Below are 57,013 nucleotides of genomic sequence, written 5' to 3'. Positions count from 1 at the left end.
TCGACAATCCCATCAAGCGCATGATGGGTGATTCGGCCGACCAGTTCATCGCCGTGAAGGCACGCTGGCTGCTGCGCCGCGAGCCCGGCCTGAAGGAGGGCGCGCTTGCGGTGCTCGACTATGGCTGCGGCGCCGGCGATCTCATGCGTGTTCTCGCAGAGTTGGGTGCGCGCGCCAATTTCACCGGCTGTGACGTCTCGAGCGGCATGCTGGCCGAGGTCGGCAAGCGCTGGCCGTCGGGGCTCGGGCCGGTGCCGACGCTGGCGGCGCAGGAGGGGGCCAAAACGCCCTTTGCCGATCGGCAGTTCGACATCGTCACCATCAGCGCCGTCCTGCACCACGTGCCGATCGAGGAGCGGCAGGCAGTCTACCGTGAGCTCGGCCGCGTGCTGAATCCAGGCGGCCGGATCTACGTCTTCGAGCACAATCCGCGCAATCCGCTGGTGCGCTACGTCATCGCCCGCACGCCGATCGACGAGAACGCCATCCTGCTCGATGCGCGCGAGGTCCGCTACGGGCTGCTCGACACGGCGCGCTACGACCTCGAGACCGACTACCTGATGTTCATGCCACCCGGCCTTGCCTTCTTGGCACCCATCGACCGGACGCTGGCGTGGCTCCCCCTGGGAGCGCAATATGTCGTGGCGGCGCGCAAGGCCGCCTAAGGAGAAACGGGATGGACCGACAGACCTTCGAGGCCGAGCTGAAGCGCGACGGCTATGAGGTTGCCACCAACACGACGCCGGGCGTCAAGGTGAACCCCGAGCACAGCCATCCGTTCGACGTGCGGGCGATGGTTGTGCAGGGCGCGATCACCATCACCTCGGGCAGCGAGACCGTGACCTACAAGCAGGGCGATACCTGGGATCTCGCGCGCGGCTGCCTCCATTCGGAGAGCTACGGGCCGGAAGGCGCGGTCGTCCTGTTCGGCCGGAAGATGTAGCGATCCTGAACGAAGAGAAGAATGCGCCGGGCTGGCAGCTGCTGCTGGCCTTCGCGCTCAGCCTCGCGGCGCTCTGCGGCTTGATCGCCTGGCTGCAGAACGTCCACATCATCACCGCCAACGGCATGTACAAGAGCATCCAGGCCGAGCCTTGGATCGCCGATCTCACGCGCGCACGGCTCGATCCGTCGAACTATCTCTATTTCCCTCTCTATGGCGCACTCTGCCGGCTGCTCGACTGGCTGGGCATCGACCGTGGCGTGCCATGGCGGCAGTTCGCCTGGCTCAACGCCTTTTTCGCCAGCCTCACCACCACGATCGTCTATGCCTTCGTCCATCGCCTCACTGGTAGCATCCGTGCGGCCGCGCTGGCGGCGTGCTTCCACTTCGGCTGCGGCTTCGTTCTGCTGCTCTCGGTGATCAGCGAGGACATCATGCCGGGCTACGCGCTGGTCCTGGGCGCGATGGCGCTGGCCGGCCTGTGGTTCGATCGGCCGACGCATCTTCGCGTGGCGCTGGTCGGCGTGCTGTTCACGTTCGGCTGGCTGATCGAATGGCGTCTGCTGTTCCCGCTGTTGCCCGCGCTTGTCGTGGCGCTGGCCCTGGCGCCGGAACGGCTGGCGCGACGCGCGGCGCTGATCAGCACGCTGATCGTTTCCATCGTGGTCGTGGCCGGCATCGTCCAGCTCTGGTCCGAGCGCTATCCGGGCGCGGTCGGGCTGCACGACATCCTGTGGACCGGCAAGGGCGTGGCCACCGGCTGGGCCGGCCTGTCGTGGGACAAGGCCTGGATGATGCTGTCGGGCGTCGGCAACTACTTCCTGATCGTCGGTGGCTGGGTCGATCCATTGTCGGCAAGGCATGCCGCGCTGCCGCTCCTGGTCTCGGTGGCGCTGCAGGCCGCGATCTTCCTCGCCGCCGTCATCGCCCTGTGGCCACGGCGACATGAGCCTCGAATACGCGCGGTCGCGATCGTGTTCCTCGGCACCTTGGGGGCGGGGCAGGTGCTGAACTTTTATTCGCAGCCTCAGGATCCGCAGATGCAGATCAACGTCATGCCGTGGCTGACGGTGGCCTGGGCGCTGCTGCTGGGGGCGCTGTCGCTGCGCTCGCGCGGCATCGTGATCGCACTCGCCGTGCTGTCGGTCCTGCCGCTGGCCTGGAACGTCGGAGCACTCGCGCGTTTCCGTGGCGGCGACGAGGCCGCGCTCAAGGCCATGGCCGCGCTCGAGCAGCGCTTTCCGCCGGCCTCGACGGTCTTCGTGTACTGGGGCTTCGAGCCCATCACCATGTGGCAGTACGCGCTGTGGAGCCGCACCTGGGACTGGGACGGCAAGCCGTCGGACGCGAAGTTCAAATGGATCGCCGTCGACGCCGGCGCCATCCGCCATCCCGACTGGACGGCCGAGCACAATGCCGAGGTGCTGAAGCGCGACATCGACCTGGCCTTCGACCGCGGCCATCGCGTCGTCATCTCCGACGTCTGGACCTGGAGCGAGGCCGAGCTCACCGGCCAGCTCGGCGCCCTGTCGGCCGCCAATCGCGCGTCGGCCATCTGGCGCATGCTGCACGACAACTATCGCGCCGAGCCGGCCTTCCGCGATCCCGTGGCCGGCAACTACTACGAGCTGCGCCGACGTTGACGCACACGGAGAAAGACATGACGCCCATACGCGAGATCCTGAAGCGAGAGATCAAGGCGCTGGCGTTCGACCAGTACGGCACGATCGTCGACATGCAGAAGGGTCTCACCGAGGCGGCGACGCCTTTCCTGAAAGCGAAGGGCTGGGACGGCAAGCCCAACAGCTTCGTCACCTGGTGGCGACGCACCCACTACGAGAACTCGATGATCGATGCGCTGTGCGACCGTGGCCACACGCCATACCGGCAGATCGGCCATCGCGCCCTGTCCTTCGTCATGGATCGCTGCGGCATCGCCTACACGCAGGACGAGGTGAAGGCGCTGGTCAGCGAGATCGAAAGGCTGAAACCGTTTCCCGACGTGGTTGCGGCCCTCGGCAGGCTGCGGTCGGCCGGTTACAAGCTCGCGATCCTGTCGAACGGCGATCGCGACATGCTGGAAGCGGCAGGCCCGCACATCGGCTTTGCCTTCGACCATGTGATCTCGGTGCAGGAAGCGGGCTACTTCAAGCCGCACTGGAAGACCTACGCCAAGGCCGAGGAGATCATCGGCGAGGATCGGTCCGGCATCCTGTTCGTCGCCAACCACGCCTTCGACTGTATCGGCGCCAAGTCCTACGGCATGCGCACGGCCTTCATCGACCGGCGCAAGCGGCCGTTCGGCGAGACGCCGCACCAGCCCGACCTCATCCTGGCCGATTTCGCCGAGCTCGCCGACACCTTGGCCTAGAGCAAGGTCCATGCTGCTTGGTTCATTCCTCCCCAGCGAAGCTGGGGAGGTGTCGCCGTCATACGGCGACGGAGGGGTCACCGGTGCTAACACCTATGGCTCATGACCCCTCCGCCCGCTTCGCGGGCACCTCCCCATCGTATGAACGATGGGGAGGATGATTCTGGCAGGCCGGACTTCGCTCTAGTTGGTCGGCTATTTGTCGACGAGGTCCTGGCCGATTGCGTACAGATGACAGCCCTCACCGTGAGGTTGGGCTTTGCAGTCAGCCATCGCCTTTTGCTGCGCCTCGTCGACTGTGCGGCCTAGGGCCGAGCTGCAGCTGCCTTGGGAAGCAATTGCAAAGGCCTTGGCGTCGCTGCGGCGAATCAGATAGCGGGCGAAGGCTTCCTGGCACGCCGGAAGGGCGTTCGGCGGCGCCGGCAGCGTGGACGTTGGCGGCAGCGCGATGATCGGGACGATCGGCAAACCCAGACCCGCGAGAAAGGGCTCGACGGTGGGAAACCAGACGTCCGCCGGAGCCAGGGTCACGAGGTCGTGCCCGTTTGATCCGAATGGCGGCAGCATTCGCAACTGAGCTGGAGCACCGGCAGCGCTGTAGGCATCGAACATCTGGCGGGCCAGCGCAGGGCCGTAGACGCGGTCGTTTTCGGCGTAGAGCCAGAGAGTCGGCACACGAGCGGTGCGCCCGAGTGCTGCGACGGCGTCTACGAGGCTGTCGGGTTTACAGGCCTGGCCTGTCCCCGAGCGGCCGTGTCGGCCGCCATCGAAGTTCAGGATCGCGACCACGCCGGCCGGATTTTCTGCCGCAGCGGCAGTGACAGCAAGGCTGCCAGTGGAGTGGCCGAGCAGCACGACGTGGTCGCCGTCCACCCAAGGTTCCTGCCGCAACGACGTGATTGCCGCAAGCACGTCCTCGGCCGAAGTCCGCACGCCGGGGAGGAAGTCGCAGGGCCGTGGCAGGTCTTCGGCATAAGTTCCGCCGGACCGGCCAAAACCGCGGCGCATGATTGCAACTGCTGCATAGCCGCGCTGGGCGAAGGCGACGGCCGCGTTGTTGAAGGTGACGGGAGAGCGCCGCGCGGCCTCGCGGAAAAACGCCTCGCCATCCACGCTCGGCGTTCCATGCACCATGATCACCAGCGGAAATCGGCCGGGCCGGTCGGGACGAATGACATAGCCATCCAGCGACAGCTCGCTGCCGGCGATGGTCACCGGCACTGACAGCGGCTCGCTGACCAATCCTTGGAGCAATCCCTCGGCACGGGCGGCAGTCGTGAATAGAACGAACAGGACGATCAGGATGCGCATTCGAGGCTCTGGCTGGCTCGCGATGGCTATGAAGCGTCCCTGTTTCGCTGTCGTCTCGGGTGCGTAAAGTTCTGTAAACTTTGCCGCACCCGCGCGCTTCTTGCGTCGTCGAACATTGACGGCAGCCGCGACCGCCCGTATATCGGCGGCGGGCCACGCTCCCCCACCGGAGTGCAGCTCTTCTGTAAGGGAGAGGTTTGATGAAGCCGAACATGCGTCCGGCGCGTCCTGACTTTTCGTCAGGACCCTGCGCCAAGCGTCCGGGATGGACGCCTGAAGTCCTCAAGGATGCCGCCATCGGGCGGTCCCACCGATCAAAACTTGGCAAGAAGAAGATCGTCGAGGCGGTCGACCGCACGCGCGCTCTGCTGGGCATACCAGCCGACTATCGCGTCGGCATCGTCCCCGCGTCGGACACAGGTGCCGTCGAGATGGCGCTGTGGTCGCTGCTCGGCGCCCGGCCGGTCGACATGCTGACCTGGGAGAGCTTCGGCGAAGGCTGGGTCACCGACGTGGCGAAGCAGCTCAAGCTCAAGGATGCCCGTGTGCTCAAGGCGCCGTACGGCCAGATCGCCGACCTGAAGGCGGTCGACTGGACGCACGATGTCGTCTTCACCTGGAACGGCACGACCTCGGGCGTAAAAGTGCCGAACGGCGACTGGATCGCCGACGACCGCGGGGGCCTGGCGATCTGCGACGCCACCTCGGCCGTGTTCGCCATGGACCTGCCGTGGCCCAAGCTCGATGTCGTGACCTGGTCCTGGCAGAAGGTAATGGGCGGGGAGGGCGCACATGGCGTGCTCGTCCTGTCGCCGCGCGCCGTGCAGCGGCTGGAAAGCTATTCGCCGCCGTGGCCGTTGCCGAAGCTCTTCCGCCTGACCTCGGGCGGCAAGTTCTCCGAGGCGATCTTCAAGGGCGACACCATCAACACGCCCTCGCTGCTCTGCGTCGAAGATGCGATCGACGGCCTGCGCTGGGGCGAGGGCCTCGGCGGGCTGAAGGCGCTGATGGCGCGTTCGGAGGCCAACCTCGGCGTGCTGGAAAAGTTCGTGGCCGAGCGCAAGTGGATCGGCTTCCTGGCGGGCGACAAGGCGATCCGCTCGAACACCTCGGTGTGCCTCAACATCACCGCGCCGTGGTTCACCGCGCTCGCGGCCGACAAGCAGGCCGCGGCGGCCAAGAAGATGGCCGACCTGCTCGAGAGCGAGAAGGCGGGCTACGACGTCGGCTCCTACCGCGACGCCCCGCCGGGCCTGCGCATCTGGTGCGGCGCGACGGTCGAGCAGAGCGACCTTTTGGCCCTGCTGCCCTGGCTCGACTGGGCCTACGGAGAGATCGAGCGGGAGTTTGGCGCCAAAGCGGCCTGACCCGAAATCCCTCAAATTCCTCTCCCCCGCTAGGGGGGAGAGGCTGGGTGAGGGGGCTTCGAAGGCTGTGCGCAAACCCCTCACCCAACCTCTCCCCCTAGCGGGGGAGAGGAGGCATGAATGAATGGAGTGACGTAAATGGCAAAACCCAAGGTCCTCATCTCCGATGAGCTTTCTCCCCGCGCGGTGGAGATCTTTTCCGAGCGCGGCTGCGACGTCGATTTCAAGCCCGGCCTGAAGCCCGCCGAGCTGCGCGCCATCGTCGGCAACTACGAGGGCCTGGCGATCCGCTCGGCGACCAAGGTCACGGCCGAGGTGCTGGCCGAAGCCAAGAAGCTCAGGGTCGTCGGCCGCGCCGGCATCGGCGTCGACAATGTCGACATCAAGTCGGCCACTGCGCACGGCGTCGTGGTCATGAACACGCCCTACGGCAACGCCATCACCACGGCCGAGCACGCCATTGCCCTGATGTTCGCGGTGGCCCGCCAGATCCCTGACGCCAACGCCTCGACCCAGGCCGGCAAGTGGGAGAAGAACCGCTTCATGGGCACCGAGCTCAGCTTCAAGACGCTGGGCCTGATCGGCTGCGGCAACATCGGCTCGATCGTCGCCGAGCGCGCCATCGGCCTGAAGATGCGCGTCATCGCCTACGATCCCTTCCTGTCCGACCAGCGCGCCCAGGAGCTCGGCGTCGAGAAGGTGACGCTCGACCAGGTGCTGGCGCGTGCCGACTTCATCACGGTGCACACGCCGCTCACCGAGCAGACCAAGAACATCCTCAGCCGCGCCAACCTGATGAAGACCAAGAAGGGCGTGCGCATCATCAACTGCGCCCGTGGCGGCCTGGTCGACGAGCTGGCGGTGCGCGACCTGCTGGTGTCCGGCCATATCGCCGGCGCGGGCTTCGACGTCTTCACCGAGGAGCCGGCCAAGACCAACGTCCTGTTCGGCGCCCCCAACCTCGTCAGCACGCCGCATCTCGGCGCCTCGACTCTGGAGGCGCAGGAGAACGTGGCCCTGCAGGTCGCCGAGCAGATGGCGGACTACCTGCTAACCGGCGCCGTCGTGAACTCGCTCAACATGCCCAACGTCACGGCCGAGGAGGCGCCCCGGCTCGCGCCCTATCTCGACCTCGCCGAGAAGCTGGGCTCGTTCGCGGGCCAGCTGACCGACACCGACATCAAGGCCGTGTCGATCGAGTACGAGGGCGACGTGTCCGCCCTCAACGTCAAGCCGCTCTCCCAGGTGGCGCTGATGGGCGTGCTGCGCCCGCAGCTCACCTCGGTGAACATGGTGAACGCCCCGGTCGTCGCCCGCGAACGCGGCATCGAGATGGCCGAGGTCAAGCACGAGCGCGCCGGCGACTACCATTCGATGATCCGGCTCACCGTCACCGGCGAGAAGTACACCCGCGCCGTCACCGGCACGCTGTTCGGCGGCAAGCATCCGCGCATCGTCGACATCAAGGGCATCGAGATCGAGGCCGAGTTCGCCCCGCACATGCTCTACATCACCAACGACGACAAGCCGGGCTTCATCGGCCGCCTCGGCACGCTGCTGGGCGAGAGCAAGGTCAACATCGCGACCTTCCACCTCGGCCGCGACGCACCCGGCGGTTCGGCGATCGCACTCGTGCAGGTCGACCAGCCCATCTCGCCCGAGCTTCTGGGCAAGATCGGCGCGCTGGAGAGCGTGGTGCAGGCGAAGCTGCTCAGTTTCTGACCACCTGGCTCACGACGCAGGATGCAGCTCTGCGTGAGCCCACCCCGCGGACATTCGTTCGCGGTCAATATTGAACAGACTCCCTTGGCTGCCCCGCCCTAGGCTGCGACCTGCCGCGGTCAGGAGACTCTTCCTGCGGCATTGGCCGGGGGGCGAACATCATGCTGCGACTTGTCACACCGACTCTGGGCACCGACTCCTATCGGCCGGCGTCCTTGCCCGTGGTGCGACCGGAAGATGAGGTGGCGCGCGCCCGACTTGAGGCGACGCGTCTTGCCGCCGCCGAGCGCTATGCGGTGCTCGACACGGTGCCGGAACCGGCCTTCGACCGGATCACGGCGCTGACCGCGGATCTCTTCCAGGCGCCGGTGGCGATCATCGGCTTCATCGGCAGTGATCGCGTCTTCTTCAAGTCGCATCACGGCACCGCTGAGACCGAGGCAAGGCGTGGCACGGACCCGTCGCGCTCTGTGCTCGAACCGTGGATCCGCGACAAGTACAAGTACGGCTTCCACGCTGGCGTGCCGCTGGACAGCCCCGACGGCTATGCGATCGGCACGCTCTCGGTGATCGACCGCCGCCCGCGGCGGATCGAGGAGCAGCACATGCGTCGGCTGCGCTCTCTGGCGGGCGTCGTCACCGACGAGCTGGCGATGCGCCTCGCCGCGCGGACGGCGTCCGATCAGGCGGATATCATGAAGAGCGAAGTCGATCACCGCGTCATGAACAGCCTGCAGCTCGTTTCCAGCATGCTGCAGTTGCAGGGTCGCAGCGCCGCTTCGACGGAGACTCGTCAACAGCTGCTGACAGCAGCTCATCGCGTCGCGGCAGTCGCCCGGGCGCACCGTCTGTTCTCCGTCAACGAAACGCGCGAGCGCCTTCCGATCGTGTCCCATCTCCGCGAGCTCTGCAGCGAGCTGGCCGGCATTCTCGGTGCCGAGATCGGCGTCGTCGGCGCCATCGAGACCAGCGTTCCCAGGGATCAGGTCCTCGCCATCGGGCTGATCGTCAACGAGCTCGCTGTCAATGCGCGCAAGCACGGGGCCGGCTTGATCACGGTTTCGTTCGGCTGGAACGGCGGCCTGCATGAGCTCGCCGTGACCGACCAGGGAGAAGGCCTGGAGAGGGGATTCTCGGTGACCGAGCCAACCGGGAAGGGGATCGGCATGAAGGTAGTGCGCGCCCTCGCCGATCAGCTCAAGGGCCAGCTCTCGGTCCGGTCCCCGACCGCTGGCAGAGGCACGTGTGTCGCGGTGTCGTTTCCCGCGAGGTAAGCGGCCCCTGCCGCCGGTCGGTCGAGATCTGCGATCGTTCAGCCCGCCGAATAGGTCCTGCCGGGCCAGCGATATCCGGGCGCCGGGAGCGGCATCTTGGCCGTGATCAGCGCGTCCTCGAGGACGGGTATGCCGGCCTCGTAGTTGCCCGCCTCGCACTTGGCGATGGCTGCCGCCTCCACCATGTCGACCTGCGAGTTGCGGTACTGACGCCACTTGTCCATCAGGGCCTGGCAGTAGGCGCGGGGATCCCTGAAGATGTCCGTGCGAGCCTGGACTTGCAGGCCGGCAAGCTCGACGCGGCGGTTTTGCGGCTCGCGCACATTGTCGGCCGTCGGAACCAGCAGGTTCGTTTCGCCGCGGCCTGTAGTGTCGATTGAAGCGGCCGGCACGCCGTTCTGGATGAGAGCCTGCCTGACCGCGTCTGCGCGACGCAGCGACAGCGCCATGTTGTAGTCCGGCGCACCTGAAGTGTCGGCGTTGCCGACATTCGCGAGCCGGGCGATGCCGGAGGTTTTGTAGGCCGCGGCCGCCTGGCCGATCGTGGCCATCGCCTGGGGTGACAGGTTCGACTTGTCCCAGTCGAAGAACACCAGGTACGCGGACGACTGGGCCATCGATGGCGCTGGCGGCGGTGGCGCGGTCAGGGCCTGGGGTTGCGAATCGCACGCGCCCAGCAGCAGGGCGGCGCCGAAGATGGCTATTCGTGGCTTGAGCATGATCTGTCTCCTTGGGTGTGTTGGCCTCCACCACTTGCGTGTCGTCGCTTGCGCATGGGCTGATCGCGCTTTGGCCATGGGCGGGTAGCTCCCTTTCGGGCGCATCAGGAGTTCTAGGCGCTTTGCAAGGTTGAAGATGGTCAAACCGATACACTGCGAGTGCCATTTCTTCGGGTCCGTTGGGGCGCGCGGGACCGGCCGGCTGCCGCGCGATGCTGGTCGATCGATCCAATGTCGGGTACCGGACACTATTCTGCGCGCGTAACAGCGGAACCGGCTCGACAACTCCTGCCGGCGAGCGCAGGTTGTCCATGGCTTTTGTGCCGGTAGGGCGGCGCAATGGGAGCGTTCGTCGACCTCGGGAAATGCGAGACAGATCGCAAGCTACTCGCTGACGGCAGGCGTAGGCAGGATGCTGGCGTCGCCGAAGGCCGCGCGAAGGAGCAAAGAAATGGCGGCTAGGCGCAAGCCGACGGACGTTCACGCACATGGGCAACCTGCTGACGGCCGTCGACCGGCCCGAGCCAACGGAACTGGGCAGAAGACGGCCACGGCCGATCAACCCGCCTTCGATCCCACGATGTTTCTTGCCACTCTGAATCGCCGACACACTGTGTCCGACCTGCGCCGGGACGAGGTTGTCTTCCGGCAATCGGTTGCGGCGGACGCCGTCTTCTACATCCAGAAGGGCAAGATCAAGATCGTGGTCACCTCCAAGCAGGGCAAGGAGGCGGTCGTCGGCATCCTGGGGGTCGGCGAGTTCTTCGGCGAGGGCTGCCTGATCGGCCAGCCGCTGCGGCTCGCCACCGCCAAGGCCATGATCGAAAGCCAGGTCGTGCGCGTGGGCAAGGCCGAAATGTTGCGCGTCCTTCATGCCGAGCCGACCTTTGCCGAGCTGTTCATGACGCATCTGCTGACGCGCAACAGCAGGATCGAGGAGGATCTCGTCGACCAGCTCTTCAACTCGAGTGAGAAGCGGCTGGCGCGGACGCTCCTGCTGTTGGCGAATTTCGGCAAGGAGGGCGGTCCGCAGCCGATCACGACGCGGATCAGCCAGGAGACGCTGGCCGAGATCATCGGCACGACGCGACCGCGTGTCAGCCACTTCATGAACAAGTTCAGGAAATTGGGCTTCATTGCCTACAATGGGCACCTCGAGGTTCACAGTTCCCTGTTGAGCGTCCTGTTGCGCGATTGAATTGCGCACCTCTGGCCGAGTCGTCCTTGTGCGCTGCGGGCTGCCGTCCGTGCTGGGCAAGCTGCTGAGCTTCTGATCTCTTGCCGGATCGCGGGCCTCCAGGCCTGCTCATGTTCTTTGCTGGGGGCGCGCCACTCCAGTGGCGCGATCATCTCTTGCCTCGACGAAGTCGCGCGACTGGAGTCGCGCGCCCCCAGCCATAATGCGGACCTGGATGTCCGCGCTCCGCATGGATGACGGCCGTTCCCGTGCTGCGCACGGCGCGATTGACGCTGCGCGCCATCCGAAGGGCCGCCGCCCACGGCCAGCGACGTCTGGAACCGCATGGCCAGCGCCCTGGGCCAATGGGCGCCGCGCGGCTACAGCGTCATGGTCGTCGAGGACGGGGAAGGCTTCGCCGGTCGCTTCCATCCCTATAGTACGGACGACCCGCTTCTGGTCTACGCCATCGTCGCTCGCGCCTGGGGCAGGGGATACGCCTCCGAAGGGGCCCGGTTGGCACTGGACTGGATGATGGCGACCCACGGCCCTCGGCGCATCGGCAGCAACATCGATCCTCGCAACACCGCCTCGGTCCGCGTTGCCCGCAAGCTCGGCGCCGTGCCCGAAGGCACGACCGAATGGGCCGGCGCCACGCTCGACGTATGGGCCTACTATTCCTGACGGTGGCGTTGCTGGAAGAGCCTCGTCCCTAAGGGCGAGAATAGGGGCTCTGGACGGCGAAGCGGCGGCCCGTGCCATCGACGCGATAGCCATGGGCGTCGACCCTGTTGTTGTACTGGTCCAGCCGGAAGGGCGGAACCGACTCGTTGGGAGAGGGTTGCGCCCGAGACTCCTGGTAGGCGACGCAAGTGGTATAGGTCGCCGTGTCGGTGCCTATGCCGTAGCCGGCGCATGTCGCGCTTGGGGGCAGGCCAGCGGCGGACACGTCCTTGCGATCAGGTGGTTGGCAGCCGACCACGACCAAGCCCAATCCTATTGTCGTCAGTATCCGGATGCGCATGGGTCGATGTTCCTTCGCGGAAGGGGTCAGGCTGGTTGCTGAAGGCTGATTTTCCGTTCAGCCAACGGCGCGTCAAGCCCTTCTTCTATGCTCGACGTGTGGGCTTGCTACTCCGCCGGGGCTCGTAAGGACTCTTCGGATTGACATCGAGATCGACGATGTCGACGCAGGACTGCGGCTGTTCATGGCTGGACCCTGTGCGCCATGGTCCATCGCGGAGCTCGACATTGCTGGCGCCGGACAGCAGAAGACATCGCCATTGGCCGCCGTGCGGCAGCTTGCTGCTGCTCTCGCCAGCGAATTGGAAGGTCAGTGCGGCTTCCCCGCCGCCTTTCCTGTGCCCCAGGATGATCGGGCAGAGCTCGCGCCGATGGCCGCCATAGAGACAGACGATCTGTTTGCGCTGCCTGATGGCCTGAGCGAACAGCTTGTATGTTGGACTGGGCATCGTATCGACAGTTACGCCGCGCCGCGAGTCTGGTTGCGGCCGGTACCGGCATGAAAATGAGCACCACGGCGACAGCCGCGAGGCCGACGGCGAACGAGCCGACATAGTAACGGAGCCCCGCCGTCGTTGCGACGCGTTGATCATGTGGCGAGCCGCCGTCTATGCTCTGACGGCAAAACCGAGAGGAGACGACAGCATGGCGTTCTACGAACTTCGCCAGTACTTCGTGCGGCCTGGCAAGATGGACGAGTGGGTGAAGATCATGGAGGAGGAGATCATCCCGTTCCAGGTCTCGAAGGGCATGGTGATCTGCGGCAGCTTCCGCGGTGAGACGGACGACTCGGCCTATATCTGGATCCGCCGCTTCAACAGCGAGACTGAGCGCGAGGCGCAGTACAAGGCGGTGTACGAGACGGATCACTGGAAGACCAAGATTGCGCCGCGCGTGCCCGATTGCCTGGACCGCGAAAAGATGCACATCCAGCGCCTCGTGCCGACGTCGCGGTCACCGGTGCAGTAGCGCCTGACGACGGTCGAGATCACGGACCGCCAGAAGACCCTGGCCGGGATCGCAGTCAGGACTTGGCCTGCTTCATCTTGCTGGCGGCGAAGTTCAAGGGCGCGACCGGCTGCCCGGTTCGCCCGATGGCGCTGGTCTAACCACGTCCTCGACCCCAGCCTGCTGCCGGGGGAATCGCGCCTCAGACACCGGCGATTACGTCGGCCCATTCCTCCAGCATCGCCGGATGGCCGTGACGAATATGAATGGAAAAGTCGGTATAGCCTGCACCTTGCAGCTCGCGCAGCCGTTCGCGAAGCGCCGACCTGGTGCCGGTGACGGTCACGGCGCGGATCAACTCGGCCGTGCAAACCTGATGCTCCTCCGGGCGCAGGAACATCAAGTGCCCACGGTGATTCTCCAGGTAGCGCGCATCGGCCGGCTCATAGCGCTCGTAGATCTTGCGGTATTGCTCCACCAGAGGCGAGAGTGCCGGCGGAATGCCGCGACCGAGATTGCCGAACTGTTCCAGCTCGACCAGGTTGTGCAAGACGATGGTCGCGTGAGGGCCGGCCTGCGCGCGGGCGCGCGGGCTGTCGAACGGCTCACCCTCGGCAAGCACGCAGCCGCCGCAGAACGCCGTGGCGACGCGCGTTGCCGGCTCGATGCCAGCTGAACGCCATGCCGCTTGCATGGCGGCGATCGAAGCCTTCGCCGCTTCGATGTAGCCGACGCCGTTGATCCAGTGGGCGCCGAGTTCAGCCGTCAGCCTCCGGGCACGCGGGCCCTGCGCCGAAATGTGCAGAGGGATCGGGTCTCGGTTGTTGACGACTCCGATATCGAGGCTCAGGAACCGCATCTTCCGCGAGGCGCCCTCAAACTCCCATTCCACCGTCTCGCCGGCGATCAGGCGCTGCACCTGCTCGATGTAGCGCTGCATGTCGACGAGCCGGACTGGACCAACGCCCATGGTGCGCCGGGCGGTGAAGCCGGTGGAGATACCGAAGTCGATACGCCCCGGCGCGAGCGCATTCAGCGACATGAGAGCACTGGCGGCGACTGGTGCGATACGATTCGAAGGGATCAGCACACCGGTTCCAAGGCGGATCTTGGAAGTTTTCACCGCCGCCGCGCCCATGGCGACGAAGATGTCCGCGTTCAGCAATTGCGTGTCGTAGAACCAGGCGCGGGTGAAGCCCAGCTCTTCGGCGCGCCTCACCACCTTCCAGGAGTCTGCCGAGGTGGCGAGATTGATGCCGTAGTCCATACCTCGACCCTCCCGATGGCAGAATCAATCAGCCACCGATTCCAGATGCTGCCAAGAGGGACATTGGATGCTCCCGCTCGTACAATCTCTCCACATTGGAACCCTTGCCGTCGGTTGTCCGCCCTTTATTTGGTTCAGGACTGTATGCGGTAGTCCTGAGGAGATTCCATGCCGATCGTTCAACCTGATCGTCTCTCCCGTATCGGCGCCGCATTGTTGAAGGCTGCCGGCGCCTCTGATGAAGAAGCGGGCGCGGTCGCGGTCGGTTGCGTCAACGCCAACCTCGCCGGCCACGATTCACACGGTGTCATCGCAATCCCGACCTACATCGATCGCGTGAAGGCGGGCCACATTGTGCCTGGCGCGAAGTGGACCATCGTGCGGGAGTCACCCACGACGACGGTGATCGATGGTCACTGGGGCTTTGGCTTCCACGTCAACGCAAAGGCGATGGCCCTCACGATTGAGAAGGCCAAGACTGCGAATGTCGCAGCCTGCACGGTGTTCCGCCAAAGCCATGTCGGCCGGCTCGCGGCCTACCCGATGATGGCAATGCGCGAGGGTATGATCGGGCTTGCCACCGCTGATTCCGGCCGGTCGCCCAAGCACGTCGCGCCGTTCGGAGGACGAGAGCCGCGGCTCGGCACCAATCCAATTTCGATCGCGGTACCCTCGGACCTCGAGGGCCCCTTTTGTCTCGATATGGCGACCTCGGCGGTTGCGGCCGGAAAGATTTCGCTCGCTGTCGCGCGCAGCGAACAAATCCCAAAAGGCTGGATCATCGATGCTGCTGGTCGTCACACAACGGACCCCAAGGATTTTCGCAAAGGTGGCGCTCTGCTGCCGCTTGGGGGCAGCGAGGGCTATAAAGGAAGCGGTCTCGCCGCGATGGTGGAGGTGCTGTGTGGATTGTTGACGGGCCTGGGCTTTGGCGTCGAGCCGACCGGCCGCCACAATGACGGCTGCTTCATGGCCGTGTTCAATGTCGCCGCGTTCCGGCCATTGCAGGATTTCAAAAAGGAAGTTGCCGAGTTCGCGCGCTATCTTAAATCGACACCACCGTCCGAAGGATCGAACGAGGTGTTTTATCCGGGCGAGATCGAATATTTGCGCGAGCAGCAGCGTCGCAAGAACGGAATCGAGATTGAGGACGCAACTTGGGACAAGTTGCGCGCGCTCGCTACCGAATACAAGATAGGGGACGAACTCGGTTTTGTCTGACTGCAGCCGCCGCCCCTAGGCTTTGGCTAAATGGTCATCTGCGGATGATGCGCTCGTTGATTATGGCCACTACGCCGATCGCCAGCAGGAGATGAAGCATGACCGACAATCTCGTACAGCACGAGACGGACGGCAATGTCGCCATCATCACGATGAACCGGCCCGAGAAACTCAACGCCGTCAATCATGAGCTGCGGGCCGGCGTCTCCGAGGCGCTGATCCGGGCGGATGAAGACAAGTCGATCCACGTAGTCATCCTGCGATCCAACGGGCGGTCCTTCTGCGTCGGCTACGATATCGACAACGACACCCCTGAGCGTGCCGCACGCCGTTTCGACGCGCTCAAATGGCGCGAGTCGCTGACCGAGGACCTGCGCTTCGAGATGATCCCGTGGTACATGCGCAAACCCGTGATCGCCTCGGTGCAGGGCCACGCGCTCGGCGGCGGCTGCGAACTTGCCATGTTTTGCGACATCACCATCGCGGCCGAGAACGCGGTCTTCGGCGAGCCGGAAATCCATTTCTCGAACGTCGGACCGGCCATCGTCATGCCCTGGATGATTGGCTTCAAGAAGGCCCGCGAGCTTCTCTATTTCGGGGACATGATCGACGCGGAATCGGCTATGCAGCTCGGCATGATCAATCGGATCGTGCCCCTCGCCGAGCTCCAGGAAAAAACACTCCGGTTCGCCAAGCGCATGGCGCTGATTTCACCGGAAGCGCTCGCCCATACCAAGCTGGCCATAAATCGCGGCGCCGACGCCATGGGCTTCACCAATGCCATGCATGCCGGGCTCGATGTGCTGGCGCCGCTCTATGCGGCAAGAACGGACGTCGGCGTCAAATTCACGGAGATCCGACAGAAGGAGGGTTTGCGGGCTGCCCTCAAATGGCGCCGCGATCAGTTCGCACAACACGAGGACTGACGTTCGGGAGTGCACGGGCCGGCTCGACTTCGCGATCGAAGTGCTCGAGCTGTTGATACCGCTCGTAGTATGCTCCAGGTTATCCATCGCAGGGAGACCGCATGTCGACGTCGAGCATCAGCCGACGCCTTTCACGTTGGGTGGCGGCGCTTGCATACTCGGATCTTCCGTCGGAGGTCCTCGACCGCGCTCGCGGCGTCACACTGCAAGGCGTGTCCTCATGCCTGCTCGGCCATGATTTTCCGGAAACAATGCAGGCCATCCGCCTGGTCGAGGAGGAAGAGCTCGGTTGCGGCGGCACGACCACGGCACTCGTCGACGGGCGGCGCTTCACCCGAGCTGGAGCCGCGTTCATCAATTCGGAGATGATGTTTGCCGGGGGCAAGTGGGACACCTTCCGAATGGTGGTTCACCCGAGTTGCGCCGTCCTGCCCGCGGCGCTCATGGCTGCCGAGGTAACGCGCTGCTCCGGCCGCGAGTTCCTGACCGGAGTAGTGGCCGGCTACGAGGTCATGGAACGATTGGGGGCGGATTTCGTCCCTACCATCTTGGCGCGGGGATTTCATGCCGGTGCCGTGCTCAGCATCTTCGGGGCCGCGGTTGCTGCCGCCAAGATCATGGGCCTCGATGCAGGACAGGTTCACGGCGCACTCGCGCAATGCGTGAACCTGGCTGCGGGTAACCTCGAAGGCGGTCGCAGCGGCGGTCGCTCCGTGCGTGAAGGTGCGGCCGTACGAAATGCGCTGCTGGCTGTCGGCCTGGCACGGCAAGGAATACCGGGTGGAGAGACGGCCTTCGAAGGCGAGGCCGGCTTCTATTTCGCCTATGCCGGAAACAAGGAAGGGCGTTTGAGCCACAGCTTCGCGGGCCAACGAAACGCGGACTTCGCTGCCATCACCGAGAAGCTCGGCGAGCACTGGGTGTTCCTCGAGACTCTCTATCGCATCTATTCGACGCCCGGCTACAACATCGCCCATGTCGACGTCACTGCGGCGCTGTGCAAGCGCGACCACATTCGGGCCGACGACGTCGATCGGGTCGAGTGCGTCGTGAACTGGCTCGAGACCCAGTACCCGAGCCCGGACTTCCCGTCACGTCGTACCGACATCGAGCCGGGACGCGAGCAGCCCCAGTATTACGCCGCCCATGCCATCCTCACCGGGTCATTCCCAGTCACCAAGAACGTGCAGCAACAGGTCGGCGCAGCCGATCCGCAAGGCATCGACGACATGATGCGGCGCGTCCGTCTCATTCCTTCCCACACCCAACCGCTCTTCGCCCCTCGCGTGACAATTCACACGCGCGACGGCATCGCCCACACCTTGGAGGCAACGGGCCGTGAGTTCATCATGAGTTTCGACCAGCTGGCGAAAAGGCTGTCACCGATCGGCGCGGTGGTCCCCGTCGGCGAACAGCAGTACGCGGAGCTGGTTGCCGAATGTCGGCAGATGGATCACGCAAGAGACGTCAGTAGATTGATTGCGCTGACCTGCCCGCCCCAACCAGATCGGCCGTAACAGATGGATCGCTTCACGTAGCGCGATCGCTTATGTCTTGGCGTAGGCGATGCTCATGGTCTCGGCAACACAGGCCGGACGTTCCTTGCCCTCGATCTCGACGGTCCATTGGTATGTCATGCGAATGCCGCCGTTTGGCATGTCGTCGGCGGCGAGCAGCTTCTGGCGGCCGCGGATGCGCGCACCAACCTGCACGGGGTTGGTGAAACGCACTTTGTTCGAGCCGTAGTTTATGCCGTTCCGCACATTGTCGATCTTGAGTACATCCCGGCCGAAGGTAGCGATCACGGCCAGGGTAAGATTGCCGTGCGCGATGGTCTTCCCATCCGGCATGTCCGTCTTGCAGCGCTCGACATCAACATGGATCCATTGATGGTCGCCGCTTGCTTCGGCAAATGTGTTGATGCGTTCCTGCGTCATGACCAGCCAGTCGCTGACCCCGAGCTCCTGACCGACCAGCGCCTTCATCGCCTGCGGGCTCTGAACGATTCGTTTTGCCACGATGTCCTCCGTCAAACCAACCCGGCACGTATCCTGTACCGGTACAGGAAGAATTACCCACCGACCTGCAACTTTGCCCAGGTGTCGCGTAGCTCGATCGTGCGGTTGAACACCAGGGCGTCCGAGCCGCTCGTCGGGTCCTGGCAGAAATAGCCCTGCCGCTCGAATTGCACGGCTTCGCCCACGGGCATCTCCGCCAACGAGGGCTCCAGCAGCGCGCCCGACAGGACTTCGAGCGAGCCTGGATTCAAGTCGGCGTCGAGATCGCCATCGGCTCCCGGGTCGGGGCGGTTGAAGAGCGTACCGTACAAACGGACCTCGGCGGGGCGTGCGTCCCGGCCCGACACCCAGTGCAGGGTGGCCTTCACCTTTCGACCGTCCGGTGCATTGCCGCCGCGGCTGGCCGGATCGTAGGTGCAACGCAGTTCCACCACGTTGCCATCGGCGTCCTTCACCACCTGTCGGCAGGTGACGAGATAGGCGTAGCGCAACCTGACCTCTCGGCCCACCGCCAGCCGGAAGAATTTGTTCGGCGGGTTCTCCATGAAGTCGTCACGCTCGACGAAGATTTCCCTGCCGAAGCGAAGGGTGCGCGTGCCGGCGGCCGGGTCCCCCGGGTGGTTGACGGCCTCCAGCTCTTCGACTTGGTCCTCGGGAAAATTTTCGATCACGAGCTTGAGAGGCCGCAGGACCGCCATGCGCCGCTGGGCCGCCTGGTTGAGACGGTCTCGGATCGCGTGATCGAACATGGCGAGATCGACGACGCTGTTGGCTTTGGACATGCCGACGCGCCGAACGAAGTCGCGGATCGCCTCCGGCGGCACGCCGCGGCGGCGCAGGCCTGCCAGGGTCGGCATGCGCGGATCATCCCAGCCACTTACGATGCCGCGCCGTACCAGATCCGTCAGGTAGCGCTTGGAAAGTACGGTGTATCCGAGATTGAGGCGGGCGAATTCGGTCTGGCGGGGCCGCGACGGGACCGGCAGGTGGTCGAGGAACCAGTCGTAGAGAGGACGGTGGTCCGCGAATTCCAGGGTACAGAGCGAGTGTGTGACATGCTCTATGGCGTCGGACTGGCCATGAGCAAAGTCGTAGGTCGGGTAGATGCACCACTGCGTGCCGGTGCGCGGGTGAGGCGCATGCAGGATGCGATAGAGGACGGGGTCCCGCAGGTTCATGTTGCCGGAAGCAAGGTCGATCTTCGCCCGCAGCACGCAGGCACCATTCGGAAACTTGCCGGCGCGCATATCGCGAAACAGGCTGAGATTTGTTTCCACCGAACGGTCGCGATCGGCCGACGCACGGCCCGGTTCGGTCAGCGTGCCACGCATCGCCCGCATCTCTTCGGGGGGCGTGTCGTCGACATAGGCGAGGCCGGCGCGAATGAGGTGCTCTGCCCAGTCGTACAACGTCTGGAAATTGTCCGATGCATGGTACAGATGCTCGCCCCAGTCGAAGCCAAGCCAGTGTACGTCCCGCTTGATGGCGTCGATGTATTCCTGCTCCTCCTTCACGGGATTGGTATCGTCGAAACGAAGGTGGCAGCGGCCGCCGAATTCGGCGCTAAGTCCGAAATTCAGGCAGATCGACTTTGCGTGACCGAGATGCAGATAGCCGTTCGGCTCCGGTGGAAAGCGCGTGACGATGCCCTGAATTTGGCCGCGGGCGAGGTCAGCCTGGACCATGTCGCGAATGAAATCCCGGGGCTCTACGTTTGCAGTGGCCTCCAGCATCGGCTTCTTGTCATCCATCTACCTGTCAACCTCCACACGGGCGTGTACACGCGCAATCTACGGCCAAGCCAATTATAACACTGCCGGCGCGCCCGGCTATGTCTCGGCCACCGCCATATGGCCAGCGAACTACCCCGTCGGGCCCTTCGCGCGGTTCTTTCGCAGTTAGGCGTTTTCGGCGTGGGCGCTAGCACTGCTAGCAGGCGGCGGCATCGACTTAGTGCGCTGCTGGGCCCCATATGGAGCGCAAAAATACCATAGTTATTGACAAGCACTACAGTGTTGTCCTACACTTTGGCTCGGCTATCGCTCTTTGCATCGTTGATCAGACTCAATTACGCGTGGGACTTCCCGGCGAGGGCCGACTGTGCTCGCGCGTCACAGCGCGGGTCAGTTGATCGCGTACGGTGCCCAGGGGGGGTAGCGCAAAATGCGCGAGATGCGGAAAACCCCGCGGGCTCAAAAATGAGGCAACTGGGACCGGTGCTGCCGTCGCGATCAGAGGTGCAGAGGGGTAGCGCAAACTGCGGGAACTGCGCTAACCCCTCCGCGCGCCAGGACTTCGCAAGCTTCAGCGCCGCTGACGGCGATGCATGCGCGGCACGGCTATGACACCGATACGGTGAGCTTGCTTGCAGCCGGTGCCGGCTTGAAGGTGAACGCCACGGCAACGGCCGCGAGTCCGACGGTGAACGAGCCGATGTAGAGCCACGAGTAGCTCGCGTAGGTGTCGAACACCCAGCCGCCGGCCCATGGTCCGAACGCCATGCCCAGGCTCGCCATGGCCGAGATGGCGCCGAACACCGTGCCCATGATGTGCGGGCCGAAATAATCGCGCGCCAGGATGGCGTAGAGCGGCATCACGCCGCCATAGGCGATGCCGAACACGACCGACAGGGCATAGAGCTCGCCGAGCTCGCGGGCGAACAGATAGGCGCCGGCGCCCAAGGCCTGCACCATCAGCCCGCCGACCAGCACCGGCTTGGCGCCCAGCCGGTCGGCCAGCACGCCGAGCAGCACGCGCCCGCCGAGGCCCGAGAGGCCAGCCAGGCTGTAGACGCTGACCGCCACCATCGCCGGGATGCCGCAGCCGATGGCGTAGGTCACCATGTGGAAGATCGGGCCGGAATGGGCGGCACAGCAGGCGAAGTGGGCCAGCGCCAGCACGGCGAACTGCGGCGTGCGCAACGCCTCGCCAGCGCTCATGCGCGTCTCGACGACTGCCGCGACCGGGGTGGCGACGCCCGGCGCGGGCGGGTTGGTCTCCAGCACGACCGGCGGGCGGCGCACCAGGAAGGAGGCGGGGATCAGCAGGATCCAGGCGACGATGCCCACCACCAGCATGGCCGGCCGCCAGTCGTAATTGTCGATCAGCCAGCGCGCGAACGGCGCCACGGTGAGCGGCGCGGTGCCGGCGCCGGCCGACACCAGGGCGACGGCGAGGCTGCGGTTGTTCTCGATCCAGCCCGAGGCCAGCGCCATCATCGGCGCGTAGAAGGCGCCCGCCGCCGCGCCGACCAGGATGCCGAACACCAGCTGGAACTCGACCAGGCTCGTGGCGCGGCTGCCCAGCACCAGGCCGAGCCCCAGCATCAGGCTGCCCGACAGCACGACGATCTTCGGGCCGAAGCGGTCGCTCATGGCGCCCCAGGCGAAGGCGGCAAAGCCCATCACCAGGAAGTCGATGGTCATGGCCGTCGAGATGCCGGTGCGCGACCAGCCGGTGTCGACCGAGATCGGTTGCAGGAAGACCGCGAGCGAGAACATCGCGCCCATGCTGACGCAGGTCATGAGCGCACCTGCCGCGACGATCACCCAGCCATAGGCCGAGCCGTTTGCCCGTGTCATGTCGGTCTCCGTCCCGCGCGGTGTTGTTCTTCTCTTGATGGTATCGTCGATCACCTTCGGAGCCGCATGAGAAAAGCTCGGTCGCTCCCTCACAAGCGACGCGGGTAGCTTGGCAGCCCCCACTAACGGAGGAGCATCATGCCTCGCGTCAGCGAAATCGAAGAAGACGGCGGTGATCCGATCCTGAAGGCAAGTTTCGACAGGCAGCGCGAGATCTACGGCGGCCTGCTCAATCCCGCGAAGGTGATGGCGCACTGCCCGCCGATCCTGCGCGCCGCCGCCATCCTCGGCCAGTCGATCGAGCAGTCGGGGCTGTTGCCCAAGGCGCTGCTGCCGCTGGTCTATCTGCGCGTCGCCACCATCAACGGCTGCCCGTTTTGAGTCGACATCAATTCCGCCCGTGCGGCGGAAAGTGAAGGCGGCGCCGAGAAACTCAGCGAGGTGCTCGAGTGGCGCACCAGCAAGCTCTTCAGCCCCCTGGAGCGAGCCGCGCTGGAATATGCCGAACGCATCACGACGACCGGCCAGAAGGTCGACGACACGCTGTTCGCTGAGCTGCAGAAGCATTTTACCGAGGCCGAGATCGTCGAGCTGACGGCGGCCATTGCCATGGAGAACTTCCGCTCGAAGTTCAATCCACCGCTCGGCATCGAGGCGCAGGGCTTCTGCATGGTGCCGAAGAAACCGGCGGCAAAGTGAATCTTGCCGGCGCGCGGACCTGGAGGTCCGCGCTCCAACAATGAGCGCTCACGCGCGAATCCGTGTAGAATGATCGCCATGGCCCGAGAAGAGGCGATGGCGACTCCTGGTTACGACTACGACAGAGACATCCCGGCGGGCTTTTATGACGAGATCCATCAGTGCAAGGCGGGCGTACGGTTCTTCTGGCACGACCTGAAGTTCCGCGCGGTCGCCAAGCGCCTGGACGGGGTCGGCAAGGTCCTGGATGTCGGCTGCGGGCCCGGCACCTTCATCGGCAACTACCTCGGCGGCGTCGAGTGCCTGGGCATCGACTTCAGCGCCTCGCAGATCGACTACGCGAACCGGCGGTACGGGACGGCCGAGCATCGTTTCTCGACCCAAATGCTCGCCAGCCTCGGTGAGCGCTTCGACGCCATCACCATGATCGAGCTTTTGGAGCATCTGCCGCCGGCCGATGCCCGCCGTCTGCTGGCCGAGGCGCGCGGGCTGCTGTCGCCGCAAGGACGCCTGGTCGTGACGACCCCCAACTATCGCTCGCTGTGGCCATTGATCGAATGGGGCGTGAACCGCGTCTCGCGCGTCAGCTACGAGCAGCAGCACATCAACAAGTATTGGCGAGGGCGGCTCGCCGCGGATCTTGCTCAGGCCGGCTACGCCAAGGTCGAGGTCGGCACGGCCGTCGGCCTCGCGCCTTTCGCCGCTGTGTTCGGCCGAGGTCCGGCGCAATGGCTCGACGCCGTCGAGCGCAGCGTCGGTCACCTTGGTTGTGGCAACCTTCTGGTTGCGGTCGCCCGGCCATGACGGTGCCGCAGATCTCGGTCGTCGTGCCGACCTATAACGAGGCGGGCAACATCGCGATGACCTACGACGGCCTGGCGCAGGCGCTGGCCGGCCGCGCCTGGGAGCTCGTGGTCGTCGACGACGATTCGCCCGACGGCACGGCCGATGCGGTGCGCGCGCTGGCTCGGCAACACGACAATGTCAGGTGCATCCAGCGCGTCCAGGAGCGCGGCCTCGCCTCGGCGGTGCACTGGGGGGTGCAGGCCGCCCACGGCGAGGTGATCGTCGTCATGGACGGCGACCTGCAGCACGAGCCCGCGCTGATCCCCAAGATGCTCGAGGCCCTGCAGGCCGGGCACGACATCGTCTCGGGCTCGCGCTTCCTCGAAGGTGGCGCCGAAAAGGGCCTGTCGCAGCGTCGTCGTCGTCTTTCGGACTGGGGCAACCGGCTGACGAATCGTTTCCTCGGCACGACGCTCAGCGATCCCCTTACGGGTTTCTTCGCCACCTCGCGCCGGCTGTTCCTGGACTCCATCCCGCAGATGCAGGCCGACGGCTTCAAGGTGTTCTTCGACCTGGTCTATCACAACCGGCATGTGACGATCCGCGAGCTGCCCTTCGAGTTCCAGCGCCGCCAGCATGGCGAATCGAAGCTCGATCTCTACGTGCTGTGGCTGCTGGCCTGCGACATCGCCTCCAAGCTGTCTCGCGGCATGCTGCCGCCGCGGCTGATCAGCTTCGTCGGGGTCGGGCTGATCGGCTCGATCTTCCACTTCACCATCCTCTACGCCAGCATGGACCTCGGCGCCGTGTTCTGGCTGTCCCAGGCGATCGCCACGGTGGTGGCGATGGTCTTCAACTTCACGATCAACAACGTCCTGACCTATTCGGACGACCGGCTGCGCGGCGCCACCTTCTACAAGGGACTGCTGCTCTACAGCCTGATCGCCTCGATCGGCATCGTGGCCAACGTCAGCACCGCCCAGATCGCTTATCTGCAGCTGCACGGCCATACCTTCATCGCTGCCACGACCGGCCTGGTCATCGACGTCATCTGGCGGTTCGTGGTGTCGAACCGGCTGATCTGGGGCCGCTCGTCCGTCCTGGGAAGGGCGCGATAGTGCCGCCAGGGATCTCGCGGCGCCTGCAATGGGCCCTGCAGGGGCCGGCGAGCAACCTCTACCTGTGTGGCCTCGTAGCGCTCGTTGCGGCGGCCCTGCTGATCGTCGAGGCGGCGATCTTTCCGGCAAGGGCGACGTTCATCCTTCTGGCGGCGCCGACGACGATCGCGGCGCTGATCGTCATCCATGCCGTTGCACGGGCCGGGCCGTTGCGCCTCGACGAGGCGATCGGCCATTTCGCTGGCGGCATCGGGCTCACGATCCGAACCGGCGGCACGCCCAGCCTCTTCGCCGTGCTGCTCTATTGTGCGGGCATCCTCGGCGCCGCCGGCGGCTACGCCTGGCTGGCGCTGACCGAGACGGGCATCAAGCGCGACGACGTGGTCGTGGTGTGGGGACTGCTCGACAAGCGCCAGATGGTCTTCGCCTATCTGGTCATCGTCGCCTTCGTCCTGTTCCACCGGGCGATGGTGGGCCTGTTCTTCGCCCCGGCCTATGGATGGCGCGAGGCGGCGACGCTGCCGCGCCGTTGGTGGCTGGCGCGGCTCGCCGGCGCCGTCGTCGTGGCCGTGTTGGCCTATGGCTGGCTGGGCGTAGAAGCCTTGCGCGAGGTCGTGCCGGCCGGCGAGGTGACGCTGGCGAAGTTTTACGAGTACCACTCGCTGGTGCATCTCGGCGCCTTGGAGCAGATCCGCCTCGGCGCGACACCCTATGTCGAGGCCCAGACGCAATACGGGCTTGGCAACCAGCTCGTGGCGTACGTCCTCACCAAGGCGTTCGGCTTCAGCAATCACGGCTTCTATGCCGGCGTCCTGCTGATCGATGTCATCTGTATCGTTGCCTTCTTCGTCGTCGTGCAGCAGGTCCTGGGACTGGGCTGGGCCCTGGCCGGCCTGTTGGGCTGGGTGTTGTGGCCGAGCCCCGCCGCTGTCCTGGACCTCGCCGGCTGGGCGATCCTGACGCGCTGGCTCGCCGTGCCGATCCTGGCGCTGCTGCTGGCGCGCTGGCTGCTGGCCGCGGGACCGGGCGCCGTCTCGTCGATCGCGCCGGTGGCTGCCGGCGTGATCTGGGGCGCCGGCGGCTTCATGAGCCAGGAGAATCTCTCCGGTGGCTTGCTGGTGCTGATCTTCTCGCTCGCCCTCTATGGGCCGGTGTGCGGCCAGTCCCTGGCGAGCCTGGCGCGGTTTGCCGGGCTGTTCGTCGCAAGCGGTGCGGTCGTCTTCGTGCTGCTGATCACCGGTACGATCGGCATCGGCCACACGCTCGACGTCCTGCATCGGGCGAGCGCGCAGTCGGCCCTGGTGATGGCGGGCGTGTCCAACTCCGTATGGTCGGACAATATCGGACTGACCATGACCCTCGAGATCGTGAACGGCTGGTGGGTGGAGTCGCTCAAGACCCACGGTGCCATGCGCCCAGTGCTGCAGGTCTACGGCTTTGCCATCCTGCTCATGGTCGTGATCGGCCTGCTGGCCGGCTATCTCGGCCGCTCCTGGCGGACGGCGAACGGGGAACAACGGCAGTTCGTCTGGAAGTTCGCCGGCGTCGCCGTTGGCGCCTATGTGCTGCATCTCTTCGCCTTGCTGCGTTCCGACCTCTCGCATCTCGCGGGACCGTCCTTTCTCCTCCCGTTGTTCCTGCTGGCGCTGCCGGTCTTCGCCTGGCGCTGCCTGCGGCCGGGCCTCGGGCGCGGCCTGCTGCTGCTGCTGGTGTCGGTGGCGCTGATCGCCGAAGCCGCGATCGCCGGCCGATCGGATCTCGTCCGTCACGCCGAGGCCGCCGGTACTGCCTGGAAGGACTCCCTGGCGGCGCGCGAGATTTATCGCGCGCTCAATGCCGCCGACAGCCAGCCAATCGATGCCGCTGCGCGCTACTCGCCGATCCCGCGCTACCAGGCGGCGTTCCGCAACATGCCGTCCTTCGCCGACCTGGACGAGCTCGCAGGGCTGCTGCACGACAAGCTGAAGGGTCGTCCCGTCGAGCTGGTGCTGCCCACGCCCGACGATCCGATGAACGATCCCGAGCTGCTCTACTTCTTCGGCGGCTTCCGCTCGGTGTCGGGCATCACCTCGCCGCGCAGCCTCATCTGGACGAAGGCCGACCTCGACGCTTGGATCGCCAAGGTCTTGGGCGCGAAGAACGCCTGCGTGTTCTTCGATTCGCGATCGCTCGACAGCCCGTTGTTCCATGCCTGGAACGACGCGACCAGGAACGGCGCCGTGAGCAGCGAGCCGATCGCGGGCCGACGCTCGTACGGCGTGCTGTCCTGTAAAGCCTAACGCTCGAATATCAGGCAGGTCGTCGTCGCGTGCACCAGCAGCCGGCCAGCGGCGTCGGTCAGCCGTCCTTCGGCCGTGCCGACGCGGCGGCCCAACGTCAGCACGCTGCCCTCGGCCCGCACGGGGCCGGTGTCAGGCGTGATCGGCCGCACGAAGGAGATCTTGAATTCGAGCGTCGTCGATCCGGAGCCCTTTTCGGTGGCCGACCAGACGGCGAGGCCCATGCAGCTGTCGAGCAGCGTCGCCGCGAAGCCGCCATGTACGGTGCCCGCGGGGTTGAGCAGCGCGTCGGTCGGTGTGGCGGCGACAACGACCCTGCCGGGAGAGGCTTCGACGATGTCGTAGCCCAGCGTGCGGGCCATGCTGTTCAGCGGCAGCGCACCGCTCACCAGCCCCTGGACGAATTCGAGTCCGCCCAGCTTGGCCTGATCTGTGGAACTGACAACGCCGTAGTGTTTGTTGGTCATGGGCTCTGCTTAGCCCATGCGCCCTCGTGCGTGCTGGCGGAAAGCGGACCTCATCAATCCGCCGCTCACTCCATCTCGACCTTGAGCTCCTTGAGCTTCGCGCCCCAGAACTTGTGCTCGTCGGCGACGAACTTGGCGAACTGGGCGCGCGTGCGGTCGGGCGGCATCTCCAGGCCGTCCTTGGCGAGCGCCTGGTCCCAGCGCGGGTCTTTCATCGCGGCCTTGGTGTCGGCGGCGATCTTGTCGAGGATCGCGTCGGGCGTCTTGCCGGGCGCGAACAGGCCGTGCCAGCCGTTCACCACCACGTCGATGCCCTGTTCCTTGAGCGTCGGCACGTCGGGCATCGACTTGATGCGCTTCTCGCCGGTCACCGCCAGCGCCTTGAGGTTGCCGCCCTTGACCTGGCCGACGGCCGGCGGCAGCGAGGAGAAGTTCATGGTGATGACACCGCTGATCACGTCGGCCAGCGCCGGGCCGGTGCCCTTGTAGGGCACGTGCGTGATCTTGATGCCGGCCGCGTCGGCGAACAGCGCGCCCGCGAGGTGATTGTTGCCGCCGACCCCCGACGACGAGTAAGTGAGCTTTTCCGGATCCTTCTTGGCCAGCGCCACCAGCTCGGCGGCGGTCTTGACCGGCACCTTGGGGTTCACCACCAGCACGTACTGATAATCCGTGGTCTGGCAGATCGGCGCCAGGGTGGCGAGGGTGTCGATCATGCCCTTCTGCACCCACGGATTGATGATGACGTTGGTGCCCACGGCATAGAATAGCGTCTGGCCGTCGGGCTTGGCGGCGGCGACGACGCGCGCCCCGACGCTGCCGGCGGCGCCGCCCTTGTTGTCGACCACGATCTGCTGGCCGATCATCGGCGATTCGATGTTGGCGAGCTCGCGCGCGTTGATGTCGGCACCGCCGCCCGCGGCATAGCCGACCACGAAGGTGACGGGCCCATTGGGCCAGGTGGCCTGGGCGCGCGCCAAGCCGGGGAGTAGCAAGGCCGTAGCGCCAAGGCCCACGGTGCTGCGGCGCGTTAGGGTCTTCATCGTTTCCTCCGGACGGCTGTAGCTTGCAATGCCAGGTTGGCGACGGATCATATCGCCCAATAGCACCTCCCGCAGCCCCAAGGCCAATGGCATGCGGACGATGCTTCTGGAGAGTCCGTGCCTAGCGGGAAGCCACCCCGGCGGCGTTCAGGCGGGCCCGCACCTGCTTCGAGACGGGCGCGGCGAGCGCCCCTGCGATCATGTCGATCAGGTTCTCGATCGCGCGTGACATGTCGAAGCCGCGGCTTTCCCGGACCTTGCGGGCCTTGATGCGTTCGAAATCCGCCAGGCTGAAGGTGATCAGCGCGATGCCGGTGAGATAGCGCTGGCGCAGCACAGCCGGCGGCATTTGCGGCAGTGCCCGCTCGAGCTTGGCGTAGACTCGGCGGAACCCTCTTTGCGCCCCCTCGCTGGCGTGTGCCGTCAGGTCGATGTCGGGGTGTATCTGGGCGGCGGCGAGAAAGCGGTTGTAGTGGTTCGGCCGCGCCGAGAGCAGGCCGTGCGCCAGCGGCCTCACCAGCGCCTCCACGATGGCGCGCAGGTCGGTACGCCCCTGCGCCTCGCACTCGTCGAGGTAGTCGTTGCGCAGCGTATCCACTTCGCGCATGCGGAGCCGGACGATGGCGTCGAGCAGGGCTTCCTTCGATCCGAAGTGATAGTGCAGGGCGGAGTTGTTCTTCTGCTCCGCCTCCCGGGCGATCTCCCGCAGGGAGACGCCGTCCAGCCCGCGCTCGGCATATAGCCGCTCGGCCGTCAGCAGAAGCACGTCGGAACTGCTGGAGGCCGCACGCTCATGACGCGCCGCCGCCTTTGCGTCCGGGGCGGACGCGCGGTTTGTCGTTCCGGATTTTGCCATGTCCGCCGAAGGCTAGCTTGCAGAGAGGATTAGGGCAAGTGACTTAGAAAATTAAGACACATGCTTGACTCCTTTTAAGTCAGGTGATTTATCCTCGGCTTGTCGAAACGAGGGGTGACCGCAGACATGCCACGGACATTGAGCGTTGAACCCGTCTCTCCCGCGCTTGGAGCGGAGATTCACGGCGTGGATCTCGAAACGGCGGCCGCGGATCCGGCGTTGATCGCCGCGATCCGGCAGGCCTTGCTGAGGCACAAGGTGATTTTCTTCAGGGACCAGGACATTTCGGCCGCGGCGCAGGTCGCCTTCGCGCGCTCCTTCGGCGAGCTCGAGGTCCATCCCGTGCTGCGTCGCCACCCGGAGCACGCCGAGCTCGTCGTGCTCGATCGCGGAAGCCACCGCCCGGCCAACGAGAACATCTTCCATGCCGACACGACGTGGCGCGAGCGGCCCTCGATGGCTTCGATCCTGCGCTGCGTCGAATGTCCGCCCGTGGGCGGCGACACGATCTGGTCGAACATGGTGCTTGCCTACGAGCGGCTGCCCGACCGCGTGAAGGCGATGTGCGAGGGCCTGTACGCCATGCACGACATCGCGCACTCGTTCGGCGGGGACTACTCGCCGGAGAAGCGGCGGCAGCTCGGCCGCGAGTTTCCGAGGCAGGAGCATCCCGTCGTCGCGATTCATTCCGAAACCGGTGAGAAAATCCTGTTCGTCAACCAGGGCTTCACCACGCACTTCAGCAACTACACGCAGAAGCGCGAGCGCAGCATCGGTGCGGACTTCGCGCTCGAGGCGAACAGGCTGATGGACTACCTGTTCGCCCAGGCCGCGCAGCCGGAATTCCAGGTGAGGCTGCGCTGGAAGCCGAACACGATCGCCTTCTGGGACAATCGCGCGACGCAACATTACGCGGTGCAGGACTACTATCCGGCGGTGCGCCGAATGCTCCGCGCGACCGTCATTGGCGGCACGGTGCGCGGCGTGGGCGACGCGGAGGCGGCGCCAGCCGCGCTGGCGCCATCGCGACACGCTGTCGAAGCGGTGGCCTGACGCAGCGGCAACCTGTGCCTGGATCGTCCGGGCAAGAACAACAAGCCGCCGCCCGATCGGAGGAATGCGTTGGGTCGAGGTCGGCCGGTCTCAGGGAGGTACCGTGAAAAGAAGAAAAGTCGTAATCGGCGCTGCCGTCGGCATGGCTCTCGGCGTCACCCGCGACCTGCGGGCCCAGCAGGACAACCTGCTCACGATCGTCGGCCCGTTCGGCGCGGGCGGCCTCAACGACATCGTAGCCCGCATGTATGCGAACAAGGTGGCGCCGCTGCTGAAGCGCACTGTCATCGTCGGCAACAAGCCCGGCGCCGGCGGGCTGATTGCCGCGCAGACCGTCCTGCGCGGCGGTCCCGAGCTGTCGCTGCTGGTCGTGAGCAACACCTTCCTCATCGCCGCCCATGTCTACAAGAATCCCGGCTACGACCCGATCAGGGACTTCGCCCCGGTGACGCCGCTGTTCACGACGTCGGCGGTGTGGGTGGTCCGCAAGGACCATCCGTTCAAGACGTTGAAGGACCTCGTCAGCTACGCCAAAGCCCATCCGGGCAAGCTCACCTATGCGACGAACGGCGTTGGTACTTACTCGCATCTGCAGATGGAGCGGTTCAAGAAGCGCTACGGCGTGGACCTGACGCACGTGCCGTACCGCAGCCTGCCCGAAGGAAGCATGGCGGTGATGGGGGGCGAGGTCGACATCGCCATCGACACGCCATTCGCCGCTGCGCCGCGCGTGCAGGCGGGACAGCTGCGGCCGCTGGCCGTCTTCGGGTTGCGACGGGAGGAGGCCTTCCCCGATACGCCGACGGCGGACGAAGCCGGGTTCGGAGAGCCCAATCCGTTGACGATCTTCTGCGGCCTCCTTGCCCCGGTCAAAGCGGCGGCCGGCTATCTCGACGAGTTGCGGAACGCCGGCCAGAAGGCGATCCGGGATCCGGAGTTCATCTCGCAGCTACGCCAGGGGGGCGTCTCGCCGCTCGACGTGTCGGCGGCTGAGTTCTTCGAGATGATGAAGATGCAGAACGATCGCTACGCCGAGCTGATCGGTGCGCTGGGCATCTCCCTGACATGAGGCGCGGGGACGTCATGGCGGGTGCTCGCGATGGGAGCCTGAAACGTGTCCGACGTGCTGTTCGAGATCGAGGGGCCGATCGCGATCGTGACCCTGAACCGTCCCGCCCAGCTCAACGCCATCAATTCCGGGATCCGGCACGGCCTTGCCGACGCCTGGAAGCGCTTCGAGCAGGACGACGCCCTGAAAGTCGCGATCCTGACGGGCAGCGGGGAGAAAGCCTTCTGCGCCGGCATGGATCTCATGGAGGCGGCCGCCACGGGGCTCAAGGCGCCGCCGCGCGAGTTTATCCCGGTGCTCGGCGACAACATCCACGTCACCAAGCCGGTGATCGCCGCGGTCAACGGCGTCGCCTATGCCGGCGGCTGGCTGTTCGCACAGATGTGCGACCTGTGCGTCGCCAGCGAGAACGCTACCTTCGCGATCACCGAGCCCAAGGTTGGCCGCGGCGTGCCGTGGGCGACGCCGCTCATCCACATGCTGCCGCAGCGAATCGTCATGGAGCTACTGCTGACGGCGAGGCCGCTCGGTGCGCAACGCGCCTATGAGCTCGGTTACGTCAATGCGGTGGTCCCGCCCGACAGGCTGCGGGCGACCGCGCTGGAGCTGGCTGAAACCATCGTGCGCAACGCCCCGCTCACCGTGCGCGCCGCCCGCGAGCTGGTCTACCTGTCGACCGAGATGGGCCGCTCGGCTGCCTTGCGCGCTGGCCGCCATCTCTTCGAGCCGGTCTATCTCAGCGAGGACGCCCAGGAAGGGCCGCGCGCCTTCGCCGAGAAGCGGCAGCCGAACTGGAAGGGCCGCTGATCGGGCAGGCGCCGTCCTAGTTCCTGTCCTTGACGTACCGTCCGGCGCCGTCACCGGCCAGCTTGCCCAGCACCGCACCCGACACCAGGCCCGTGCCGCCGGGGTAGTTGTGATAGAACAAACCGCCCACCAGCTCGCCCGCGGCAAACAGGCCGGGGATCGGCGGGCCGTCGGTGCTCTCGACCTCGCCCTGGTTGGTGATTTTCAGCCCGCCGAACGTGAAGGTGAGGCCGCAGGTCACGGCATAGGCCTCGAACGGCGGCTCATCGATCGTGTTGGCCCAGTTGCTCTTCGGCACGGCGAGCCCACGCGTCGAGCGGCCGTCCTTGACCGCCGGATTGAACGGCACCTCGGTCATGACCGCGGCGTTCCATTCCTTGATGGTCTTGAGGAACTGCTCCTCGTTCACGCCTTCGAGCTTCTTGGCCAGCTCCTCGATCGTGTCGGCGCGCACCTTGGTCATGCGCTTGATGCGGTACTCGTCGCGCAGGCGGTCGAGCACCTTGGAATCGAAGATCTGCCACGCGAACTGCTGCGGCTGGGAGAGGATCACCGCGCCGTATTTGGCGTAGGTGTAGTTGCGGAAGTCCGCACCCTCGTCGACGAAGCGCACGCCATTGGCGTTGACCATGATGCCGAGCGGGTAGGAGTGCTTCTGGAAGTTATCGCCGACCTCGAGGTCGCCGAACTCCGGCGCGTTCATGTCCCAGCCGACGGCGTGGCCGCCCGACCAGTTGCCGTGTGCCTTGGCGCCGATCGCCAGCGCCATGTTGATGCCGGCGCCGGTGTTGAAGCGCGTGCCGCGCACCTTGGCGAGGTCCCAGGTCGGCCCGAGATAGCGCGTGCGCATCTCGGCATTGCTCTCGAAGCCGCCGCAGGCCAGCACCACGGCCTTGGCGCCGATCCGGACCTTGCGGCCCTTGTGGCGGGCGATGACGCCGCGCACGACGCCGTCCTCTTCGATCAGCGAGACCGCCGCCGTCTGGTAATGGATGGGGATGCCGGCCTTGACCGCGGCCTTGTGCTCGAGATCGACCAGGCCCGGGCCGCCGCCCCACGCCTCGACCGCGAGCCCGCCCCAGAACTTGTACTTGCCGTTCACCTTGAAGGCCTGGCGGCCATAGGACGGTTGGAAACGCACCCCCTTGGTGCGCATCCACTTGAGCGTCTCGAAGCTTCGGCCGATCAGGATGTCGGTGAGCTCGGGGTCGCAGCGGTAGTTGGTCACGCGGCCCATGTCGTCGAGATACTCGTCGGCGGTGTACTTGCCGAAGTCGACGTCGCGCTTCTCATCCTCGGTGAGGTCGTAGAGCTGCACCAGGTCCTCGACGCCGTGGAAAACCACGCGCATGGCGCCTGCGGTGTAGGTGCTGTTACCGCCGCGTTCCTCTTCGGGAGCGGCCTCGAGCATGGCGACCGAGGCGCCCGTTTCGCGTGCCGCAAGGGCTGCACAGGCTGCCGCGTTGCCCGCGCCCACCACCAGCACATCGACCTGGAAATCGTCCACTTGGCACTCCTCTTGCCTGCACAGCCCCGAAAACGGAGCTAGAATACCGTTATGGGTGATCGTTTCGACCGTCTAGGGGTACGGCATGCCAATGTCGAGGCCCTGCTGCGCAGGCCCGGCATCGGCCACAACAACGGGCCGACCTTCGACATGTCATGGGAGGCCTGGGTGTGGCGCCGCGCCACTGCCAAGGCCTGGAAAACCCCCAAGCCCGAAGTGGCGATGATGCGCGTGAAGCGGGCCGAGCGGCTCGGCATCACCTACAGGGAACTGACCGCGGCGATCATGGATTCCGGCGCCCATCTCGGCGCCGCCGTGATCCCTCTGTCGCTGGCCGCTCGCGTGCGCCGCGGCCCCAACCGCGAGATCATCGTCGAGTCGCGCAATTCGATCGCCACCCTGGTCGCGAAATTCCGCGGCCGCCTGTTCGTGCTGGGCGACATCGATGCCGTGCCGGCCATGTCCGAGGAGGAGCGCGCCGAGTTCCTGGCGACCCTCAACCGTGCCTTCGACGGCAAGGTCGAAGCGGTGGGCTGGGGCCACGACGGTCCCGCGATCCGTAAGATGCTCAAGGCCAACAACCTGCCGCACCAGGAGGCCTTCCTGGTCGGCGCCGGCATGGGCCATCAGGTGCTGGGCGAGGCTGCCGGGCTGCCGCTCACCAAGGACATCGAGAGCTGGTTCGCCTGAGAGGCGGACCGTGTACCAGCCGAGGACACCCGGCTATCACAGCCAGGATCAGGTGACGCGCTGGGCGCTGCCTGATCGAGTGTTCTTTGCCTGCGGCGCCTGCCACATCCTGGCGCATGCATTCCTCGAGCGGTACGGCGCGCCTCAGCACGAGGTCACCTGGATCAGGCCGGTTCCTGGCTACTGGGGCAATCACATCATTGTCGGCACCACCGACTGGGTCTTCGATTTCCATGGCTATTCACGCCGTGAAGCCTTCTTCGTCCACGCCTGGAAGCGGAACCGCTGGCTTTGGCCGGGATGGGAGGCGACCCTGGTGCCACTGCCGTCTGAAGTGCTGATTTCCGGAATGCGGTCGCAGGAGTTCGACCGCCGCCTAAAGCTGCGCGCACCGCAGCAGTTTCTGCACGACGCCTTGCCGCGCGCGCGGCGCTACCTCGAACGCTTTCCTGCGCCGGACGCCATTGTGAGGTAAGGAAGGACATGACTTCCGCCATCACACCGCCCCTCAAGGGCATTCGTGTCGTCGAGCTCACCCACACCATCCTCGGTCCGTCCTGCGGCATGATCCTGGCCGACCTCGGCGCCGAGGTGATCAAGGTCGAGCCTGTCGACGGTGACCGCACGCGCAAGCTGAAAGGTTTTGGCGGCGGCTTCTTCGGCTACTTCAATCGCAACAAGCAGAGTCTCGCGCTCGACGCCGACGCGCCGCAGGGTAGGGAAGTGCTGGTGAAGCTGCTGCAGTCGGCCGACGTCCTGATCGAGAACTTCGCGCCGGGCTCGATGAGCAAGCGTGGGCTCGGGCCGGAGCATCTGGAGAAGATCAATCCGCGGCTGATCTATTGCGCGCTGAAAGGCTTCCTGCCTGGACCATATGAAAAGCGCCCGGCGCTCGACGAGGTCGTGCAGATGATGGGCGGGCTTGCCTACATGACCGGCCCGTCGGGGCGGCCGCTGCGCGCCGGCACCTCGGTGGTCGACATCCTGGGCGGCATGTTCGGCGCCTTCGGCACGGTGCTGGCGCTGCAGCAGCGCAACCGCACCGGCAAGGGCGGGCTGGTCGAGAGCGCACTCTTCGAATCGGTGGTGTTCCTGATGGGCCAGCATCTGGCCGTCACCGCCATGAACGGCGGGCCGCCGCCGCCTATGCCGGAGCGCGTGAGCTCGTGGGCGGTCTACGAGATCTTCAACACCAATGACGGCCAGCAGGTCTTCATCGGCATCACCAGCGACGGCCAGTGGAAGCGCTTCTGCGAGTTCTTCGGCGAGTCCGAGCTCGCCGCCGATGCCAGGCTCGCGACCAACAACCAGCGCATCGAGGCGCGGTCCTGGCTGGTGCCCAAGGTCGCCGAGATTTTCAGGGGCTTCAGCAAGGACGAGCTCGAGCAGAAATGCCTGGAGGCCGACATCTCCTTCGCTCCCGTGGCGCGGCCGCAGGACCTGTTCGATCATCCCCACCTCTTGGCCAACGGCTCGCTTGCGCCGACCACCCTGTCGGGCGGGGTGAAGACGCGCCTGCCGTTGCTGCCGTTCCAGATGCTGGGCTGGCGGCCGCCGCTCATCTCGGATCCGCCGGAGGTCGGCCAGCACAATGACGCCGTGCTGGCCGGGATCGGCTACGATGCCGCGGGCATCGCGGCGCTCAAGGAAGCGGGCCTGCTGGGACCGAAACAGGAGACGTCATGAAGATCAGGCGGGTGGTCACGAGTCACGACGACAAGGGCAAGGCCGTCGTTGCCATCGACGAGGTCTCGCGCGACGTCGTCTCGTTCCGGCCGGGGGCGACCATCGCTAACATCTGGTCGACGGCGGGATTCCCGGTCAACAACGACAGCCTGAAAGACACGGCCAAGGAGATCAGCGGCACGACCCGCGCCAACGGCACGGTCTTCCGCGTGATCGAGTATGCGCCGGGCGTGACGCCGCGCAACCATCGCACCGACTCCATCGACTACGCGGTGGTGCTGTCAGGCGAGATCGACATGGAGCTCGACAACCAGGTCGTCACCTTGCGCGCCGGCGACGTGCTGGTGCAGCGCGGCACCATCCACAACTGGGTCAACCGATCGACTGCGCCCTGCGTCGTGGCGTTCGTGCTGATCGACGCCAAGCCGGTCGAGCACGACGGCAAGCCGCTGGCGGCACACGGATAAGGCACCCTCTCGCGACACAGACGACACATTTTTTCCGGCTCGCAATACGGCGAAGATACGGCGCCGGCTTACAGGGATTTCATGAGGAGAGGGCAGTGCTGCTCTCGCCCGGATGGGACCCTGGGACCATGTTTCAGCTGATTGGCAGCCTCCTGGCATTCTTCGCCGTCATTTCCGTCGTTGCCGACGCGCCGCTTGCCGGCACCGTGTTTGCCCTGTTGACCTTCATCTGGGTCGTTGTCGCCAAGCCTGGCCGTCATTCGGCAGCCGCCAAGGTCGAGGCGACGTGGGATTCGATCTACGAAACACCTTTCAACCGTTGACGTCAGTGGTCAAACAGTTGGGGGCGCCAGGGTCGCAACCTCATTGTTGCTGACTTCCTTCAGGCTCACGATGTCGACCAGGCGGGAATAGTTGGGGCCGCCGATGCGGGCGGGCGGGCGGAATTTCCTGAAGTCGACCTTGCCGTCGCTGAACAACTCGTCCGCGATGACGAAGGACAGGACCTCGCCGATGACCAGCTCGTTGTGCTGCTCACCGAATTCGTGGATCTCGCGCAGCCGGCATTCGAGCGCGATGGGCACGTCAGCGAGGCGAGGCACGTCGATCAGCCGGCTCGGCGCCAGCTGCAGGCCGAGTACCTCTGCCTCGCTCACATCCGGCGGATAATCGAACGAGCTCTGGTGCATCTCCTCGAGCAGCGCCTCGGTCACCACATTGACCACGTAGGTGCCGCGGCGGCGCAGGTTGTTCACGGTGTCCTTCAGCTTGCCGTCGCGGCGACCCATGTTGATGGCGAGCATGGGCGGGCGATTGCTCACATAGGTGTAGCAGCTGAAGGGGGCGGCATTGACCCGGCCCTCCGGGTCCATCGATGTGACCCAGGCGATTGGCCGCGGCACCACGATTCCCGACAGAAGGGTGTAACCATCGCTTGCGGTCAGGTCTTTGGCGTCGAATATCGGCATGCTGCGTACCTCCCGCGTGTTCGTGCGGAGGCTAGCGAAGCGGTGCGCGCGTATTCGGCGTTTGCCGTGCCGCGTCGCCGGATTTGCCCGCGGATGCGCCGCGGGATGACGAAAATGGAGGACTTCGGCCCCAATCTGTTTCGTCCCGCCGCGCTCGATGGCAGCGGCGGAGAACATTTCCCGCGCGGGGAAGGTGTTTTTTGCTGAAATGCGGCAAAACCGATGCCAATTCGCCGCCCACCTGCAGGCATGCGCTCCCAATCTGCCGGCGATGGAAACGACGACGCACACGCGACACCGACCGTCGGCATTGCTGACGGGCCTGCATCCCGATGCGAAGAGACTGGCGGAGACGGCAGAAGCGATTTTGCCAACGTCGCGCCGGCGCGCCGCGCAGCGCGAGATCATGTCATGGGAAGGCTATGCGCCGACGCCGCTTCGCGCGCTGCCGGGGCTGGCCGGCCGTTTGCAGGTGGCCCATCTATGGTGCAAGGACGAAGGCAGCCGTTTCGGGCTCGGTAGCTTCAAGGCGCTGGGCGGCGCCTATGCCGTGCGCGAGCAGATCGGGTCGAAGCGGGGAAGTCTGGTCGTCGCCTGCGCCACCGAGGGAAATCACGGCCGTTCCGTCGCCTGGGCGGCACGCCGCTTCGGAGCGCAGTGCATCATCTATCTCCATGCGCGCGTGAGCGAAGCGCGCGAGCAGGCCATCGCGAACTACGGCGCCTCGATCCGCAGGATCGTCGGTACCTATGACGACGCGGTGCGCCAATGCGCCGTCGACGCCGAGCGCGAAGGCTGGACCGTGATCTCCGACACGTCGTGGGCGGGCTACGAGGAGATTCCGCGTTCGGTGATGGCGGGCTATACCGTGCTCACGCGCGAGATCGTCGAACAGATGGCGGGTGAGGCGCCGCCGACCCACGTGTTCCTGCAGGGCGGAGTCGGCGGCATGGCAGCGGCGGCGCTGGCCGACCTCAGCGAACCCTATCCGCTGGCGGCAACACGCTACATCCTCGTCGAGCCGCTCGATGCGGCCTGCCTGATGGCAAGCCTCAGGGCCAACCGGCCCATCCGCATCGAAGGCGAGATGAAGACCGTGATGGCGGGCCTCGCCTGCGGCGAACCCTCGCCGATCGCCCTCGAGATCGTTGGCGCCGGCGTTTCCGCGGCGATCGCGATCGGCGACGATCTGGTCGTCGAGGCGATGCACATGATGGCTGCGGGCGGGCAGGGCGATTCCCGCATCGTCGCCGGACCGTCCGGCGCGGCCGGCTTGGCGGGCCTGCTGGCGCTTCGGAGTAACGAGGAAGCCTGCCGGGCTCTCGAGCTTGGCCGGCAAAGCCGCGTGCTGATCATCAACACCGAAGGCGATACCGACGCGGCAGCCTACCGGCGCCTGATGGGAGCAGGCCGTCCGTGACGCCGATCGATCTGGAGAGGCTGAAGACCGGCCGTCACCGCATCGTGCTGCGAGTCGACGCCGGTCCGGCGCAGCCGCCCATCGAAGTTCCGGTGCATATCTTGCGTGGGCGCAAGCCCCGGCCATGCCTTGCCGTCGTGGGCGGCGTGCATGGCGACGAGTATGACGGCATTCGCGCGGCGCAGCGGCTGGCCGCGGAACAGATGCCCGACGCACTCGACGGCACCCTGATCGTGATTCCGGTCGCCAATCCGAGCTCATTCGCTGCGGGCCAGCGGCCAACGGCGATCGACAATGTCGACCTCAACCGCGTGTTTCCAGGCAAGGTCGACGGCGGCGTGTCCGAGCGCCTCGCACACACGCTCACTGAAGCCGTTCTGCGCCACATGGACCTGATCTTCACGCTGCACGGCGGCGGCGCAGTGACGCGGCTGGCCTGGTATCTCGAGTTCCTCGATGCCGACACGGACACCGGCCGACGATCCCATGCTGCAGCGGCGGCTGCCGGGTTTGCCAACCTCATTGCCTTCGCGCCGGAAACGGAAGGTTACCTGCTGCCCGCGCTTGGCAGGCTCGGCGTGCCCGTGATCGAAGGCGAGGTCGGCGGGCGCGGCGAGCTGCATCTTGGGAATGTCGACTACTATCTCGAACGGATCGCAGACGTGATGGCATATCTCGGCATGGTGCCGAAGCGGGTGCGGGCTGCCGCGATGTCGTTCTCCAAGGTCTGGCAGAACAGCGACGTGATGGCGGCGGCGGCCGGCGTGCTGCAGCGGGACGTGGAACTGCACCAGGCAGTGAGCAAGGGGCAGCGTCTGGCGGTGATCGTCGACGTCGAAGGCCGGGAGCTTGCCGAGCTTGTCGCGCCGTTCGATGGCGTGGTGGGCGGCTATCGCGGCCATTCGTGGATTCAGACCGGGCAGATGGCGTTTCGCCTGTTCGTGCCCGTTGCCAGAGGGAGTTGAGGATATGGGCGACAGGGGCAGCGCAATGGCGTTCGAGAAGGCGGAGTTCCGGGCGCGGGTTGGCCGCATCCAGCAGCGCATGCGTGCGCGCGGCGCCGACGCCCTGATCGTCGATGTCGGGGAGTTCATGGCGTACTTCTGCGGCTACGAGGTGTCGCTCAACATGTACCGTGCGCTGGTCGTGCCGGCGAGCGGCGAGCCGGTGATGATCCTGCGCGAGCTCGACGAGGCGCCGTACCTCGAACTCTCCTGGTTGTCCGAACATGTGACGTTCCGCGACTGGGACGATCCGGTCGCCATCGTTGCCGACTTCCTGCGGCGCAAGGGATTTGCCGAGAGCACGATCGCCGTCGACCTGCAGTCCTACGCCTTGACCGTCGCACGCCACGACGCCTTCAAGGCGCTGCTGCCGAAGGCGCGCTTCATCGACATGTCGGATGAGCTGATGCGCTCGACCCTGGTCAAGTCGGCCGCTGAGATCGCCTATCAGCGCAAGGCGGCAGGCATCGTCGACACGGTGATGCGCGAGACGATCGAGTGGGCCAGGGAAGGGATTTCGGAGCGGGACGTGCAGGCCTTCGTCTCGGCCGGTTTCTTCAATCATGGCGCCGACCACGGCCTGGTCGGCCCGATCACGGCCGGCACGGGAGAGAATTTCCTGCATGGGCTCGCTCACAATCGCGCCCTGAAGCGTGGCGATATCCTGCATCTTGAGCTCGTGCCGAAGTACCGCGGCTATACCTCGCGGCTGATGCGCTCGACGGTCCTCGGCGCGCCGACCGGCGAGCAGAAGGCAACTGCCGCCAAGCTCGCCGACCTGCAGGACCGTCAGTTCGCCGCGATTCGGCCGGGGGCCACGGGCTGCGACATCGATGCGATCTGCCGGCAAGGCGTCATCGATGCCGGCCTACGCACCGTCTACAACAACGTCACGGGCTATACGCTGGGCTTCTATCCGGCGTCGACAGTGCGCTCGAGTAACTTCTATCGCGCGTTCCTGCCTAACGCCGACTGGCAGTTCGAAGCCGGCATGGTGTTCCACGCTTATGTGTCGGCACAGGGCCTTGCCTTCAGCGAAACGATCCTCGTAACCGAGACAGGCTGCGAGCGGCTGACGCAGATGGAGCGCAAGCTCTTTTCGAAGTGACCGCCGTCTAGACGTCGTCCTCGTGCCAGACAATCGGCGTCTTGGTGGTGAACTTGACCTGCTGCATGCAGGCGTATGACTGGAAGGCACGGACGTTCCTGTCGTTGATGAAGGCGCGTTCGGCGAACGTGCCGTACTCCTCCATCGAAGCGACATTGACCACCAGGATGAAGTCGGCGCTGCCGGTCACGTAGTAGCATTGCGTGACTTCGGGGTGGTTGCGCATCGCCTTCTTGAAGCTGTCGAACAGGTCGGCCTGCTCGCGCTCGACCGATACCAGCACGATCAGCGTGACGCGCGGGCCGGTGGCGCGCGGCGACACCAGCGAGACGTCGGCGGTGATCATTCCTTCGGCACGCAGTCGCTTCAGTCGCCGCTGGCAAGCCGAAGAAGACAATCCGACCTTTTCGGCGAATTGCTCGGCGGTGAACTGGTTGTTCTCCTGGACGGCATTCAGCAAGGCCACGTCGAACCGGTCCCATTTGTGATTTCGCCGAGGACTGATCACTCATCTCTCCCAAAATGCACGATTTCCGCGCCGACTACCCGAATTTGCCCATTTATCGCAGGGCTGCGCGCCGAAAATACCTTCAGGGACAGTGATGAACAATGCCATCGGGAGAAGGGGATTGGCGATGAAGACTGGGATCAATCGACGTCTGCTCCTGCAGACCATGACGATCGCCGGCGGCATATCGGTCAGCCGAAGCCTGTTTCCAGCGCCGGCGCTGGCCAAGGACCTCAAGGGGACCGGGACGGTCGCCGTCTATGACGGCGGCGGATCATGGGGCGAGGCGAAGCGGATCGCCTATTTCGAGCCCTTCGAGAAGGAGACCGGCATCAAGGTGGTCATCGTGCCGCGCACCGACACCGGTGCGGTGCGCGCCAGCATCCTGGCGGGCGCCCCGCGCTACGACGTCACCATCCTCTCGGGCAGCACCACGGCGACGTTCGCGCGCGAGGACATGCTGCTGCCGATCGACTACAGCTACTTCGAAACGGCCGATCTCGACGGGTTCGACCCCGTGAAGCCCGGCAAGTTCTCCGTGCCGCACATCATCTACTCGCTGGTCCTCGCCTATGACGGCGCGAAGTTTGCCGCCGGCGGTCCGGCGAGCTGGGCCGACATCTGGGACGTCAAGAAATTCCCGGGCCCGCGATCGCTGCCGACCGGCACATGGGGCGGCGACGGCGGAACATTCGAGTGCGCCCTGATGGCCGACGGCGTCGAGCCGGCCAATCTCTACCCGCTGGACTGGGACCGTGCCTTTAAGAGCCTCGACAGGATCAAGCCCAACATCCTGAAATGGTGGGCCAGTGGCGCCGAGGGCCCTCAGCTCATCGTCGACAAGCAGATCGCCGCCGGCAGCGCGTGGAACGGCCGCGTCTCGGCGGCCAACGAGCAGGGCGCCAAGATCGGCTTCTCGTGGAACCAGGGTATTCTCCAGTACGACAACTGGGTGCTGCCCAAGGGCGCCAAGAACACCGTCAACGCCCAGAAGTTCATCGCCTTTGCGTCGCGGCCGGAGAACCAGGCCAAGTTCGCCGAGCGCATCCTGTACGCGCCGCCCAATGCCAAGGCCTACGACTTCCTGAAGCCGGAGCGCGCCAAGCTGCTGCCGACGCAACCGGAAGCCCGCAAGCTCCAGTTCGTGCAGGACTACGAGTTCTGGAACGCGACGCGGCCCGACAAGATGCCCAACAACAAGTACGCCGTCGCCGAATGGGAGAAGTGGATCGCGGGGGCGCGCTAGCGTGGCGCAGACCATGGCAGCAGGCCGCCGTCCGGTTCTCGGCACGGCGGCCATGCTGGCGCCGATCCTCGTGCTCTTCCTGGCGGCCTACGTGCTGCCGCTGGGTGGCCTGGTCGCTGACAGTTTCCAGCGCGAGGGAGACTTCACCTTCGCCAATCACACGGCGTTGCTGGAATCGCGCGCCTTCCGGATCATCCTGTGGCGGACGTTGACGCTCTCTTTTGTCGTCACGCTGATCTGCCTGCTCATCGCCTATCCGCTGGCCTATGTCCTGGCCCGCCTGCCGTCGCGCTGGGCGGCAGGCCTCCTGCTTCTGGTTTCCGTCCCGTATGTCACCAGCATTCTGATCCGGAGCTACGCCTGGGTCGTCCTGCTCGCCAACAACGGTGTGGTGAACAAGCTGTTGCTGGCGAGCGGCCTGGTCGACGAACCCCTGAAGCTGGCCTTCAACGAAACCGGCACCTACATCGGCATGGTCCATGTGCAACTGCCGCTGATGGTCTTCCCGCTGTACGCGGCGATGCACCGGATCGACCGATCCCTGCTGGCTGCCGCCCGCAACCTCGGCAGCACGGCCGCAAGCGCCTTCTGGCACATTTTCCTGCCGCTTTCCCTGCCCGGCGTGGCGAGCGGCTGCACGCTGGTCTTCCTGTCCTGCCTCGGATTCTATGTCACGCCGGCGCTGCTGGGCGGCCCGGGGCAATACATGCTGGCGCAGGGCATCACCGTGCGCGTCCTGACCTTGGCCGACTTCGCCGGCGCGGCGGCACAAGCGACAGTGCTGCTGCTGGTCGTCGTGTTGCTTTTCGTGGCCTTGCGCCGACGCTTCGCTGCGGGCCTGGGCATCGAGAGCACCGGCCGTTCCGGGCGCACCACGGCAGCCAGAGGCCTGCGCGCCTGGCCCGCGCCCTTGGAAGCGGCGATCGAGGTGCTGTCCGGTCCGCTGCGTGCTCTGGGCAGCATGCTGAGCATCGTCGGCGGGCCGGTCGTCGCGGTGCTGGCCGTGTTGGCGTTGCTCTTCCTGATCGTGCCGCTGCTGATGGTCATTCCGCTGGCCTTCAGCGACAGCCCCTACCTGACGTTTCCACCGCCGGGATACTCGCTGCGCTGGTTCAAGACGTTCCTTGCCAACGCTCGATGGCTGGACGCGGCGGGCTTCAGCCTTGGCGCAGCCGGCATCGGCGCCGTGGTGAGCCTCATCGTCGGCATTCCCGCTGCCTTTGCCGTCGTGCGCCGGCCCATGATGGGACGCCTGCCGCTCTATCTGCTGCTGATCTCTCCCCTGATCGTGCCGCACGTCATTGTGGCGCTGGCGATGTACTTCAGCATGGCTCGCGTGCAGCTGATCGGCACGCCGCTCGCCTTCGTCATCGCCTATGCGCTGATCGGTGCGCCGTACGTCTTTGTGCTTTTCGTCGCCGGCCTGCTGCGCTTCGACCGTTCCCTCGAGATGGCGGCGGCCAACCTCGGGGCAACGCCGGTGACCGTACTGCGCACGGTGACCTTGCCGCTGTTGCTGCCGACCCTGGCTGCTGCACTGCTCTTCGCCTTCATCATCGGCTTCGACGATGTCGTGTTCGGTCTGTTCCTGGCAGGAACGAACGCCACGCCGCTGCCGATCCGCATGTGGGACGACATCCGCCTGGAGATCAGCCCGCAGATTGCCGTGGTCGCCGTGCTGCTGTTCGCGGCCCTGGCGTTGGCCTACGCCGCCTATCTCGCGCTCGGCCTGTTGGGCGACCGCAGAAGCCGGATGCCGGGGGGAGGGCCTATCGCATGACACAGGACCTATCCTTCTCGCGCGACGAGTACGAGGCGCGCCTGGCGGTCCTTCGTGCCGCCCTGGCCGGCGCCGGGCTCGACGCGGCGATCGTCGACGAGATCGAGGCCATGACCTACTTCAGCGGCTACGGCGTTTCCGACACGATGTGGCGAGCGCTCGTCGTTCCGTTGCACCAGCCGCCGTTCCTGATGGTGCGAAGCCTGGATGCGGCGCCGGCTCGTGCCCGGGCCTGGACGGAAATCGTAGGATATCCCGATTGGCGCGATCCAATCGATGTGCTGGCCGAGGCGCTCGAGAGCCGCGGCTTGGCGCAAGGCCGTCACGGGCTCGACCTGGAATCGCCATCGATGCCGGCTGGCCGGTTCAATCGTCTTTGCGCGCGTCTGCCGGCGGTCGACTTCGCGGATTTCGGCGCCCCCCTGCGAGCGCCCCGCCTGCGCAAGTCGCCTGCCGAGATCGCTTATCTGGAGCGTGCCGCGGCCATTGCCGACGTCGCGATGGGCCGCGCCGTCAGTGCCGTCCGTGAGGGCGGCCGGCATCGCGACGTCGCGGCGGCCGCCGCCGTCGCCTATCTCGAGCTCGGTGCCGACGATGCGCTGGTTGGGCCGCTGTCCGCCGGGACGGACTGGGACTCGCTGCATGCGCCTGCCCACGACGAGTCGCTGGCGGCCGGCGCGGTTGTCCACGTCGAGCTGGTGCCGCGCGTGCGGGAGTACAGCTCGCGCCTGATGCGGTCGGTCGTGGTCGGCAGGCCGACGCCGGCGCAGCAGGATACCATCGCCCAGCTCGCCGAACTGCAGGATCGCCAGATCGCGGCTCTCGTGCCGGGAGCAGTGGCGCGTGACGTCGATGCCGTGCTGCGCCGGCCGATGATCGAGCGCGGCCTGCGGCCATCCTATGAGAACGTCACAGGCTACACGCTCGGCGCCTATCCTTACCCGACGCCCCGCATCAGCGACTTCGAGCATTGCCTGACGCCCGCGGCGGCCTGGATGGTCGAGGCGGGAATGGTGATGCATCTTTATACGTCGGCGCGCGGACTGGCGCTCAGCGAAACCGTGCTCGTGACCGCCAATGGTCCACGCCGGCTGACCTGCACTGCCCGCACGCTTTTTTCGACCCAAGGAGCCTGATGTCAGACAGCAACCAAACCGGTGCAGCGGTCGCCGTTCGCGGACTGTGCAAGAGCTACGGCAACGTGCAGGCCGTGAACGACGTGACGATCGAGATCGGCCGCAGCGAGTTCGTCGCGCTACTGGGACCGAGCGGCTCGGGCAAGTCGACCATTCTGATGTCGATCGCGGGCTTCGAAACGCCCAGTAAGGGCGACATTCTGCTGGATGGCCGTCGCATCAACGAGCAGCCGCCGCATTCGCGCGGCATCGGCATGGTGTTCCAGAAGTACGCGCTGTTCCCGCATCTGACCGTGGCGGAGAACATCGCCTATCCACTACGGCGCCGTGGACTGGCACGCGCGGAAATCGCACGGGAAACCAGCCGGGCGCTGGAAATGGTGCGATTGACGGGGTACGGCGCGCGCTATCCGTCACAGCTTTCCGGCGGCGAACAGCAGCGCGTGGCGCTTGCCCGTGCACTGGTCTTTCATCCACCCGTGCTGCTGATGGACGAGCCGTTGGGCGCCCTCGACCGCAAGCTGCGCCAGCGCATGCAGATCGAGATCAAGATGCTGCATCGGGAGATCGGCACCACGATCATCTTCGTGACGCACGACCAGGAAGAGGCGCTGTCGATGGCCGACCGCATTGCCGTCCTTGATCACGGGCGTCTGCAGCAGATCGGTGCGCCACGCGAGCTCTACGACATGCCGGCCAATGCTTTCGTCGCCGACTTCATCGGCGAAACGAATCTGCTCGACGTCGAGGTCGTCGAAAGTGGAGCCATTCAGACGACCGTCAAGCTGCTGGGCTCCGCGGCGGGCTTCAGATGTGGACCGTCCGATCGACCGGTCGGCAGGAAGCAGCGGTTGGGCATACGGCCAGAACACGTCGAAATCGTCGACGCGGAAGAGGGGATTGGCGCAACCGTGATCGAGACCGCCTACGGCGGCGCGACGACCAATCTGCTGCTCGAGATCGGCACCCAGCGTCTGGCCGCGCGAGTGCAGGTCCAAAGGGCTCACGGCCTTTGGTCGGTCGGAGACAAGGTTCGTGTGCGTCTGAACGCTGATACTTGCCGGCTTTACGACTCCTAACAGCGGCGGCGCTAAGCGCCGATCTCCGCCTGCGCCCGTTGCACTTCGACGGCCAGCGGCCCCAGCCCATCCTGACACGTCGCGCGGTCGCCGGCCTTGGCGGCCCGCTCCAGCGTCTGCGCCGCATCGCCGAGCGCCCGCGCGCCGACCGCCAGCGCGCTGCCCTTCAGCCGATGCGCTGCTGCCGCCAACGCGGCGAGATCGCCTGCCGCCATCGCCGTCTCGATGTCGTGGCGCGACTCGGAGGCCGAGCGGCTGAACTTGGCCAGAAGGTCGCGACGCGCGGCCTCGTCGTCCTGCAGCCAGGGATCGAGCACGGCGCGGTCGATCGCGGGGGCGTCGTCGCCGGCATCGCGCAGCCAGCGCTGCAGGGTCGCGCGCAGGCGCGGCAGGCTCACGGGCTTGGCAAGATAGCCGTCCATGCCGGCGGCGCGGCAGCGCTCGTCCTCGCCCGCCATGGCATTGGCCGTGACCGCGACGATCGGCGTGCGCGGCCGGCCGTCGGCCGCTTCGAGGCGGCGGATCTCGCCCGTCATCTCGAAGCCGTCCATCAGCGGCATGTGCACGTCGGCGAAGACGATGGCATAGCGGCGCGCACTCCACGCTTGCAGCCCCTCGCGCCCGTCGCCGGCCGAATCGGCACCGACGCCCAACGCCTGCAGCTGGCGCACCAGCACTTCGCGGTTGATCGGATGGTCGTCGACCACCAGCACGCTGTTGCCGGCGACCCGGGGCGAGGTCGGCGCCGTCTCGGTCGGCACCTCGATCACCGGCAGGTCGACCAGCGGCGAATCGGCGGGGGCTGCCATCAGCTCCAGGATCACGGTGAAGGTCGAGCCAGCGCCGGCGGCGCTTTCGACAGTGACGTCGCCACCCATGAGCTGCGCCAGCCGCCGCACGATCGACAGGCCGAGGCCGGTGCCGCCGTAGCGCCGCGTCGTCGAGCTGTCGGCTTGGGAGAAGGGCTGGAACAGGCGGGCCTGCTGGGCATCGTTCATGCCGATGCCGGTATCGCTGACCGTGAGCACGACATGGACGCGGCCGTCGCCCATCGGCTCGGTGCGGGCGCGGATCATGCCGCCGCCGCGCTCGGTGAATTTCAGCGCATTGCCTAAAAGGTTGAACAGGATCTGGCGCACCCGTGTCGGATCGCCCAGCAGCACGTCGGTCGAGCCCGGCGCCACCGCGGCGACCAGCGACAGGCCCTTGCGCTCGGCCTGCGGATGGAACGTCGCCACCACGCTGTCGACCAGCCCGGTCAGCGAGAACGGCGTCTCCTCGAGCTCGAGGCCGCCCGCCTCGATCTTGGAGAAGTCGAGCACGTCGTCGATGATGCGCAGGAGTGCCTGGGCCGATTCGTGCATGGTCGCCACGGTGCGCGCCTGACCCTCGCGCATGCCCTCGGCCTCCAGCACCTCCATCATGCCCAGCACGCCGTTCATCGGCGTCCTGATCTCGTGGCTCATGGTGGCGAGGAAGGTCGACTTGGCCTGGTTTGCGACCTCGGCCTGCTCGCGCGACTTCTCGGCGGCGACCAGCGCCTGCTCGAGGTCGCGCTGGCGGCGGCGTTCCTCGGAGACGTCGCTCACCAGCACGACGGCGCGGCCGTCGGAGGCGTAGTCCAGCGATATGCGCGCCCACTTGTCGGGCCCATAGGGAATCAGCGCGGGCCGGCCCGAGCGCATCGTGGTGAGCTGGCGCTCGGCCCATGCCTCGGGCGTCTCCTTGGGCGGCTTGAGCACCTTGCCGGCGAAGTGCACCGCGTCTCGCAGCACGACGCCCGGTGTCACGATCTCCGGCAGGCCCTGCATGAAGCGCCGATAGGCCTCGTTGCACTGGACGAGACGCTCGTCGCGGTCGAGGAAGGCGATGCCGTCATCCATCGCTTCCATGGCGAGCAGCAGGGTCTGGCGCGCCTCGACCGCCGACTGGCGGGCGCCTTCGAGGTCGGTGACGTCGCGGAACATGCCGAGCCGCCAGCCGTTGTCGAGCACCGTCATCCGGAAATGCAGCATGTGCTCGCGCCGCTTGAGCAGCATCCAGCCTTCGGTGCCCGCGGCGAAGATCTGCTTGCGCGTGGCGACGAACGCGGCGCGCTGGTCGGCCTCCATCGGGCCGAAATCGCCGCGATTGATCTGGTAGTCGAGGATCGACCAGGCATCGCGCAGACCGTTCAGGGTCGCCCGATCGAGATTGAGGAACCGGAGCGTCGCCTCGTTGAAGAACAGCCATTTGCCGTCGGCGTCGTAGACCAGCAGCGCGTCCGGCATCTCGTCGAGCACGGTCTGCAGGGTGCCGCGCGAGCGCTCGAGCTCCTGCTCGCGCGTCTTGAGCTCGGTGATGTCGCGATAGGTCACCAGCAGGCGGCCGTCGGTCAGCCGGTGCGAGGTGATCTCGAGCGTGAGCCCGTTGCGGCCGGTGCGCACGAACGGCTCGACGTTGCCGTTCTCGATGATGGCCATGCGGCGTGCCAGCTCGGCGTCGACGTCGGGAACCGGGCCGAAATCGCCGCGCATGAGCTGGAAGCGGACGATGTCGGCGAGGTTGATGTTGGTGGCGATGGTCGTGGCATCGAGGTCGAGCAGGCGGCCGAAGGCGGCATTGTGGAACAGCAGGCCGCCGTCCGGAGCGTAGAGCGCCGCGCCGTCGCCCATGTTGGCGAGCACCGAGCGCATGGTGGCGCGCGTGCGTTCCTGCTCGGACTGCGCCTGGCTGAGCCGGTTCTCCTGCTCGACGATGTCGGTGAGGTCGCGATGCATGGTGAGCACGCGGCCGCCCGGCAAGGGCCGGTACGTCACCTCCACCGTGCGGCCGGTGATGGTACGGCGTCGCTCGGCCGGCTGGCCCGGCAGGTTGAAGCGCGCGGCGCGGCTGGCGATCCAGCCCTCCAGGCCGCCGGGCAGCTGGTCCAGCGGACCGTAATCGCCACGCAACGCGCGAAAGCGGATGATGTCCCTGAAGGTCGGCAACCCCTTCAGCACCTCGTCCGACATGTCGTGCAGCCGGGCCATTGCCCTGTTCTGGTAGACCCAGCGACCGTCGCCCTCGTAGAGCAGTGCGCCGTCGCTCATGTTGTCGAGCATGGTGCGCATGGTCTCCTCGGCGAAGGCGACGTCGCGGTGCGCATCGTCGAGGCTCTTGGAGAGGTCGTGGGCGGCGAGGTCGCGGGCGATCTCGGCGCGCGTGCGCTTGCGCTCGATATGGGCGAACAGGCTCACGATGATGACGAAGCCCAGCATGATGGCGGCGAGCCCGATGGCGTGGCGGTCGCCGTCGCCCAGCACCAGCACGCCCGCCATCGGCAGCATCAGCGCGGCGGCTGACAGCGTGTAGGTGCGCCCGTCGAGGCCGCGCGACGGCGTGCCGCCGATGATCAGGCAGATCGCCAGCGCCCACAGCGTGCGTTCCTCCTCGGCCGGCAGGGTGGCGAAGAAGCCGCCCATCAGGCCGTTGGCGAACGAGGTCGGAACGGCGGTGACGGTATAGAGCCAGCGCCAGCCGGCGAGGCTCACCGCCGACGGATCGCGCCGATAGGCGACCTGGACGCGCCACGAGCCCCACACCGAGACGACGTAGACCGCCGCCGGCACCAGGAACATCCAGAGCGGCGCCAACCCGGCATAGAGGGCGGCCGCCGCGATGCCAAAGATCGGCAGCGCCAGCACCTTGGGCAGCGTCGGGACCTCGACCAGGCGATGGGTGACGACCTGCTCGATCCGCTTGGGATCGATGCCGGCGATGTCCAATTGGGCCATTCAGTCATGCTGAAAGGTCGACGTATCGACCGTGTGTCGCCGGTCCGTGCGCTTTGTATCGTGTGTGTTGCCGATGCGCGGTCCGCGACATGTCCGCGACACAAAGCGTCCGGTTCTGCAACACGCACGGCACACGAAAATGGTCGGCGCGACACAGCGACGACTTGTGATCCGGGCATGGTCCCGCGCCCGGCGGACCGCATGTCGCGGCGGTCTGTGTGCATGACGGCGCGCCGGGGGAAATGTCAGGCTCTCTGAACTGGAAGGGCTTTATCCAGGCCTGCGCGGCCGCACCGGGGCGATCTGTACCGAGGAACTCGCCCGCGCCCATGGCGGCGTCATCTTCAACAGGTCACGCTTCTGACAGTCATTTGCCTTTGCGCGGCATGTGCTAGGGTTGCCGGGCAGGGGGAAGAGTGGACAAACGTCAGCACATCGTCGTGGTCGAGGATGAGGCGGCCCAGCGCCAGCTTCTGCTCGATTATCTCAGCCGTCAGGGATTCCGTGTCAGCGGCTTCGAATCGGGCGCCGGGTTGCGCCGCATGGTCGAGCGCGAGATGCCGGCCCTGGTGCTGCTCGATGTCGGCCTGCCCGGCGAGGACGGCTTCGCCGTCGCCCGCTGGCTGCGCGAGAAGAGCGGCCGCATCTGCATCATCATGGTGACGGCGGCGGGCGACACGGTCGACCGCGTGGTCGGCCTCGAGACCGGCGCCGATGACTACATCCCGAAACCCTTCGATCCGCGCGAGCTTTTGGCCCGCATCAAGAGCGTGCTGCGCCGCGCCCAGGGCACGGCGCCGCCGTCGGCCGGGCCACGGGTGCGTATGGGCCGGCGCGTGCTCGACCTCGAGAAGCGCGTGCTGGTCGATGCCGACGGCAGCGAGGAGACGCTGTCGGCGAGCGAGTTCGACCTCCTGAAGGTGTTTGCCGAGAATCCCAACCGGCCGTTGGCGCGTGATTGGCTGCTCGAGACCATCGGCCATCGCGAGATGGAGGTGTTCGATCGCGCCATGGACCTGCGCATCACGCGCATCCGTCGCAAGGTCGAGAAGGATCCCGCACATCCCGAGGCGATTCGCACGGTGAGGGGTGTGGGCTACATGTTCGTGCCGCCCAAGGATTGAGTCTTCCGGACCGCGCGCATCCTGCGCGCCTCATGATTCGTGAGCGCGCAGGAGGCGCGCGGTCCGGCAGAGTATGACTCTCCTGACTCCCGCTTTCCCCATAGACGCGAACGACCGGGGCGAACATATCTAGAACTTGTGTCAAGAACATTAGTTTTATCAGGGGGTTATTTGCCCCCTTGTCGATTGGAACAAAATGGGTACATTGGCCCGACCCCAGCGGACTTATCCGCATTGCCGCTCCCGACAGGGGCGTGGGAGAACAAGGAGACAGCGAATGTCCGCAATGCTGAAAGTGGTTGAAAAAGAAGGCATGGAAAACAAGAACAAGGCGCTGGACGCCGCCCTGGCCCAGATCGAACGGGCCTTCGGCAAGGGCTCCATCATGAAGCTGGGCCAGCGCGAGGCGCTGGAGATCGAGGCGATCTCGACCGGCTCGCTGGGGCTCGATATCGCGCTCGGCATCGGCGGCCTGCCCAAGGGCCGCGTTGTCGAGATCTATGGTCCCGAGAGCTCGGGCAAGACGACGCTCGCGCTGCATGTCGTGGCCGAGGCCCAGAGGAAGGGCGGCGCCTGCGCCTTCATCGATGCCGAGCATGCGCTCGACCCGGGCTATGCCAAGAAGCTCGGTGTCGACATCGACAACCTCCTGATTTCCCAGCCCGACGCCGGCGAGCAGGCGCTGGAGATTGCCGACACGCTGGTGCGCTCGGGCGCCATCGACGTGCTGGTCATCGACTCGGTCGCGGCCCTGGTGCCGAAGGCCGAGCTCGAGGGCGAGATGGGCGATTCGCTGCCCGGCCTGCACGCCCGCCTGATGAGCCAGGCGCTGCGCAAGCTCACCGCCTCGATCTCCAAGTCCAACACGCTGGTGATCTTCATCAACCAGATCCGCATGAAGATCGGCGTCATGTTCGGTAGCCCCGAGACCACGACGGGCGGCAATGCGCTGAAGTTCTACGCCTCGGTCCGCCTCGACATCCGCCGCATCGGCGCGCTCAAGGACAAGGACGAGGTCATCGGCAACCACACCCGCGTCAAGGTGGTGAAGAACAAGGTGGCGCCGCCGTTCAAGGTCGTCGAGTTCGACATCATGTACGGCGAAGGCGTGAGCAAGACCGGCGAATTGATCGACCTCGGCGAGAAGGCCGGCGTCGTCGAGAAGTCGGGCTCCTGGTACTCCTACGACGGCCAGCGCATCGGCCAGGGCCGCGAGAACGCCAAGAACTTCCTCAAGGAGCACCCCGAGATCGCCCAGGCGATCGAGAACAAGGTGCGCGCCAACGCCGGCATCCTCGCGGGTGCCCTGATGGATGGCGGCAAGGAAGACGAAGAAGACGAGGACTGACGCTCCTCGCTGTCATCCCGGGCGCAGCGCCTGCCCTGAGCGTAGTCGAAGGGAGGGATCTTTACTCGCAGCCGAAGATCCCCAGGGCTGCCGCCTCGGGATGACAGAGAGACTTTGCCCAGGTTTCGCGACAAGGATCCCCCTGTCTCCTGTCGCCGGGGCGGTGCTGTACCCCCACGCACAGCGCCGCCCCATTCTTTTTTCGCGCAGCGCAAGAACGGGGCGGGCGTAAGCGCATTCATATGCGCGGTAGCTCGCGCCGTGCAGAACGAATCCCGTCGTTTCTAACTGCTCGCCGACGACATCCGCTTCAAAAACCGCTGCACCCATTCCGGCCCCGTCCGCCGCTCCACCTTGCGCGACCGCGTCCTCGCCCACGCCATCAGCATCGCCAGCGGAAACCAATCGTCCTTCTCGTCCTGCAGCCTGCGCGCGGCCATCGACACCTTGGGCACAGCCACTGGCGTCACGCCCTCCTGCTTGGGGCCTGCGCAAAGCGCGGCCGGCGACGTCACCAGATACTCCCGGCAGACCAATGGCCGCTCGGGATGAATCGAGCAGCTCTCGTCCTCGAGGAACGGGCAGGGCACGCCAAGCGCGAAGTATGCCGTCGACAACTCACGGTCGCTGCGCCCCCGCCGCTCCGTGAGGCCGCCGCCCTCGATTGCCGCTTCGGCAGCGGCGAAGCGTGCCTTCAGCACCTCGCGCCGCTCCGCCGGCATCGCCTCGACGACCTGCAGCAGTCGCTCACCCTCCGTGCGCGACACCGGCACGAGCTGACGGCAGCACGCGCCGCAGCCCTTGCGGCAGGAGATTGCCTTGCCCATTTCTGCCGCCTCGACGACCGCGTTCACCAACCCCTGCAGGGCGGGCACGACCTCGGCCGCGGGAACCGCCGCGTTGGGCACGGTGATCGGATGAACGATCCTGAGATCGCCCATCGTGAGGCGTAAAGTTGCGGTGGAATGGGCCGATTCGGCCATTTTCCGGCAGGTTCCCCGTTCTGGACGAAGGCTTGGCCCGCACGCTACAAGCAGCGCATGCAAAGCGTCAGCGACATTCGCCGCACCTTCCTAGAGTACTTCGGCAAAAACGGCCACGAGATCGTGCCGTCGAGCCCGCTCGTGCCGCGCAACGACCCGACACTGATGTTCACCAACGCCGGCATGGTGCAGTTCAAGAACGTCTTCACCGGCCTCGAGAAGCGCGCCTACAGCCGCGCCACGACGTCTCAGAAGTGCGTGCGCGCCGGCGGCAAGCACAACGACCTGGAGAATGTCGGCTACACCGCGCGCCATCACACCTTCTTCGAGATGCTGGGCAACTTCTCGTTCGGCGACTACTTCAAGGAGCGCGCGATCGAGCTCGCCTGGAACCTGATCACCAAGGAGTTCGGCCTGCCCGCCGACCGCCTGCTGGTCACCGTGTTCAGCGAGGACGAGGAGGCGGCGGGCTACTGGCGCAAGATCACCGGTTTCTCCAACTCGAAGATCATCCGCATCCCGACCTCGGACAATTTCTGGGCGATGGGTGACACCGGCCCGTGCGGTCCGTGCTCGGAAATCTTCTTCGACCATGGCGATCACATTCCCGGCGGCCCGCCGGGCAGCCCCGACCAGGACGGCGACCGCTTCATCGAGATCTGGAACCTGGTCTTCATGCAGTTCGAGCAGCTGACCAAGGACGAGCGCGTCAACCTGCCCAGGCCGTCGATCGACACCGGCATGGGTCTGGAGCGCATCGCCGCCGTCCTGCAGGGCAAGCACAACAACTACGACATCGACCTCTTCCGCACCCTGATCGAAGCGGTGGCGCACGAGACCGGCGTCGATCCCGACGGCCCGCAGTCGGCCTCCCACAAGGTGATCGCCGACCATCTGCGCACCACCGCGTTCCTGATCGCCGACGGCGTGCTGCCGTCCAACGAGGGGCGCGGCTACGTGCTGCGCCGCATCATGCGCCGTGCCATGCGGCACGCGCACATCCTCGGCGCGCAGGATCCCATGGTCTTCAAGCTGGTGCCGAGCCTGGTGCACGAGATGGGCGATGCCTATCCCGAGCTGGTCCGCGCGCAACCGCTGATCACCGAGACGCTGAAGCTCGAGGAAGGCCGTTTCAAGAAGACGCTGGGCACCGGCCTCAAGCTCCTGGAGGACGAGACCAAGGCGCTGGACGCGGGCGGCACGCTGAAAGGCGACATCGCCTTCAAGCTCTACGACACGTTCGGCTTCCCGCTCGACCTGACGCAAGACGTGCTGCGGGCGCGCGACATCACCGTCGACACCGCGGGCTTCGAGAAGGCGATGGACGAGCAGCGCGCCAAGGCGCGTGCGGCATGGGCCGGCTCGGGCGAGACCGCCGACCAGGCGATCTGGTTCGACGTACGCCAGAAGGTCGGCGCGACTGAGTTCCTGGGGTACGACACCGAGCGCGCCGAGGGCCAGATCAAGGCGATCGTCGTCGAAGGCAAGGAAGTCCCGGCGCTGAAGGCGGGCCAGACCGGCTGGATCGTCACCAACCAGACGCCGTTCTATGCCGAATCGGGCGGCCAGCTCGGCGACAACGGCCGCTTTGTCGGCGCCAATGGCGAGGCCGCGATTCTCGACGTGCAAAAGCGCGTCGGCGACCTGCATGCCCATCACGCCAAGGTCGACAAGGGCGAGCTCAAGGTCGGCGACGACCTCGCCATGAGCGTCGATCCGATCCGCCGCGCGCAGCTGCGCGCCCATCATTCGGCGACCCATCTGCTGCACGAGGCGCTGCGCCGTCATCTCGGCGAGCACGTCACGCAGAAGGGCTCGCTGGTGGCGCCCGACCGGCTGCGCTTCGACATCAGCCACACCAAGGCGATCTCTCAGGACGAGCTGCGCAAGATCGAGGACGAGGTCAACGAGCGCATCCGCAAGAACTCGTCGGTCGACACGCGCCTGATGACGCCGGAGGAGGCGATCGCGGCCGGCGCCATGGCGCTGTTCGGCGAGAAGTACGGCGAGGAAGTCCGCGTGCTCTCCATGGGCGGCGAGGACGGCCAGAAGTATTCGGTCGAGCTGTGCGGCGGCACCCATGCGCTGCGCACTGGCGACATCGGCCTGTTCCGCATCATCGGCGAGGGCGCGGTCTCGGCCGGTGTGCGCCGCATCGAGGCGGTGGCGGGCGCCGCGGCCGAGGAGCATGTGCGCCACCAGGCCCAGCTGCTGGCCGACGCGGCGGCGGTCCTGAAGGTGCGCGCCGAGGATCTGCCGACGCGCCTGCAGGCGCTGGTCGACGGCCAGCGCAAGATCGAGCGCGAGCTTTCGGATGCGCGCAAGGCGCTGGCGATGGCCGGCGGCGGTGCGGCTCAGGCGGCCGACGAAGTGCGCGATGTCGGCGGCGTCAAGCTGATCGGCCGCGTGCTGAACGGCGTGCCCGGCAAGGAGCTCAAGGGCATGGCCGACGAGTACAAGAAGAAGCTGGGCTCGGGCGTGGTCGCGCTGATCGGCGTCGAGGACGGCAAGGCCTCGGCCGTGGTCGGCGTCACCGACGATCTGTCGAAGAGCCTGAGCGCGGTCGAGCTGGTGAAGGCGGGCGTCGCGGCCTTGGGCGGCAAGGGCGGCGGCGGTCGGCCTGACATGGCACAGGGTGGCGGTCCCGATGCGGCCAAGGCGCCGGAGGCGTTGAAGGCAATCGAGGCGGCGCTGGCGGACGCCAAATAAGGAGCCCCCATGAAGGTACTCGTCCTCCTCGCTACCCTCGTGCTGACGACGGCGGCCTGCGCGCCGAAGAACTTCTCCATGGAAGGCAAGGACGCCGAGCAGATGACCAAGGACGAATCGCAGTGCCGCGCCCAGGTCCGCCAGCAGGCGCAGCAGGAGCGCAACATCGAGGACCAGCGGCGCGCGACATTTGACGGCGAGCGCGAACGCTTCGGCCAGCAGGACCTCTACCGGACGATGGACAACCAGGGCTACAAGAACAACGTCGAGCGCATGACGGCGCGCTGCATGGAAGCGCGCGGCTGGGCGCCCAAGAACCAGAACGCGGTCAGCGCCTGGTGGAACCGGGTGTCGACGTTCAACACGCCGGTCGGTGGCGGCGGCGGCAAATAGTTCTTGCCGGACCGCGGGCCTCCAGGCCCGCTCATAAATCATGAGGCGGGCCTGGAA

At 66.1% G+C, this 57,013-nt stretch carries 52 protein-coding genes and 1 pseudogene (1 of these 53 cut by a window edge); 37 read left to right on the top strand and 16 right to left on the bottom strand.

Translation table 11 applies throughout. From position 1 onward, the window contains the following. The 4 genes from RSO01_RS07575 to RSO01_RS07560 all read left to right on the top strand — a co-directional run. A protein-coding gene (locus tag RSO01_RS07575) for a class I SAM-dependent methyltransferase (protein ID WP_147147796.1) crosses the window boundary here: on the top strand, positions 1-665 show its 3' portion. 49 nt of this gene lie to the left of the window's left edge; the window shows 665 of its 714 coding nt (coding positions 50-714); its start codon lies beyond the left edge, outside the window; the stop codon is at positions 663-665. 11 nt (positions 666-676) lie between these two features. Beyond that, positions 677-943: a cupin domain-containing protein gene (locus RSO01_RS07570; RefSeq protein ID WP_147147794.1), complete on the top strand. Its 267-nt coding sequence runs from the start codon at positions 677-679 to the stop codon at positions 941-943. Between the two features lie 80 nt (positions 944-1,023). Next, a complete protein-coding gene (locus RSO01_RS07565) occupies positions 1,024-2,586 on the top strand; it encodes a hypothetical protein (protein ID WP_147147792.1) in 1,563 nt (520 codons plus the stop codon). Positions 2,587-2,603: 17 nt separating this feature from the next. Further along, positions 2,604-3,314, top strand: a complete 711-nt coding sequence (locus tag RSO01_RS07560; protein WP_147147791.1) for a haloacid dehalogenase type II — start codon at positions 2,604-2,606, stop codon at positions 3,312-3,314. A 195-nt stretch (positions 3,315-3,509) separates the two neighbouring features. Here RSO01_RS07560 and RSO01_RS07555 read toward each other — a convergent pair whose 3' ends face one another. Further along, positions 3,510-4,625, bottom strand: coding sequence for an alpha/beta hydrolase family protein (locus RSO01_RS07555; RefSeq protein WP_147147789.1), 1,116 nt, complete (start codon positions 4,623-4,625; stop codon positions 3,510-3,512). A gap of 200 nt (positions 4,626-4,825) precedes the next feature. Between RSO01_RS07555 and RSO01_RS07550 the strand changes: the two genes are divergently transcribed. From RSO01_RS07550 to RSO01_RS07540, 3 genes are all read left to right on the top strand, one after another. Then, on the top strand, positions 4,826-5,992 hold the full coding sequence (locus RSO01_RS07550) for a phosphoserine transaminase (RefSeq protein WP_147147787.1): 1,167 nt from the start codon (positions 4,826-4,828) through the stop codon (positions 5,990-5,992). Positions 5,993-6,130: 138 nt separating this feature from the next. Next, a complete protein-coding gene (gene serA, locus RSO01_RS07545) occupies positions 6,131-7,714 on the top strand; it encodes a phosphoglycerate dehydrogenase (protein ID WP_147147785.1) in 1,584 nt (527 codons plus the stop codon). Between the two features lie 296 nt (positions 7,715-8,010). Further along, complete coding sequence (locus RSO01_RS07540; RefSeq protein ID WP_170302912.1) at positions 8,011-8,988, top strand: sensor histidine kinase; 978 nt, start codon at positions 8,011-8,013, stop codon at positions 8,986-8,988. A gap of 38 nt (positions 8,989-9,026) precedes the next feature. Here RSO01_RS07540 and RSO01_RS07535 read toward each other — a convergent pair whose 3' ends face one another. Then, complete coding sequence (locus RSO01_RS07535; protein ID WP_170302911.1) at positions 9,027-9,707, bottom strand: OmpA family protein; 681 nt, start codon at positions 9,705-9,707, stop codon at positions 9,027-9,029. Positions 9,708-10,287: 580 nt separating this feature from the next. Here RSO01_RS07535 and RSO01_RS07530 point away from each other — a divergent pair. Then, positions 10,288-10,905: a Crp/Fnr family transcriptional regulator gene (locus tag RSO01_RS07530; protein WP_147147779.1), complete on the top strand. Its 618-nt coding sequence runs from the start codon at positions 10,288-10,290 to the stop codon at positions 10,903-10,905. A gap of 300 nt (positions 10,906-11,205) precedes the next feature. Continuing rightward, positions 11,206-11,568 (top strand): annotated as a pseudogene (locus RSO01_RS07525) (GNAT family N-acetyltransferase); the annotation flags it as partial. Positions 11,569-11,596: 28 nt separating this feature from the next. Here RSO01_RS07525 and RSO01_RS07520 read toward each other — a convergent pair. Together RSO01_RS07520 and RSO01_RS07515 are read right to left on the bottom strand one after the other, a co-directional pair. Further along, positions 11,597-11,908, bottom strand: coding sequence for a hypothetical protein (locus RSO01_RS07520; RefSeq protein WP_147147775.1), 312 nt, complete (start codon positions 11,906-11,908; stop codon positions 11,597-11,599). Positions 11,909-11,993: 85 nt separating this feature from the next. Further along, complete coding sequence (locus tag RSO01_RS07515; RefSeq protein WP_147147773.1) at positions 11,994-12,356, bottom strand: hypothetical protein; 363 nt, start codon at positions 12,354-12,356, stop codon at positions 11,994-11,996. 196 nt (positions 12,357-12,552) lie between these two features. Here RSO01_RS07515 and RSO01_RS07510 point away from each other — a divergent pair, with 196 nt between their 5' ends. Beyond that, positions 12,553-12,876, top strand: coding sequence for an NIPSNAP family protein (locus RSO01_RS07510; RefSeq protein ID WP_147147771.1), 324 nt, complete (start codon positions 12,553-12,555; stop codon positions 12,874-12,876). 181 nt (positions 12,877-13,057) lie between these two features. Here RSO01_RS07510 and RSO01_RS07505 read toward each other — a convergent pair whose 3' ends face one another. After that, positions 13,058-14,122 carry an LLM class flavin-dependent oxidoreductase gene (locus RSO01_RS07505; protein ID WP_147147769.1) on the bottom strand — a complete coding sequence of 355 codons (1,065 nt, stop codon included), beginning with the start codon at positions 14,120-14,122 and terminating at the stop codon, positions 13,058-13,060. 168 nt (positions 14,123-14,290) lie between these two features. Here RSO01_RS07505 and RSO01_RS07500 point away from each other — a divergent pair, with 168 nt between their 5' ends. The 3 genes from RSO01_RS07500 (at position 14,291) to RSO01_RS07490 (ending at position 17,786) form a co-directional block, all read left to right on the top strand. Then, a complete protein-coding gene (locus RSO01_RS07500) occupies positions 14,291-15,343 on the top strand; it encodes an Ldh family oxidoreductase (protein WP_147147767.1) in 1,053 nt (350 codons plus the stop codon). A gap of 98 nt (positions 15,344-15,441) precedes the next feature. Then, complete coding sequence (locus RSO01_RS07495; RefSeq protein ID WP_147147765.1) at positions 15,442-16,269, top strand: enoyl-CoA hydratase/isomerase family protein; 828 nt, start codon at positions 15,442-15,444, stop codon at positions 16,267-16,269. A gap of 101 nt (positions 16,270-16,370) precedes the next feature. Beyond that, a complete protein-coding gene (locus tag RSO01_RS07490; RefSeq protein WP_147147763.1) occupies positions 16,371-17,786 on the top strand; it encodes an MmgE/PrpD family protein in 1,416 nt (471 codons plus the stop codon). Positions 17,787-17,816: 30 nt separating this feature from the next. On the opposite strand, the gene RSO01_RS07485 is transcribed toward RSO01_RS07490, so the two are convergent. The 3 genes from RSO01_RS07485 to RSO01_RS07475 form a co-directional block, all read right to left on the bottom strand. After that, on the bottom strand, positions 17,817-18,287 hold the full coding sequence (locus tag RSO01_RS07485) for a MaoC family dehydratase (RefSeq protein WP_246158174.1): 471 nt from the start codon (positions 18,285-18,287) through the stop codon (positions 17,817-17,819). Positions 18,288-18,340: 53 nt separating this feature from the next. Further along, the gene (locus tag RSO01_RS07480) at positions 18,341-20,038 is read right to left on the bottom strand and encodes a glutamine--tRNA ligase/YqeY domain fusion protein (RefSeq protein WP_246158171.1); all 1,698 of its coding nucleotides are present in this window, start codon (positions 20,036-20,038) and stop codon (positions 18,341-18,343) included. Positions 20,039-20,626: 588 nt separating this feature from the next. Beyond that, positions 20,627-21,868 (bottom strand): MFS transporter, encoded by a 1,242-nt coding sequence (locus tag RSO01_RS07475; RefSeq protein ID WP_147147761.1) that lies wholly within the window; start codon positions 21,866-21,868, stop codon positions 20,627-20,629. Between the two features lie 138 nt (positions 21,869-22,006). Here RSO01_RS07475 and RSO01_RS07470 point away from each other — a divergent pair, with 138 nt between their 5' ends. The 5 genes from RSO01_RS07470 to RSO01_RS07450 all read left to right on the top strand — a co-directional run bounded on the left by RSO01_RS07470 (position 22,007) and on the right by RSO01_RS07450 (position 26,750). Then, complete coding sequence (locus tag RSO01_RS07470; protein ID WP_147147760.1) at positions 22,007-22,249, top strand: carboxymuconolactone decarboxylase family protein; 243 nt, start codon at positions 22,007-22,009, stop codon at positions 22,247-22,249. Between the two features lie 60 nt (positions 22,250-22,309). Next, positions 22,310-22,567 (top strand): carboxymuconolactone decarboxylase family protein, encoded by a 258-nt coding sequence (locus RSO01_RS07465; protein ID WP_147147758.1) that lies wholly within the window; start codon positions 22,310-22,312, stop codon positions 22,565-22,567. Positions 22,568-22,645: 78 nt separating this feature from the next. Then, entirely contained in the window at positions 22,646-23,371 is a 726-nt protein-coding gene (locus tag RSO01_RS07460; RefSeq protein WP_170302909.1) for a class I SAM-dependent methyltransferase, read from the top strand. After that, entirely contained in the window at positions 23,368-24,471 is a 1,104-nt protein-coding gene (locus RSO01_RS07455) for a glycosyltransferase (RefSeq protein WP_170302908.1), read from the top strand. Before RSO01_RS07460 ends, RSO01_RS07455 begins: the two co-directional genes overlap by 4 nt. Further along, entirely contained in the window at positions 24,471-26,750 is a 2,280-nt protein-coding gene (locus RSO01_RS07450; protein WP_147147752.1) for a hypothetical protein, read from the top strand. The genes RSO01_RS07455 and RSO01_RS07450 overlap by 1 nt, the downstream gene beginning before the upstream one ends. Here RSO01_RS07450 and RSO01_RS07445 read toward each other — a convergent pair. The 3 genes from RSO01_RS07445 to RSO01_RS07435 all read right to left on the bottom strand — a co-directional run bounded on the left by RSO01_RS07445 (position 26,747) and on the right by RSO01_RS07435 (position 29,116). After that, positions 26,747-27,217 (bottom strand): PaaI family thioesterase, encoded by a 471-nt coding sequence (locus RSO01_RS07445; RefSeq protein ID WP_147147750.1) that lies wholly within the window; start codon positions 27,215-27,217, stop codon positions 26,747-26,749. The genes RSO01_RS07450 and RSO01_RS07445 overlap by 4 nt on opposite strands. A 65-nt stretch (positions 27,218-27,282) precedes the next feature. Continuing rightward, a complete protein-coding gene (locus RSO01_RS07440) occupies positions 27,283-28,260 on the bottom strand; it encodes a Bug family tripartite tricarboxylate transporter substrate binding protein (RefSeq protein WP_170302907.1) in 978 nt (325 codons plus the stop codon). Between the two features lie 121 nt (positions 28,261-28,381). After that, positions 28,382-29,116, bottom strand: a complete 735-nt coding sequence (locus RSO01_RS07435) for a TetR/AcrR family transcriptional regulator (RefSeq protein ID WP_147147746.1) — start codon at positions 29,114-29,116, stop codon at positions 28,382-28,384. 126 nt (positions 29,117-29,242) lie between these two features. Between RSO01_RS07435 and RSO01_RS07430 the strand changes: the two genes are divergently transcribed. From RSO01_RS07430 to RSO01_RS07420, 3 genes are all read left to right on the top strand, one after another. Then, complete coding sequence (locus tag RSO01_RS07430; protein WP_147147744.1) at positions 29,243-30,169, top strand: TauD/TfdA dioxygenase family protein; 927 nt, start codon at positions 29,243-29,245, stop codon at positions 30,167-30,169. A gap of 103 nt (positions 30,170-30,272) precedes the next feature. Beyond that, positions 30,273-31,238: a Bug family tripartite tricarboxylate transporter substrate binding protein gene (locus tag RSO01_RS07425; RefSeq protein WP_170302906.1), complete on the top strand. Its 966-nt coding sequence runs from the start codon at positions 30,273-30,275 to the stop codon at positions 31,236-31,238. Positions 31,239-31,283: 45 nt separating this feature from the next. Further along, positions 31,284-32,045, top strand: a complete 762-nt coding sequence (locus RSO01_RS07420) for an enoyl-CoA hydratase-related protein (protein ID WP_147147740.1) — start codon at positions 31,284-31,286, stop codon at positions 32,043-32,045. 16 nt (positions 32,046-32,061) lie between these two features. On the opposite strand, the gene tcuA is transcribed toward RSO01_RS07420, so the two are convergent. After that, a complete protein-coding gene (gene tcuA, locus RSO01_RS07415; protein WP_147147738.1) occupies positions 32,062-33,552 on the bottom strand; it encodes an FAD-dependent tricarballylate dehydrogenase TcuA in 1,491 nt (496 codons plus the stop codon). A 51-nt stretch (positions 33,553-33,603) separates the two neighbouring features. Between tcuA and RSO01_RS07410 the strand changes: the two genes are divergently transcribed. From RSO01_RS07410 to RSO01_RS07390, 5 genes are all read left to right on the top strand, one after another. Further along, entirely contained in the window at positions 33,604-34,242 is a 639-nt protein-coding gene (locus RSO01_RS07410) for a hypothetical protein (protein WP_147147736.1), read from the top strand. 10 nt (positions 34,243-34,252) lie between these two features. Continuing rightward, the gene (locus RSO01_RS07405; protein ID WP_147147734.1) at positions 34,253-34,717 is read left to right on the top strand and encodes a hypothetical protein; all 465 of its coding nucleotides are present in this window, start codon (positions 34,253-34,255) and stop codon (positions 34,715-34,717) included. A gap of 8 nt (positions 34,718-34,725) precedes the next feature. Further along, a complete protein-coding gene (locus RSO01_RS07400; RefSeq protein WP_147147732.1) occupies positions 34,726-35,928 on the top strand; it encodes a CaiB/BaiF CoA transferase family protein in 1,203 nt (400 codons plus the stop codon). Continuing rightward, positions 35,925-36,395, top strand: a complete 471-nt coding sequence (locus RSO01_RS07395) for a cupin domain-containing protein (RefSeq protein WP_147147729.1) — start codon at positions 35,925-35,927, stop codon at positions 36,393-36,395. Before RSO01_RS07400 ends, RSO01_RS07395 begins: the two co-directional genes overlap by 4 nt. A 128-nt stretch (positions 36,396-36,523) precedes the next feature. Beyond that, complete coding sequence (locus RSO01_RS07390) at positions 36,524-36,718, top strand: hypothetical protein (RefSeq protein WP_147147727.1); 195 nt, start codon at positions 36,524-36,526, stop codon at positions 36,716-36,718. Between the two features lie 9 nt (positions 36,719-36,727). Here RSO01_RS07390 and RSO01_RS48895 read toward each other — a convergent pair whose 3' ends face one another. Next, positions 36,728-37,771: a flavin reductase family protein gene (locus RSO01_RS48895; RefSeq protein WP_246158167.1), complete on the bottom strand. Its 1,044-nt coding sequence runs from the start codon at positions 37,769-37,771 to the stop codon at positions 36,728-36,730. Here RSO01_RS48895 and RSO01_RS07380 point away from each other — a divergent pair. From RSO01_RS07380 to RSO01_RS07370, 3 genes are read left to right on the top strand one after another with little or no spacing between them, the layout of a single operon-like run. Beyond that, the gene (locus RSO01_RS07380; protein WP_170302905.1) at positions 37,770-38,783 is read left to right on the top strand and encodes a diaminopropionate ammonia-lyase; all 1,014 of its coding nucleotides are present in this window, start codon (positions 37,770-37,772) and stop codon (positions 38,781-38,783) included. The two genes, RSO01_RS48895 and RSO01_RS07380, sit on opposite strands and share 2 nt — an antisense overlap. Further along, positions 38,780-39,748, top strand: coding sequence for a succinylglutamate desuccinylase/aspartoacylase family protein (locus tag RSO01_RS07375; protein WP_308933084.1), 969 nt, complete (start codon positions 38,780-38,782; stop codon positions 39,746-39,748). The genes RSO01_RS07380 and RSO01_RS07375 overlap by 4 nt, the downstream gene beginning before the upstream one ends. Positions 39,749-39,773: 25 nt before the next feature. Beyond that, a complete protein-coding gene (locus RSO01_RS07370; RefSeq protein WP_170302903.1) occupies positions 39,774-40,895 on the top strand; it encodes a M24 family metallopeptidase in 1,122 nt (373 codons plus the stop codon). Positions 40,896-40,902: 7 nt separating this feature from the next. Here the strand turns inward: RSO01_RS07370 and RSO01_RS07365 are convergent, their stop codons facing one another. Continuing rightward, positions 40,903-41,403 (bottom strand): Lrp/AsnC family transcriptional regulator, encoded by a 501-nt coding sequence (locus RSO01_RS07365; RefSeq protein ID WP_246158165.1) that lies wholly within the window; start codon positions 41,401-41,403, stop codon positions 40,903-40,905. A gap of 127 nt (positions 41,404-41,530) precedes the next feature. Here RSO01_RS07365 and RSO01_RS07360 point away from each other — a divergent pair, with 127 nt between their 5' ends. From RSO01_RS07360 to RSO01_RS07345, 4 genes are read left to right on the top strand one after another with little or no spacing between them, the layout of a single operon-like run. Then, positions 41,531-42,649: an ABC transporter substrate-binding protein gene (locus RSO01_RS07360; protein WP_170302902.1), complete on the top strand. Its 1,119-nt coding sequence runs from the start codon at positions 41,531-41,533 to the stop codon at positions 42,647-42,649. Positions 42,650-42,662: 13 nt separating this feature from the next. Continuing rightward, positions 42,663-44,429 (top strand): ABC transporter permease subunit, encoded by a 1,767-nt coding sequence (locus RSO01_RS07355; RefSeq protein WP_147147717.1) that lies wholly within the window; start codon positions 42,663-42,665, stop codon positions 44,427-44,429. Next, positions 44,426-45,565: a M24 family metallopeptidase gene (locus RSO01_RS07350; RefSeq protein ID WP_147147715.1), complete on the top strand. Its 1,140-nt coding sequence runs from the start codon at positions 44,426-44,428 to the stop codon at positions 45,563-45,565. The genes RSO01_RS07355 and RSO01_RS07350 overlap by 4 nt, the downstream gene beginning before the upstream one ends. Beyond that, positions 45,565-46,644 (top strand): ABC transporter ATP-binding protein, encoded by a 1,080-nt coding sequence (locus tag RSO01_RS07345; RefSeq protein WP_147147713.1) that lies wholly within the window; start codon positions 45,565-45,567, stop codon positions 46,642-46,644. The genes RSO01_RS07350 and RSO01_RS07345 overlap by 1 nt, the downstream gene beginning before the upstream one ends. An 11-nt stretch (positions 46,645-46,655) precedes the next feature. On the opposite strand, the gene RSO01_RS07340 is transcribed toward RSO01_RS07345, so the two are convergent. Then, positions 46,656-50,399: a PAS-domain containing protein gene (locus RSO01_RS07340; RefSeq protein WP_147147711.1), complete on the bottom strand. Its 3,744-nt coding sequence runs from the start codon at positions 50,397-50,399 to the stop codon at positions 46,656-46,658. 416 nt (positions 50,400-50,815) lie between these two features. On the opposite strand from RSO01_RS07340, the gene RSO01_RS07335 reads away from it, so the two are divergent. Further along, the gene (locus tag RSO01_RS07335; RefSeq protein WP_147147709.1) at positions 50,816-51,523 is read left to right on the top strand and encodes a response regulator; all 708 of its coding nucleotides are present in this window, start codon (positions 50,816-50,818) and stop codon (positions 51,521-51,523) included. A gap of 277 nt (positions 51,524-51,800) precedes the next feature. Next, positions 51,801-52,871: a recombinase RecA gene (gene recA, locus RSO01_RS07330; protein ID WP_174825921.1), complete on the top strand. Its 1,071-nt coding sequence runs from the start codon at positions 51,801-51,803 to the stop codon at positions 52,869-52,871. A gap of 284 nt (positions 52,872-53,155) precedes the next feature. Here recA and RSO01_RS07325 read toward each other — a convergent pair whose 3' ends face one another. After that, on the bottom strand, positions 53,156-53,812 hold the full coding sequence (locus RSO01_RS07325) for a YkgJ family cysteine cluster protein (RefSeq protein ID WP_170302901.1): 657 nt from the start codon (positions 53,810-53,812) through the stop codon (positions 53,156-53,158). Between the two features lie 99 nt (positions 53,813-53,911). Between RSO01_RS07325 and alaS the strand changes: the two genes are divergently transcribed. Beyond that, the gene (alaS, locus tag RSO01_RS07320; RefSeq protein WP_147147705.1) at positions 53,912-56,563 is read left to right on the top strand and encodes an alanine--tRNA ligase; all 2,652 of its coding nucleotides are present in this window, start codon (positions 53,912-53,914) and stop codon (positions 56,561-56,563) included. Between the two features lie 9 nt (positions 56,564-56,572). After that, positions 56,573-56,956, top strand: a complete 384-nt coding sequence (locus tag RSO01_RS07315; RefSeq protein ID WP_147147703.1) for a hypothetical protein — start codon at positions 56,573-56,575, stop codon at positions 56,954-56,956. Positions 56,957-57,013 lie beyond the last annotated feature (57 nt).

This window comes from Reyranella soli, from assembly GCF_007992495.1.
GTDB classification, from domain to species: Bacteria; Pseudomonadota; Alphaproteobacteria; order Reyranellales; family Reyranellaceae; genus Reyranella; species Reyranella soli.
This window is presented reverse-complemented; position numbering and strand designations above follow the sequence as displayed.

Excerpts from the sequence above, each read along its gene's own strand:
- RSO01_RS07570 (WP_147147794.1), top strand. The coding sequence starts at position 677 with ATGGACCGACAGACCTTCGAGGCCGAGCTGAAGCGCGACGGCTATGAG.
- RSO01_RS07560 (WP_147147791.1), top strand. The coding sequence starts at position 2,604 with ATGACGCCCATACGCGAGATCCTGAAGCGAGAGATCAAGGCGCTGGCG.
- RSO01_RS07555 (WP_147147789.1), bottom strand. The coding sequence starts at position 4,625 with ATGCGCATCCTGATCGTCCTGTTCGTTCTATTCACGACTGCCGCCCGT.
- RSO01_RS07550 (WP_147147787.1), top strand. The coding sequence starts at position 4,826 with ATGAAGCCGAACATGCGTCCGGCGCGTCCTGACTTTTCGTCAGGACCC.
- serA (WP_147147785.1), top strand. The coding sequence starts at position 6,131 with ATGGCAAAACCCAAGGTCCTCATCTCCGATGAGCTTTCTCCCCGCGCG.
- RSO01_RS07535 (WP_170302911.1), bottom strand. The coding sequence starts at position 9,707 with ATGCTCAAGCCACGAATAGCCATCTTCGGCGCCGCCCTGCTGCTGGGC.
- RSO01_RS07530 (WP_147147779.1), top strand. The coding sequence starts at position 10,288 with ATGTTTCTTGCCACTCTGAATCGCCGACACACTGTGTCCGACCTGCGC.
- RSO01_RS07520 (WP_147147775.1), bottom strand. The coding sequence starts at position 11,908 with ATGCGCATCCGGATACTGACGACAATAGGATTGGGCTTGGTCGTGGTC.
- RSO01_RS07515 (WP_147147773.1), bottom strand. The coding sequence starts at position 12,356 with ATGCCCAGTCCAACATACAAGCTGTTCGCTCAGGCCATCAGGCAGCGC.
- RSO01_RS07510 (WP_147147771.1), top strand. The coding sequence starts at position 12,553 with ATGGCGTTCTACGAACTTCGCCAGTACTTCGTGCGGCCTGGCAAGATG.
- RSO01_RS07505 (WP_147147769.1), bottom strand. The coding sequence starts at position 14,122 with ATGGACTACGGCATCAATCTCGCCACCTCGGCAGACTCCTGGAAGGTG.
- RSO01_RS07500 (WP_147147767.1), top strand. The coding sequence starts at position 14,291 with ATGCCGATCGTTCAACCTGATCGTCTCTCCCGTATCGGCGCCGCATTG.
- RSO01_RS07495 (WP_147147765.1), top strand. The coding sequence starts at position 15,442 with ATGACCGACAATCTCGTACAGCACGAGACGGACGGCAATGTCGCCATC.
- RSO01_RS07490 (WP_147147763.1), top strand. The coding sequence starts at position 16,371 with ATGTCGACGTCGAGCATCAGCCGACGCCTTTCACGTTGGGTGGCGGCG.
- RSO01_RS07480 (WP_246158171.1), bottom strand. The coding sequence starts at position 20,038 with ATGGATGACAAGAAGCCGATGCTGGAGGCCACTGCAAACGTAGAGCCC.
- RSO01_RS07475 (WP_147147761.1), bottom strand. The coding sequence starts at position 21,868 with ATGACACGGGCAAACGGCTCGGCCTATGGCTGGGTGATCGTCGCGGCA.
- RSO01_RS07470 (WP_147147760.1), top strand. The coding sequence starts at position 22,007 with ATGCCTCGCGTCAGCGAAATCGAAGAAGACGGCGGTGATCCGATCCTG.
- RSO01_RS07460 (WP_170302909.1), top strand. The coding sequence starts at position 22,646 with ATGGCCCGAGAAGAGGCGATGGCGACTCCTGGTTACGACTACGACAGA.
- RSO01_RS07455 (WP_170302908.1), top strand. The coding sequence starts at position 23,368 with ATGACGGTGCCGCAGATCTCGGTCGTCGTGCCGACCTATAACGAGGCG.
- RSO01_RS07445 (WP_147147750.1), bottom strand. The coding sequence starts at position 27,217 with ATGACCAACAAACACTACGGCGTTGTCAGTTCCACAGATCAGGCCAAG.
- RSO01_RS07440 (WP_170302907.1), bottom strand. The coding sequence starts at position 28,260 with ATGAAGACCCTAACGCGCCGCAGCACCGTGGGCCTTGGCGCTACGGCC.
- RSO01_RS07435 (WP_147147746.1), bottom strand. The coding sequence starts at position 29,116 with ATGGCAAAATCCGGAACGACAAACCGCGCGTCCGCCCCGGACGCAAAG.
- RSO01_RS07430 (WP_147147744.1), top strand. The coding sequence starts at position 29,243 with ATGCCACGGACATTGAGCGTTGAACCCGTCTCTCCCGCGCTTGGAGCG.
- RSO01_RS07410 (WP_147147736.1), top strand. The coding sequence starts at position 33,604 with ATGGGTGATCGTTTCGACCGTCTAGGGGTACGGCATGCCAATGTCGAG.
- RSO01_RS07400 (WP_147147732.1), top strand. The coding sequence starts at position 34,726 with ATGACTTCCGCCATCACACCGCCCCTCAAGGGCATTCGTGTCGTCGAG.
- RSO01_RS07395 (WP_147147729.1), top strand. The coding sequence starts at position 35,925 with ATGAAGATCAGGCGGGTGGTCACGAGTCACGACGACAAGGGCAAGGCC.
- RSO01_RS07390 (WP_147147727.1), top strand. The coding sequence starts at position 36,524 with ATGTTTCAGCTGATTGGCAGCCTCCTGGCATTCTTCGCCGTCATTTCC.
- RSO01_RS07380 (WP_170302905.1), top strand. The coding sequence starts at position 37,770 with ATGTCATGGGAAGGCTATGCGCCGACGCCGCTTCGCGCGCTGCCGGGG.
- RSO01_RS48895 (WP_246158167.1), bottom strand. The coding sequence starts at position 37,771 with ATGATCTCGCGCTGCGCGGCGCGCCGGCGCGACGTTGGCAAAATCGCT.
- RSO01_RS07370 (WP_170302903.1), top strand. The coding sequence starts at position 39,774 with ATGGCGTTCGAGAAGGCGGAGTTCCGGGCGCGGGTTGGCCGCATCCAG.
- RSO01_RS07360 (WP_170302902.1), top strand. The coding sequence starts at position 41,531 with ATGAAGACTGGGATCAATCGACGTCTGCTCCTGCAGACCATGACGATC.
- RSO01_RS07355 (WP_147147717.1), top strand. The coding sequence starts at position 42,663 with ATGGCAGCAGGCCGCCGTCCGGTTCTCGGCACGGCGGCCATGCTGGCG.
- RSO01_RS07350 (WP_147147715.1), top strand. The coding sequence starts at position 44,426 with ATGACACAGGACCTATCCTTCTCGCGCGACGAGTACGAGGCGCGCCTG.
- RSO01_RS07345 (WP_147147713.1), top strand. The coding sequence starts at position 45,565 with ATGTCAGACAGCAACCAAACCGGTGCAGCGGTCGCCGTTCGCGGACTG.
- RSO01_RS07340 (WP_147147711.1), bottom strand. The coding sequence starts at position 50,399 with ATGGCCCAATTGGACATCGCCGGCATCGATCCCAAGCGGATCGAGCAG.
- recA (WP_174825921.1), top strand. The coding sequence starts at position 51,801 with ATGTCCGCAATGCTGAAAGTGGTTGAAAAAGAAGGCATGGAAAACAAG.
- RSO01_RS07325 (WP_170302901.1), bottom strand. The coding sequence starts at position 53,812 with ATGGGCGATCTCAGGATCGTTCATCCGATCACCGTGCCCAACGCGGCG.
- alaS (WP_147147705.1), top strand. The coding sequence starts at position 53,912 with ATGCAAAGCGTCAGCGACATTCGCCGCACCTTCCTAGAGTACTTCGGC.
- RSO01_RS07315 (WP_147147703.1), top strand. The coding sequence starts at position 56,573 with ATGAAGGTACTCGTCCTCCTCGCTACCCTCGTGCTGACGACGGCGGCC.